This window comes from Nocardia sp. NPDC051833, from assembly GCF_040681225.1.
GTDB lineage: Bacteria > Actinomycetota > Actinomycetes > Mycobacteriales > Mycobacteriaceae > Nocardia.
Map to the genome: position 1 here is coordinate 971060 of NZ_JBFAYK010000002.1, position 57671 is coordinate 1028730.

Genomic DNA, 57671 nt, shown 5'->3' on the forward strand with positions numbered 1-57671 from the left:
CGGCGCCGTCGAGCCGGGCCGCGATGCCGGACGGGGTGGCATCGCCGAACATCAGCTGCACCGGCATCTCGTAGCCCTGCTCACGCAGTGCCGCCACGACTTTGGTGGCCAGCAGCGAGTTGCCGCCGAGTTCGAAGAACCCGTCGTCGGCGCCGACCCGCTCCACCCCGAGGACCTCGGCGAACACCGCGCACAGCGCCACCTCGGCCGGGGTCACCGGCGCGCGGTAGCCCTCGGACGCCAGGAATACCGGCTCGGGCAGCCGCGCCCGGTCCAGCTTGCCGACCGGGCTGAGCGGCACCTCGTCGAGCAGCATCACCGACTGCGGGACCATGTAGTTCGGCACGTGCCCGCCGACATGATCGAGCAGTTCCCGCACCGTCGGCGCGGTCCCGGTCCTGGCCTTCACGTACGACACGAGCGCGGTGACACCCGCCGGGGTGGTGTGCCCGATGGTGAGCGCGAACTCGACCTCGGGGTGCCTGCCGAACGCGACGTCGATCTCGCCGAGTTCGATGCGGAAACCACGCACCTTCACCTGGTGGTCGGTGCGGCCGACGTACTCGACGTCGAGCGCCGACTTCGCGCCGTCGCGCCAGCGCACCAGGTCGCCGGTGCGGTACATCCGTTCGCCCGGCGCGCCATAGGGATTGGCGACGAACCGCTGAGCGGTCAGGCCCGGCCGGTTGTGGTAGCCGCGGGCCAGCGCCGAGCCGGCCAGCTGCAGTTCGCCGGTGACGCCGATCGGGGTCGGATGCAGCCGCCGGTCCAGCACGGTGGCGCTGACGCCGCGGATCGGGCCGCCGATGGTGATCGGCCCCCGCGGGCTCATAGGCTGCGGCATCAGGGTGACGATCGTCGTCTCCGTCGGGCCGTACACGTTGTAGAAGTTGCGGCCCGGCGACCACCGGGCCAGCAGGTCCGGCGGCAGCGCCTCGCCACCGACGAGCACGTGCGCCAGCGAGTGCACGCCCGCCGGGTCGACGGTGCCGATCGCGGCGGTGGTGATGAACGCGTGGGTGATCCGCTCCCGGATGAACAGCTGGCGCAGATCCTCGCCACCGACGATCCCGGGCGGGGCGATCACCAGGGTCGCCGCCCCGCCGAGCGCGAACAGGATGTCGAGCATCGACCCGTCGAAGCTCGGCGTGGCGAAGTGCAGGACCCGGCTGCCGGGCCGCACGTCGTACCGGTCGGCGCACTCGGCGGCGAAGTTCGAGATGCCGCCGTGGGTCACCACCACGCCCTTCGGCGTACCGGTGGAGCCGGAGGTGTAGACCACGTACGCCGGGTTGGCCACGCGCAGCGGCCGGATCCGGTCGGCGTCGGTGACCGGCGCGTCGTCGGTGCCGAGCACGGTCGCGCGGGTGTGCGGATCGTCGAGCACCAGCCAGCGGCAGTCGCCGGGCAGCCGGTCCCGATGCGCCAGCAGGGTCAGGCCGACGGCCGCACCGGAATCGGTGAGCATGTGGCTGATCCGCTGCGCCGGATAGTTCGGGTCGACCGGCACGAACGCCGCACCGGCCTTGGCGACCGCGAGCATCGTCGCCACCGACTCCACCGAGCGCGGGATGCCCAGGGCCACCAGGCTTTCCGGGCCGATGCCCTGACCGATGAGGACCCGGGCGAGCCGGTTGGTCCAGCGGTCGAGCGCGTCGTAGGTGACGACGGTGTCGCCCGCGCACAGCGCCACCGCGTCCCTGGACCGCGCGACGGCGGCGCCGAACACCGCGGCGAAGCTGACCGGGGTGTCCGCGCGGGTGCCGTGCACCGGCGCGAGCGCGGTCCACTCGACGGCGTCGAGCAGCGCGAGATCGCCCACGGCCGTGTGCGGGTCGGCGGCGACGGCGGTGAGCAGCCGCACCAGCCGGTCGCCCAGCCTGCGCGCGGTGACCTCGTCGAACAGGTCCGCCGCGTAGTTCACCGCCAGCGTGACACCGTCGCCGACGCGCTCGGCGGTCTCGGTCTCGGTGAAGGTGAACTGCAGGTCGAACTTGGCGATGCCGGCGTCGGCGTCGACCGCCTCGATCCGGAGTCCGGGCAGTTCCAGCATCCGCACCGGGGTGTTGCGCACCGACAGCATCACCTGGAACAGCGGGTGATGGGCCTGCGAGCGGGCCGGATTGAGCACCTCGACGAGCCGTTCGAACGGCATGTCGGCGTTGGCGAACGCGTCGAGATCCCGGTCGCGCACGGAACGCAGCAGGTCGACGAACGCCCGATCGTCGGTCACCTCGGTGCGCAGCACCAGGGTGTTGACGAACATGCCGATCATCGCGTCCAGAGCCGGGTGCCCGCGGCCCGCGGTCGCGGTGCCGACGGCGATGTCGTCGTCGCCGGTGACCCGGTGCAGCAGCACGGCCAGCGCCGCGTGCAGCACCATGAACATGCTGACATTGTTGGCGGTGGCGATGCTGCGCAGCGCCCGGTGGGTGGCCGCGTCGACCTCGCAGTCGACGGTGCCGCCCCGGTAGGAGGGCACCGGCGGGCGGGACCGGTCGGCCGGGACGGTGAGCAGTTCGGGCAGGCCGTCGAGCGCGCCGCGCCAGTGGGCGAGCTGCTTGCTGATCAGCGAGTCGGGGTCGTCCTCGGTGCCGAGGAGTTCCTGCTGCCACAGCGTGTAGTCGGTGTACTGGATCTCCGGGATCAGGTCACCGAACGGCGCGCCCTCGCGGATGCCGCGGTAGGCGGCGGCCACCTCCCCGGCCAGCGGTTCCAGCGACCAGCCGTCCATCGCGATGTGGTGCACGACGAGCACGAGCACGTGCTCCTTCGACCCCGCGACGGCCAGCTTGGCCTGGGTGGGTACCGGCAGTCCGGAGTGGTCGACGGTGATCAGCGCGGCCCGCATCGGCACCGAGGACGACAGGTCGAAGCCCGGCGCGACGAAGCGGGTCACCGCGGCGCCCACCTCGTCGGGGGTCGCCGTCGCGTGGAACAGGGTGACGGCGGCGACCTCCGGATCGAGCACGAGCTGTTCGGGCTCGCCCGCGCTCTCCGGGAACACCGTGCGCAGCGTCTCGTGCCGACGTTGCACCGTGTGCAAGGACGCGATCAGCGCGTCCAGGTCGATCGGGCCGTGCAGGCGCAGGACGACCGGGATGTTGTAGGCGCCCGCCGACTGGCTCTCGCCCTCGGTGCCCGCGTTGAACCGGTTCAGGAACCACAGCCTGCGCTGGGCCGCGGACAGCGGAATCCGCTCCGGGCGTTCCTGTTTCACCAGGTCGGGGCGGCCTTCGTCGCCGGACGGCCCGGACTCGATGAGCGCGGCCAGCTCCTCGACGGTCGGCGCGGCGAACACGGTCCGCACCTCCAGCCGCACATTGCTGGCCGCGGCCAGCCGCGCCACCAGCTGGGTGGCCAGCAGCGAGTTGCCGCCGATGTCGAAGAAGCTGTCGGTGGCGGAGACCTCGGTGCCGCCGACCAGCTCGTGGAAGACCCGCGCGACGAGCCGCTCGGACGCGGTCTGCGGCGCGCGGCCCGCGGTGGCGGTGAACTCCGGTTCCGGCAGCGCGCCCCGGTCCAGCTTGCCGACCGGGGTGAGCGGCACGCGGTCGAGCAGGGTCAGCGACGCGGGCACCATGTGCCCGGCCAGCCGGGCCGCCGCGTGGTTGCGGACGCGAGCCAGCTCGGTCGGGTCGGTGCCCTCGGCGAGCTGCACCCAGGCGACGATGCGATCGTCGCCGGCGATCCGCCTGACCTCGGTGTGCGCGAAGCGGACCTCGGGGTGGCTGCCGAGCACGGCGCTGATCTCGCCGAGCTCGATCCGGAAACCACGCACCTTGACCTGGTGGTCGCTGCGGCCGAGGTAGTCCAGTTCGCCGTCGGCGGTCCAGCGCACGACGTCACCGGTGCGGTACATCCGGCTGCCCGCGGGCCCGGCCGGGTCCGCCACGAAGCGCCCGGCGGTGAGGCCGAATCGCTCGTGGTACCCCCGCGCGATGCCCGCGCCGCCGAGGTACAGCTCGCCGGGCACGCCGGTGGCGACCGGGCGCAACCGCTCGTCCAGCACCAGGACCTGCGCACCACGCACCGGCGTGCCGATGGTCACCGGAACGCCGACGCGCAGGTGCGACATCGCCGCGATGACGGTGAATTCGGTGGGCCCGTAGGCGTTCACGAACCGCCGCCCCGGCGCCCAGTTCTCCACCAGGTCCGGCGGCACCGCCTCGCCACCGGCCATGAGCCCGCGCAGCCGCGGCAGCGGCCAGCGGGTGGCGTCGATCGAGGCGAGCACCGCGGGGGTGAGGAAGGTGTGCGTGATGTCCTCGCGCTCGAGCAGCGCGCCGAGCTCGTCGCCACCGTAGATGTCGATCGGGCCGATCACCATCTCGGCGCCGGACCAGACCGCCAGCAGCATGTCGAGCACGGAGACGTCGAAACTCGGCGTGGAGAAGAAGAACGTGCGGGCGAACCGGTCCAGGCCCATCCGTTCCTGCAGGTCCACCGCCAGGCTCACCAGACCGCTGTGGGTGACGGTCACGCCCTTGGGCAGGCCCGTCGAGCCCGAGGTGTAGATCTGGTAGGCCAGGTCGGCCGGGCGCACCGGGCGGACCCGCTCGGGGTCGGTGATCGGCACGCTGTCGTAGCCCGCCAGTTCGGCCTGCAGTTCCTCGTCGTCCACCAGCAGCCACTGGGTGTCGAGCGATCCGGCCGCCTCGCGCAGGGACTCGGCGTCGGCGGTGGTGGTGATGACCGCGCTCGCGCCGGAGTCGGTGAGCATGTGCCGCACCCGGTCGGCCGGGTAACGCGGGTCCACCGGAACGAACGCCGCACCGCTGGCCGCGACGCCGAAAATGGCCAGCGCGCAGTCCAATCCACGGGTCAGGCCGACTGCGACGCGGTCACCGGTGCCGATCCCGCGGGCGATCAGCGCGCGCCCGAGCCGGTGCGCCCGGAAACCGACCTCGTCGTAGTCCAGCTCCCCCACCGCGCCCGCGACACTGCCGTCGGCGAACCAGCGCAGGGCCGGGCGATGCGCGAAGGTGGTGGCCGCGCGTTCGATGATGTCGGCCAGTACGACCGGGGTCACCAGGGCCGGGCCCTGCGCCGGCACCAGGGCGCGGCGTTCGGGCACGGTGAGGGCGTCGACCTCGCAGACCAGCTGTCGCGGATCGGCCGTCACCTGGGTGAGGATCTCGACGAACCGGGTCGCCATGGTCTCGACCGTCGCGGCGTCGAACATCTCGGCGGCGTAGACGAAGTCGAACCAGCGGGTCTCGCCGTCGCCGGGCGTCACCCGCAGTTCCAGATCGAACTTGGCGCGGGCGATGTCGAGTTCCTCCGCGGCCAGCCGCAGGCCGGGCAGGTCCAGTTCCGGCGTGCGGTCGTCCTGCATGCTCAGCGCGACCTGGAACAGCGGGTGGCGGTTGCTCGCCCTGCTGTCGCGGCCGAGCGCGTCGACGACGCGTTCGAACGGCAGGTCGGAGTTCGCGATCGCGGCCAGTTCGTCGTCGCGGTCGGCGTGCAGCAGGTCGACGAAGCTGCGGCCCGGGTCCACGTCGGACCGCAGGACCAGCGTGTTGACGAACATGCCGACCAGGTCGTCGAGCTGGATGTCGGTGCGCCCCGCCACCGGAGTGCCGATCGGGATGTCGCGGCCACCGGTGACGCTGCGCAGCAGTACCGCCAGCGCGGAGCGGACCACCATGAACAGGCTGACGCCCGCCTCGGCCGCCAGCTCCCGCATGGCCTGCTGCAGCGGCGGCGAGATCTCACACCGCACGCTGCCCGCCACCCCCGTGGGTTCGGCCGGACGCGGCCGGTCGAACGGCAGCGGCAGTTCGTCGGGCAGTTCGGCCAGTGCCTCGCGCCAGTGCGCGAGCTGGGTGGCGGCGATGCTGTCCGGGTCGTCCTCGGCGCCGAGCACCGTGCGCTGCCACAGGCTGAAGTCGGCGTACTGCACCGGAAGTGGCGCGCGCACCGGCTCGCTGCCCGCCGACCTGGCCACATACGACAGCGCCAGGTCCCGGGTGAGCGGGCCGAGCGACCAGCCGTCGGCGGCGATGTGGTGCACGACGACGCCGAGCAGGTGCTCCTGGGGCCCGACCCGCAGCAGCCGCGCGCGCAGCGGCGGCTGGCTCGTCAGGTCGAATCCCTGGCGCGCCAGCGCGGTCAGCACCTCGAGCGCCCGGTCGGCAGCGGTGTCGACGGCCTCGATCACGGGAGCCGCCGCGACGACCGGCAGCACGATCTGCTGGGCGCCGGACAGATCCTCCGGGAAGATCGTGCGCAGCACCTCGTGGCGCTCCACCAGATCGGTGAGTGCGGATCGCAAAGCACCGATGTTCAGATCTCCGCCGATTCGCAAGACGAATGCGATGTTGTAGGCGCTGGATTCGGGGGACAATCTGTTGAGGAACCACAGCCGCTGCTGCGGCAGCGACAGTGGTATGCGTCCCGGACGTGGGGTGTGTACCGCCAGCGCCACCCGCTGCGTCCGGGGCGCTTCCGTGATCAGCCGGGCGATGCCCGCCACGGTCGGCGCCTCGAAGATCTGCCGAACCGGCAGGTCCACACTGAAATCCGCGTGCACGGCCGCCGCGAGCCGGGTGGCCAGCAGCGAGTTGCCGCCGATCTCGAAGAAGCTGTCCTCGGCGCCCGGCACCGGCCGGCCGAGGATCTCGGTGAACACCGCGGCGACCCGCATCTCCAAGTGCGTGCGCGGGGCGCGCGACCCGGTGGCGACGGCGAACTCCGGTGCGGGCAGCGCCTTTCGGTCGAGTTTGCCCGCCGGGGTCACCGGCATCCGGTCCAGCACGGCCAGTGCCGCGGGCACCATGTAGCCGGGCAGCCTGCCGCGCGCGGTGTCGAGCACCGCGGCCGGGTCGACCGGGCGGTCGGCCGTGACATAGGACGCGAGCCGCTGCTGACCCTGCTCGTCGACGTGCACGACGGTCAGCGCCGAGCGCACGCCCGGGTGTTCCCGCAGGACATGGTCGATCTCGCGCAGTTCGATGCGGAAGCCGCGGATCTTGATCTGATCGTCGGCGCGGCCGAGGAAGCGCAACCGCCCGGCGGCGTCGGAGACGACGAGATCGCCGGTGCGGTACATGCGTTCGCCGACCCGGCCGTGCGGGTTGGCGACGAACCGCTGCGCGGTCAGCCCGAGCTTGCCCAGATAGCCGCGGGCGACACCGGGTCCGGACACGTAGAGCTCACCGGGCGTCCCCGGCGGGACCGGGTGCAGGCGGCCGTCGAGGACGAACAACCGCATGCCGCGCACCGGCGCGCCCAGCGGCACCGGTTCCCCCGCCACCATCGCCGCGCTCGCGGTGACCGCGACGGTCGCCTCCGAGGGGCCGTACATGTTGTGCATCCGGTAGTCGCTCGCCCAGCGCTGCACCAGCTCGTCCGAGCAGGCCTCGCCACCGACGATGACCGTGCCCAGGTCGGGGAAGTCGCCCGCGGGCACCGTGGCCAGCGCGGCGGGGGTGATGAACGCGTGGGTGATCCGCTCCGAGCGCAGGAAACCCGCCAGTTCCGCGCCGCCGTACAGATCGGCGGGCGCGACGACGATGGTCGCCCCCGCGGCGAAGCCGAGCAGCAGTTCGAGCACCGAGGCGTCGAAACTGGGCGAGGAGAAGTGCATGGTGCGCGCCGCGTCGGTGACCTTGAACAGCTGCGTCTGCTCGCTGGCGAGCGAGGCGATACCGGCGTGGGTGACGACGACGGCCTTGGGCGTGCCCGTCGACCCGGAGGTGTAGATCAGGTACGCGGGCTGACCGGCGCGCATCGGATGCCTGCGGTCGGCGTCGGTGAGCGGGGTGGCCGAGCGGCGGGCGCAGTCGGCCTCGAAGTCGGCCGTGCCGAAGACCAGCCACTCCGGCGCCTTCCGGTGCTTGCCCGTGGTGGTGGGCAGCCCGGCGAGATGCTCGGGCAGGGTGAGCCCGAGCACGGCGCCGGAGTCGCCGATCATGTGCGCGATCCGCTCGGCCGGGTAGGCCGGATCGACCGGGACGTACGCGGCGCCGGACTTGGCCACCGCCCAGATGGCGACGATCGATTCCAGGCTGCGCGGCAGCGCGACCGCGACCACCGATTCCGGCCCCGCACCGTGCGCGATCAGGCTGCGCGCCAACCGGTTCGAGCGTTCGTCGAGTTCGCGGTAGGTGGTGTCGAAGCCGAGGTAGCGCACGGCGACGGCGTCGGCCAGCCGCTGCGCGGTCTCGCCGAGCAGCCGCGCCAGGGTGCCCGCGGGCTCGGCCGGCGCGCCCGCCACCGGCACCAGCCGCGCGATCTCGCGACGTTCCAGCAGATCGAGATCGCCGATCGGGCGCGTCGGGTCGGCCACCACGTTCGCCAGCAGCGTGGTGAACCGGCGGGCGATGGCCTCGACCGTCGCGCGATCGAAGACATCGGTGGCGAAACCGAATTCGGCGTCCAGCGGACCGTCGTCGTGGTTGTCGCGCACCTCGAGTTGCAGGTCGAACTTGGCGACCCCGGCCTCCACCGGCACGAGTTCGGCACTGACGCCGGGCAGTTCGACGCGCAGTTCCGGCGTGCGGTCATAGGACAGCATCACCTGGAACAGCGGGTGCCGGGCGGTCGAGCGTTCCGGATTGACGAGGTCGACCAGCCGCTCGAACGGCACGTCGGGGTTGGCGAAGGCGTCGAGGTCGGTCTCGCGGACCTGGTCGAGCATCCGGTCGAAGCCGGCGCCCAGGTCGACCTCGGTGCGCAGCACCAGCGTGTTGACGAACATGCCGACCAGCTCGTCGAGCGCCGGATCGGAGCGGCCCGCGATGGGCGTGCCGATGGTGATGTCGTCGCTCGCGCAGATCCGGGCCAGCAGGGTCGCCAGGACCGCGTGCAGCACCATGAACATGCTGACGCCGTGGCTGTGCGCGAGTTCGGCGACCGCCCGGCGCATCGCGGCGTCGATGGTGAAGCCCACCGTGTCGCCGCCGGTGCCCCGGCGCAGCGGACGCGGCCGGTCCAGCGGCAGATCGAGCTGATCGGGCAGGCCGGCCAGCGCGTCGCGCCAGTGGCCGAGCTGCTTGCCCAGCGGCGCCTCGGGATCGGTCTCGTCACCGAGCAGTTCGCGCTGCCACAGCGCGAAGTCGGCGTACTGCACCGGCAGCGGGGTCCACTGCGGCGCGAGGCCCTCGGCCCGCGCGGCCACGGCCGACATCAGGTCCCTGGCCAGCGGGGCGATCGACCAGCCGTCACCGCTGATGTGGTGCAGCACGACCAGCAGGACGTGATCGTCGGCGCCGACCCGGTACAGCGCGACCCGCAGCGGCGTCTCGGTGCGCAGATCGAAGCCGCGCGCGGTCTCCTCGGCGACGAGGGCGGTGAGGTCGGCGGCGATGACGTCGACCGGCGCCAGGTCCGGTTCCACCGCGGCCGCGGGATGGATCAGCTGGTAGGCGCCGTCCGGCCCCTCCGGGAAACTGGTCCGCAGGCTCTCGTGCCGATCGAGCACGTCCCGCAGGCCTGCCCGCAGCGCGTCGAGGTCGAGGTGCCCGGTGAGCCGCAGCGCGAGCGGCATGTTGTAGGCGGCGGCGTGCTCGGCGAACCGGTTGAGGATCCACAGCCGCTGCTGGGCCAGCGACAGCGGCACCCGCTCGGGCCGGACCGCGGGAACCAGCTTGGGCGTGGAGGTTTCGGGCTTGTGGGTGCTGATGTACCCGGCCAGGGCCGCGATGGTCGACGCCTCGAACAGTTCCCGGATGGTGAGGTTCGCGTCGAGGGTGGTGTTGATCCGGGCGACCGCGCGGGCGGCGACCAGCGAATTGCCGCCGAGGTCGAAGAAGCTGTCCTCGACGCCGATCGCGGTGCCGTCGAGGGCGAGCACCTCGGTGAAGATCTCGGCGAGGGCGCATTCCAGCTCGGTCTGCGGTGCGGCGGCGCCGGTGGTGACCCGCACGCCGACGGTCGGCTCGGGCAGCGCCTTGCGGTCGACCTTGCCGTTGGCGCTCAACGGCAGTTCGTCGAGCACGACCAGCGCCGAGGGCACCATGTAGGAGGGCAGGCCGCGGCGCAGCCCCGACAGCAGCACGGCGGGCTCGGGCGCCGCGCTGCCCGGCGTGGCCACCACGTAGGCGACCAGTTCGTCGTCGCCGGTGCGCCCGGCCCGCGCCACGCAGACCGCGCGCGCGATGTGGTCCTGGGCGAGCAGCGCGGATTCGATCTCGCCGAGTTCGATCCGCAGGCCGCGGATCTTGACCTGGAAGTCGGTGCGCCCCAGGTATTCCAGGACCGGCCGGTCGAGCTGCCAGCGGGCCAGGTCACCGGTGCGGTACATGCGCTGACCGGGGGTGAACGGATTGGCGACGAACCGGTCGGCGGACAGGTCGGGGCGGCCGAGGTAGCCGCGCGCCAGCTGCGTCCCCGCCAGATACAGTTCGCCGACGACCCCGGGCGGGACCGGCCGCAGCTGCGGGTCGAGCACGTAGGTCTGGGTGTTCCAGACCGGCGAGCCGATCGGCACCGTCGTCGCCTCGGCGGGGCACGGCCAGTAGGTGACGTCGACGGCGGCCTCGGTGGGCCCGTACAGGTTGTGCAGCTCGGGACCGCCGGTGGGGCCGTGCAGCGCGGCGTGGAAGTCGGCGACGGTGGCGCCCGGCAGCGCCTCCCCACTGCAGAACACCCGGCGCAGCCCGGCACCGCCGGCCACGCGTGGGTCGGTGACGAACAGCGACAGCATCGAGGGCACGAAATGCGCTGTCGTGATGGATTTCTCGGTGATGATCCGGGCCAGGTAGGCCGGATCCCGATGACCGTCCGGCGCGGCGACCACCAGGCGGGCACCGACCTGCAACGGCCAGAAGAACTCCCACACCGACACGTCGAAGGTGGCCGGTGTCTTCTGCAGGACGGCGTCGGTGTGGTCGAGCGGGTATTCGGCCTGCATCCAGCGCAGCCGGTTGACGATCGCCGCGTGCGTCACCCCGACGCCCTTGGGCTTGCCGGTCGAACCGGAGGTGAAGATGACGTAGGCGAGGTGCTCGGGGCGCAGCGGTGCGCGCCGATCGGCGTCGGTGATCGGCGCGACCGGGTGCCCGGTGACGTCGAGGGTGTCCAGATCCACCCGCGCCGTGCCCTCGGGCAGGCGCACCATGTCGCGCGCGGCGGTGAGTACGCACACCGGCCTGGCCTGCGTCACCACGGCGTCGATGCGGTCGGCCGGGTGCTCCGGGTCCAGCGGCAGATAGGCGGCGCCGGTGGCGAGCACGGCGTACATGCCGATGACCATCTCGATGCTGCGGTGCAGGCACACCCCGACCGTGGTCTCCGGCCCCGCCCCGCGCGCGATGAGCTCACGGGCCAGCTGGTTCACCCGGTCGCCGAGTTCGGCGTAACCGACGGCGCGGTCACCGAATTCGAGGGCGACGGCGTGCGGGCTGCGCCGCGCCTGGTCGGTGAACAGCGACACCAGCGTGGCGGTCGGCACCGGCATCTCGGTGGCGTTCCACTCCCGCAGCACCTTCGCCTGCTCGTCGGCGGTGATCGCGGTCAGCGCGCGGGTGGGGGTGCCGGGCTCGGCGGCCAGGAAGCGGGCGAGGAAGTCCAGGTAGCGACCGTGGTGGGCGGCCACCTCGGCCTCGCCGTAGAGCTTGGGGTTGGCTTCGAAGTCGAGCTGGATGCGGCCGCCGTCACCGTTGTAGATGTTGATCGAGAGGTCTTCGACCGGACCGGTCGCGAGCACGTGCAGCTGGCCCGCGATGTCGCCGAACTTCAGCTCGTCGTGGAACAGCATGATGTTGACCATCGGCCCGAAGAAGCCACGGGCGTCGCGGGAGTAGCCGCAGTCGCGGCGGATGTCGTCGGAGCGGTAGCGCTGGTGCCGCAGCGCGCCGGTGATCTGCAGCTCGGTCTGGCGCACGACGTCGGCGACGGTGGTGTGCTCGTCGAAGCGCACCCGCAGCGGCACCACGTTCGACACCACGCCCGCCGACCGGCGCAGCGCGACGGTGGTGCGGGCCGAGACCGGAAGGCTCAGTACGACATCGGAGTCGCCGGTGACCGAGCGCACGTAGGCGGCCAGCGCCGCGACGATGAGCGCCGAGTTGGCCGAGCCGTGCGTGGTGATCGCGTCGGTGAGCAGGCCGTCGAGATCGGGGTCGAGGACCGCGGTGGCGCGATGACGGCCCGGATCGTGGGTGTCGCCGGTGGCGGTCACCGCGGACAGGGTCATCGGCTCGCCGACGCCGGAGAGCTGCGCGGTCCAGTACTCGCGGTCGGCGGTGCAGCGGCTGGACTCGCGGTAGCGGGACTCGTCGGCGTAGAGGTCGACCAGCGCGGCGGCGCGCGAGACCGACGGTTCGCGCTGTTCGCCGACGGCGGTGTAGATCTCGGCCGTGCGGGTCAGCGCGTTCATCGCACCGTAACCGTCGATCACGATGTGGTGTCCGCGTTCGTACCAGAACCAGTCCTGGTCACCGATTCGCAACACGACATTGATGGTGAGCGGCTCGCGCTCCATGTCGATCGGGGTGCTGGCGTGGTCGTTCATCCAGCGCAGCGCGGCCGCGCGCGGGTCGGGCTCGCCGCGCAGGTCGATCCGGGCCCAGCCCGGCCGCCAGGCCAGGTCGACCCGCTGATGCGGAACGCCGTCGACCTCGAGTAGGCGGACATGGCCCACCTGGGATTCGGCGCCGAAGCGCTCGACCGCGTACAGCAGCCTGCCGACGTCGAGATCACCGTGGAGTTCGACGTAGTGGGCGATGGTGAGGGGGATATCGGGCCGGATCCGTTGCGCGTACCACAGGGCCGTCTGACCGGGCGAGAGAGCGAACGGTTGGCCCGGATCGTCGTCGGTGACGCATGAGCTGACGCGGTCGGTGGCCAATGAACTCATCAAGCACTCCGTTCTGCCTTTGTGTCACAACTCCCCGAGCAGCGCCCGGGCACACGACGGCCCAGGGCGTGGCTATCCACGCCCATTGATTCGGAGTACTCCGGCAGCCGGATGGCTACCGATGTGGATTTGTTTCGAGCTCTATGTATTACGCCCCTGTAGCAGCTACTTACTGCTGCTTCCCCCGGGTTGAAACAAACCGCTTATTCGGAATTCTGCGAGCTCCGCGAAACCTGCGTCTGATTTGCCCGCCGGCGCCGGAAAAATACCAGCGCCACGCCGATCGCGGTCAGAATAACGGACGCCACTTCCGGCGCCGCGCCGATCCGTGTCGCGATCGTCGTCGTGTCGCGCAATGGTAGCTGGGCGACCAGCGCGGCGGGGACGACTTGTTCGGACTGCTGTGCGATCTCGCCGTTCGCGGTGATGATAGCGCTGACCCCGGTGGTTGCTGCGATCACCAGGGCCCGGCCGTGCTCGACCGCCCGCACCCGCGACATGGCCATCTGCTGGTAGGTCATCTCGCTCGTGCCGAAGGTCGCGTTGTTGGTCGGCACCGTCAGCAGTTCGGCACCCGCGGCCAGCGACTCCCGGAAGGCCCGGTCGAACGCCACCTCGTAACAGGTGGCGACGCCGACCCGCACCCCGGCCGCCGTGACCGTTCCGTCACCGTCACCCGGCACGAAATGTCCGGCTTGGTCGGCATACGACGAGAACAATCGGAAGAAACTCCGCATCGGCAGGTATTCACCGAACGGCTGGATGATTTTCTTGTCGTGCCGATCGGACGGCCCGTCCGCGCCGTTCCACACCATCACCGAGTTGGTGGTCGTGCGGTCACCGTTCACCAGGACCGCGCCGACCAGGATCGGCGCGCCGATCCGCTGGGCGGCCCTGCTGATCTCCGCGGCGGCGTCGGCGTTGCGCAACGGGTCGATATCGGAGGAGTTCTCCGGCCAGATCACGATGTCGGGCCGGGGCGACTGCCCGCGGTCGACGGCGTCGGCGAGCTCCTCGGTGCGCCGGACGTGGTTGTCCAGCACGGCCCGCCGCTGGGCGTTGAACTCCAGGCCCAACCGCGGCACGCTGCCCTGGATCGCGGCGACCGTGATCGTCCGGTCCCCGTCGTCCGGGGCGGGCAGCGTCGGCCGGAGGATCACTCCGGCGAGGGGCATGACAGCCACGGTGACCGCGGCCGTGGCAAATCCCAGCCGGGTGGCCCTGCCGGTCGCGCGCGGCGCAGGCTGTCGCACCCAGGCCACCACGCGCAGCGCGAGCGCGGCAAGGCCGGTGCCGGTCAGGGCGACGGCGAACCCGATCAGCGGCGCGCCGCCGTAGGCGGCCAGCGGCAGGTACCAGCCGTCGGCCTGGCCGAAAGCGACCCGCCCCCACGGGAATCCACCGAACGGGAAACTCGACCGCGCCCATTCGGTGGCCGTCCAGGCGAGGGCGAGCCAGACCGGCCAGCCGGGCAAGCTGCCGAGCCACCGGGCGAGCACGCCCCACAGGCCGAAGAACACCGCGCACGCGGTCGACAGCGCGAGCCAGGGCACCGGTCCGACGTAGATGCCCGTCCACGGCAGCAGCGGGACGAAGAACGCGAGCCCGCCGAGGAATCCGAGGCCGAAACCACCGCGCAGCCTGCCCGGCCCGCGCACCGCGACGGTGAGCAGGGCCAGCGCGATCGGGGCGAGGAACCACCACGGCCGGGGCGGGAAGCTGCCGAACAGCAGCAGGCCACCCGCGACGGCCGTGGCCATCCGGGCCAGGACCCCGAACCGGTCACCGCCCGCCGCGCCGGCCGGTGTCGCGGGGTCGGTCGGGCCCGCCCCGGCCGCGTCGGCGGTCGTGGCGTCGGGCCCTGGTTCGGTGGCGGGGTGGATCATGGTGTCCTGCTCCGTGATTCGTGTGCCGGCGCGGTCGTGGTCAGGCGCGGTAGATAGTGGTGCCGTTGTGCACCGTGCGCAGGCAGGTCGGCAGGTCGGCGCCGGGATCGAGCCGGGGCAGACCGGGGACGCGCGAGCGCGGGTCGGTCGACCAGCGCTGCACGGTGTCGGCGGCCGCGGCGACGACGAGCTCGCCCGCGTCCCACACGGCGTAGGAGGCCGGGGCGCCCGGCACCAGGGTGCCGGCCATGCCGTCGCGCACGCCGCCCGCCCGCCAGGCACCCCGCGTCGCGGCCGCGAACGCGGCGCGCGGGGACAGGCCGTGACCGGGCGTGCGGTGCTGGACCGCCGCGCGCACCTGCTCCCACGGATTCAGCGTGGTCACCGGCGCGTCCGAGCCGATCGCCAGGGAGATGCCCGCCGCGGCCATCGCCGCGAAGGGGTTCAGGGTCGCGGCGCGCTCGGCGCCGAGGCGGGTGGCGTACATGCGGTCAGGTCCACCCCACGCGGCGTCGAAACCCGGCTGCACGGACAGGATCACGCCCAGCGCCGCGAGCTGCTCGATCGCGGCGGCGTCGGTCATCTCGGCGTGCTCGACGCGGTGTCCGCGCGCGGCGACCGCCGGACCGCCGAGTTCGGCGGCGACCGTGGCGAATCCGGCGACCACGAGATCCATGGCGGCGTCGCCGATGGCGTGGAACCCGGCCTGCACACCGGCTTCGGTGCAGGCGCGGATGTGCGCGGTGACCGTCTCGGCGTCGAGGAAGTTCTTGCCGCAGCCGCTCGCGTCGGCGTAGGGCGCGCGCAGCAGCGCGGTGTGCGAGCCGAGCGAACCGTCGACGAACAGATCGCCGCCGAGCGCGGCGACACCCAGCTCGTCGATCAGGGCACGCGCCTCGGCCGCGGTGCGCACGGCCTCGCCCCAGTAGGCGCGCACCTCGACGCCGTGCTCGAAGGCGAGCAGCTCGCGGACGTCCTCGCGGCTGGAGATATCGGGGCCGGCGCACTCGTGCACGGCGACGATGCCGTGCGCGGCGGCGGCGTCCAGGGCGGCGGTGCGGGCCCGATCACGGTGCGCGCGACCGAGTTCCGCGAGGGCGACGGCACGCACCCGGTGATGGGCGTCGGCGCGCACCGGCTCCCCGCGACGGTAGCCCTCGCCGAGCTCGCCCGCCGCGTCGAGCAGCGCCGAGGAGGCGACGGCGGAGTGCGCGTCGACCCGGGCCAGGTATACGAGCCTGCCCGCGCCGGCGGCCTCGTCGAGTTCGGCGACCGTGGGCGGGCGCTGCTCGGGCCAGGCGGTGTCGTCCCAGCCCTCGCCGATGATCACACCGTCGGGCTGCGCGCTCGCGTACGCGCGCAGGGCGGCGAGCAGCTCGGCCAGCGACCCGGTGCCGCTGACGTCGAGCCCGGTCAGCTGCAGGCCCAGCGCGGTGACGTGCACGTGCGGGTCGACGAAGGCGGGCGCGACGAAGGCGCCGTCGAGGTCGACGATCTCCGCGTCGGGATGCATCGCCCGGCCGGGCGCTTCGGCCCCCAGCCACACCACCGTGCCGTCGGTGACCGCCATCGCGGTCGCGTCCGGGGAGCTGGAACTGTAGAAACGACCGCCGATCAGCAACTGGGTACTCACGGTCCCCCAGTCTGCCGTATCGGCGAATCGTCAGGTCGGCAGGGACAGGACCGCGCGGACGTCGGCGTCGCACAGCCCCGCTGGAGTGTGTCCGCCCGCCTCGACGGCGATGAGTTCGAGTCGCCACGCGGCGACCGTGAAATCCGACATGGACTGTCCGGCAGCGGCACTCGCCCTACGCACCGCGTCGGCCAGTTCCGCGCTCACCGTGACGGTGATCTGCTCGGTGGCCATCGGCACACTGTAGACCTTCCGGCCGCCGGGCGGAATCCTCGGTTCAGGCGGAGCCGAGCGCGCGCGGCCCGGCGGTGTGCCCGTCGTCGTACCACTGCCCGACGACGACGCCGTCGACCACGTCACCGTTGTCGGCGTCGACCACCACGCCGCGGTACGGCGACGGCGCGAAGGAGGGCAGCGGACCGAACCGCCGGGTGCCGAGCTTCTCGAGCACCGGCCGGATCAGCGCCCTGGTGGGCGGGAACAGCGCGAGCAGGCCGACGAGTCCGGTGACCAGGCCGGGCACGAACAGCAGCACCGAGCCGGTGGCCACCAGCAGCCCGTCGGCGACCGCGCTCTCGGCGGTGACCTCGCCGCGCGCGGCCCGGCGGAACCGGTCGAACACGCGCCTGCCCTGGGCGCCCAGCAGCAGCAAGCCGACCCCGGATACCGCGATCAGCGCCAGCAGGGCCCAGCCCGCGCCGATCAGCTGGGCGAGGCCGACGAACGCGGCGATCTCGACGACGAGGTAGAGCACGAACAGCACGGCGGTCATGGCGATCCTTTCGGACGATCTACCGAGTCAACGCACGGGAGCCCGATTTTTCTCCCGGCCGCCTCAGCCACCCGGCCGGACGAGACCGGTCTCATAGGCCAGCACCACCGCCTGCACCCGATCGCGCAGCCCGAGTTTGGTGAGCACGCGGCCGACATGGGTCTTCACCGTGGCCTCCGACAGGAACAGCGCCCCGGCGATCTCGGCGTTGGAGCGGCCCGCGGCGATCTGTTCGAGCACCTCGCGTTCGCGGGCGGTGAGCACGTCGAGCACGCCCGGGTCGCGCAGGCCCGCCGGGTCCTCGGCGACGAGCCGGTCGAGCAGGCGCTTGGTGACTTTCGGGGAGACCACCGCGTCGCCCGCGGCGACACTGCGGATGGCGGAGACGAGGTCTTCGGGCGGGGTGTCCTTGAGCAGGAATCCGCTGGCGCCCGCGCGCAGCGCGCCGAGGGCGTGTTCGTCGAGATCGAAGGTGGTCATCACGAGCACGCGGACGCCGTCGCCCGCCGCGACGATCCGGCCGGTGGCGGTGACCCCGTCGACGACCGGCATCCGCACGTCCATCAGGACCACGTCGGGCCGCAGCTCCCCCGCGCGCCGCACGGCCTCGTCCCCGTTGCCCGCCTCGCCGACGACCTCGATGTCCGGGTGCGCCCCGAGGACCATCTTCAAGCCCATCCGCATGAGTTCCTGATCGTCCACCACGAGCACGCTGATCGGCATTTCCCAACCTTAGCGGGCGGATCAGTCGCCTTCGGCGCGCAGCGGGAGGGTGGCAAGGACCCGCCAGCGGCCATCGGCGGTCCGGCCCGCGGACAGGGTGCCGCCGAGGACAGCGACCCGTTCGCGCATACCGACCAGGCCCATGCCCGCGCCGGGGATCTCGGTGGTGGGCGGCCGCTCGGGCAGGCCGCCGCTGTCGGTCACCTCGACCAGGACGTCGTCCTCGCGGCGGTGCACGCGCACGGTCGCCTTCGGGCTCGCGCCGGCGTGGCGCAGGGTGTTGGTCAGCGATTCCTGGACGATGCGGTGCACCCCGAGGCTGACCTCGGGCGTGATGTCGTCGAGTTCCCCGGTCAGTTCGAGGTCGACGGCCACACCGGCGTCGCGCATCAGCTCGGCCACGGTCGCGATACCCGCGCTGCCGTGCTGGGGCAGCAGTTCCGGCGCGTGCTCGGTGCGCAGCAGTGCCACGGTGCGGCGCAGTTCGCGCAGCGCCTCCCGGCCGGTGCCCGCGATGGTCGCGAGCGCGCGTTCGGCGGTGTCGGGGTCGTGGCGCAGGGCGTACTTGGCGCCGTCGGCCTGCACGATGATGACGCTGACCGCGTGCGCGACCACATCGTGCAGTTCGCGGGCGATGCGGGTGCGTTCGGCGGCCACGGCCTCGTGGGCCCGGCGTTCCTTGTCGTAGTCAGCGACCGCGAGCCGCGCCGCGACCTCGGCGTCGTAGGCGTGGCGGGCGCCGTTGAACTCGGCCAGCGTCCAGCACAGCGCGTAGATCACGCCGACCAGCGCCAGATCGCCGCCCGCTGGTTCGCTCAGCACCAGCATCGACAGCGTCAGATCGATCGCCAGGCAGCCCAGGTAGATCAGACCGTCCCGCCTGCCGACATAGGCGACGAGGGTGTAGAGCATCACGCCGAGCCCGATCAGGGCGACGTGACCGGAGGTGTCGTCGCCCACCAGATACCCGACCAGCGTGCACAGCACCGAGAGCACGAACAGCACCGCGGCCACCGCCCGCGGATAGATCCGGCGCAGGATCAACGGCAGCGGCAGGATCAGGGAGAAGACCAGGTAGGAGGCCTTGTGGTGTTCGTCGCCGACGCCGAGCGCGTCGAGCACCATCAGGAACAGCGCGAGGACGGAATCGGCGACGACGGGTCGGCCGCGGAGCCACAAGCTGAACCGGCGCACCGGCCCAGCCTAGTCGCCGGGCGCGGCCGGACCCGGTTGGCTTTCCGGGCGCGATCTTGATTGCCTGGTCCGGTGCAACTAGCAGACTGGACGGTCCTACTGGTGGCCGCGGCCGCGGCGGGGTGGGTCGACGCGGTGGTCGGCGGCGGCGGCCTGATCATCCTGCCGACGCTGTTCCTGGTCGCTCCGGGCATCGCCCCGCAGACGGCGCTGGGCACCAACAAGCTGGCCGCGTTCGCGGGCACCTCGACCGCGGTGATCACCTTCGCGCGCCGGGTGCCGATGCAGTGGAAGGTGCTGATTCCGGGCGCCGTGATCGCCGCGATCACCGCGGCCTGTGGCGCGGCGGCGGTCTCGCTGATCGACCGCGACCTGTTCATTCCGCTGGTCATGGTGGTGCTGGTCGGCGTCGCGCTGTTCGTCACGCTGCGGCCATCCATCGGCATGACCATGGCCACCCATCCGCCGACCCGGCGCAAGGTGATCCTGGTGGTGGCGCTGGCCGCCGGTCTGATCGGCCTCTACGACGGCCTGCTCGGGCCGGGCACCGGCACGTTCTTGATCATCACCTTCGCGACGCTGCTCGGCACCGAGTTCGTGCGGGCCGCGGCCATGGCGAAGGTGATCAACTGCGGCTCGAATCTGGGCGCGCTGCTGTACCTCGGCGCGACCGGGCACATCCTGTGGGGCCTCGGCGCGGGCATGGCGGTCGCGAATGTGGCGGGCGCGCTGGTCGGTTCGCGGATGGCGCTGGCCAAGGGCGCGGGGTTCGTGCGGATCGTGCTGCTGGTGGTGGTCGTGGTGATGGTGATCCGGCTGGGCTGGCAGCAGTTCGGCTAGCGCACCGGTTCGACCGGGGCCGAGGCGGCCAGCCACGGCTGCAGCACCCGCGAGGTGGTCTCGTGGATCTTGCGGTGTAGTCGCTCGCCGTCGTCGATGCCGTGCTGGGGCTGCTGGAACAGCACCGTCAGCGCGCCCGAGACGGCGCCGACGACCGCGCCGACCAGCGCGGCGGCGCCGACCTCGTCGAGTTCGTGGGGGAACGCGCTGTGCAGCTGCCGGGCGATCTCGCGCTGGGCGACGAGCTGGGCGTGCGCGGCCCGGCCGCTCACCGCGGGCACCGTCCGCGAGACCCGCGCGCGCAGCGCCGCCACCCGGGAGTTCAGATCGTCGACGAGATGCTCACCGGGGTTGTCGCCTGCCGCGCGCAGCGCGCGCAGCAGCACCTCCACCGGCCGCTCCCCCGGCCGCCGGGTGGCGATGGCCGCGACGGCGGCGCGCACCCGTTCGTCGGGTTCGGGGAAGAGCAGTTCTTCCTTGCTCGCGAAGTAGTTGAAGAAGGTCCGCGTGCCGACCTCGGCCTCGGCCGCGATCTCGGCCACGGTCGTTTCCTCATAGCCTCTGGCCTCGAACAATCCGACGGCGGCCACGAGGATCGCACGACGGGTTCGTTCCCTTTTTCGATCGCGGAGGGCGGATGGCGGCACGGCGGGCACCCTACGGCATCGGGGCCCACCGCCGCGGGAGGACCGGGGTCAGCGCGTCACGGTTGTGACTGCCGGAACCGGGTTTTCGCGGAATGCCGGGCACGGCTCCCGCGTGTCGGTCCCACCGGCTAGCGTAGGCCGGGTGACTACCGCGACTTCCGGAGAAGTGGACGAGGAGTTCCGCGCACTCGGCTTGCGCGCGCTGGCCGAGGCCGCCCTGTCGGCGGCGCGGGCGGCCGGGGCCGAGCACGCCGATCTGCGGGTGCAGCGGCTGGTGACCCAGTCGATCCGCTTGCGCGACGGGCGGGTCGAGGCCGTCACCGACTCGACCGAGCTCGGCCTGGCCGTGCGCGTGATCGTCGACGGCACCTGGGGTTTCGCCTCGCACGCCGCACTCACCCCCGACACCGCCGCCGAGGTGGCCCGGCGCGCGGTCACCGTCGCGACCGCCCTGCGCTCGCTCAATCGGGAGCGTGTCGAGCTCGCCGACGAGCCGCGCTACGCGGACGTGTCCTGGGTGTCGGCCTACGACCTCGACCCGTTCGCGGTGCCGACCGCCGACAAAGTGGCGCTGCTGCAGGACTATTCGGAGCGGCTCTCGGCCGCCGACGGCGTCGACCACGTGACCGCGTCGGTGCTGCAGGTCAAGGAGCAGGTCTTCTACGCCGACACGGCCGGGTCGGCGATCACCCAGCAGCGGGTGCGGCTGCATCCGCAGCTCGAGGCGATCACCGTCGACGCGGCCTCCGGGGTCTTCGAAACCATGCGCACCCTGGCCGCGCCCGCGGGCCGCGGCTGGGAGTACGTCACCGGCGCCGACGGAACCTGGGACTGGGCGGGCGAACTCGCGCGGATCCCGGAGTGGCTGGCCGAGAAGGTGAAGGCGCCCAGCGTCGTCGCGGGCCCGACCGACCTGGTGATCGACCCGACCAATCTGTGGCTGACCATCCACGAGTCCATCGGCCACGCCACCGAGTACGACCGGGCGATCGGCTACGAATCCGCCTACGCGGGTACCTCGTTCGCCACCCCCGACAAGCTGGGCACGCTGCGCTACGGCACGCCGATCATGCACGTCACCGGGGACCGCACCCAGGTCAACGGGCTGGCCACGGTCGGCTACGACGACGAGGGCGTGGCGGGCCAGCGGTGGGATCTGGTGCGCGACGGCGTGCTGGTCGGCTACCAGCTCGACCGGGTGTTCGCCCCGCGCCTCGGGCTGGCGCGGTCCAACGGCTGCTCCTACGCCGATTCACCGCATCACGTCCCGATCCAGCGGATGGCGAACGTGTCGCTACAACCGGACCCGGAACGCGACACCACGACCGCCGAGCTGATCTCGCGGGTCTCCGACGGCATCTACATCGTCGGCGACAAGTCGTGGTCGATCGACATGCAGCGCTACAACTTCCAGTTCACCGGTCAGCGGTTCTTCCGGATCCGCAACGGGGAGCTGGCCGGTCAGCTGCGCGATGTGGCCTACCAGGCCACCACCACCGACTTCTGGGGTGCGATGGAAGCGGTCGGCGGACCGAGCACCTGGCAGCTCGGCGGCGCGTTCAACTGCGGCAAGGCCCAGCCCGGTCAGGTGGCGGCGGTGAGCCACGGCTGCCCGTCGGTGCTGGTGCGCGGGGTCAACATTCTCAATACCCGGACGGAGGGCGGCCAGTGAGCGCATCGGGTGTGTTCCCCGCGGGCGCGGTGGTCGAGCGCGCGCTGGCGGCGTCGAAGGCCGACGAGGCGATCGTGATCGTCACCGACGCGCACGAGGCGTCGCTGCGCTGGGCGGGCAATTCGATGACCACCAACGGGTCGTCGGTGTCGCGGGACTGGGCGGTGATCTCGGTGTTCCGGGACGGCCCCAACGCCGCCCGCGTCGGCAGCATCAGCTCCACCAGCGTGGACCCGGCCGAGATCGAGGCCGTGGTGCGCGCCAGTGAGGAGGCCGCCCGCACGGCGACCCCGGCGCGCGACGCGATGCCGCTGCTCGAACCCACCGTCGACGACACCGCCACCTGGGATCACGCGCCCGGTGCCACCGAGATCGACGTGTTCGCCGGCCTGGCCCGCGATCTGTCGACCGGGTTCGACGGCACCGACCGGCTCTACGGTTTCGCCCATCACCAGCTGCACACCACCTGGCTGGGCACCTCCACCGGGATCCGCCGCCGCTTCAGCCAGCCCACCGGGTCGGTCGAGATCAACGGAAAGCGGGGCGAGGGCGCCGATCTCGCCAGCGCCTGGGTGGGTGTCGGCACCGCCGACTTCACCGACGTCGACACCCCGGGCCTGCTGGCCGAGCTGTCCCGGCGGCTGGACTGGTCGGCCACCCGCGTCGACCTGCCCGCGGGCCGCTACGAGACGCTGCTGCCGCCCTCGGCGGTGGCCGACCTGATGATCTACCTGGCCTGGACCATGGAGGGCCGTGGCGCGCACGAGGGCCACACCGCCTTCTCCCGCGCGGGCGGCACCCGGATCGGGGAGCGGCTCAGCGACATTCCGCTGACCCTCTACTCCGACCCGAACGCGAGCGGTCTGGAATACCGGCCGTTCGTGGCGACGCCGTCGTCGTCGGAGTCGCTGTCGGTGTTCGACAACGGCCTGCCCGCCCAGCGCGTCGACTGGATCGGCGCCGGCGTCATCGAATCGCTGGTCTACCCGCGCGCCACCGCCGCCGAATTCTCCGCTCCCGCCACGGTTCCCGGCGAGAACCTGCTGCTCACCGGCGGCTCCGACGCGTCACTGGACGACATGATCGCCCGCACCGAACGCGGCCTGCTGCTGACCTGCCTCTGGTACATCCGCGAGGTCGACCCGGCCACCCTGTTGCTCACCGGCCTCACCCGCGACGGCGTCTACCTCGTCGAGGACGGCCGGGTCACCGCCGCCGTCAACAACTTCCGCTTCAACGAGAGCCCCCTCGATCTCCTGCGCCGCATCAGCGAAGCCGGCGCCACCGAGATCACCCTGCCCCGCGAATGGAAGGACTGGTTCACCCGCACCGCCATGCCCCCGTTGCGCATCCCCGACTTCCACATGTCGTCGGTGAGCCAGGCGACGTAGCCGTCCGGGCAGGTGACCCGGTGTGGATCACCTGCCCGTCGTGCTCACACGGCTTCGAGGACGGCGGAGGCGCCGATGCCGCCGGCGGCGCAGATGCCGAGCAGGGCGGTCTGTTTGCCGGTGCGGGCCAGTTCGTTGGCCATGGTGGTGACCATCCGGGCGCCGGTGGCGCCGAAGGGGTGGCCCAGCGAGATCGAGCCGCCGTGGACGTTGAGTGTGTCGATGTCCACGGTGCCGACTGGCTCGTCGCGGTCCAGGCGGGACTTGGCCCAGTCGGGGCTTTCCAGCATGCGCAGGACCGAGAGGGTCTGGGCGGCGAAGGCCTCGTGGATGTCGACGAGGTCGATGTCGGCCAGCGTCATGCCCGCCTTGTCGAGGGCCCGCGGCATGGAGATCGCCGGGCCGATGAGGACCTGATCGGCGGGGTCGACGCTCACGAAACTCCACGAGCGCACGGCCGCGAGCGGGGTGAAGCCGAGGGCACGGGCCTTCTCCTCGCTCATGAGCAGCACTGCCGACGCGCCGTCGGTGAGCGGGCTGGCATTGCCCGCGGTGACCGTGCCGCCCTCGGCGAACACCGGCCGCAGGGTGGCGAGTTTGTCGACGCTGGTGTTCGCCCGGACCAGGCCGTCGGTGTCGACGCGCTTGCCCGACGGGGTGGTCACCGGAACCACTTCGTCGTCGAAGCGACCCGAGGCGATGGCGGCCGCGGCGCGGTGGTGCGAGCGGGCGGCGAACTCGTCCTGGTCGGCGCGGGAGATGCCGTTGATCCTGGCCATCTTCTCGGCGGACTCGCCCATCACCTCGCCGGTGGTGCGCTCGGAGATCTTGGGCTGACGCGGCAGGACATCGGTGAACGGCGCGAGCTGACGGACCACGTCGAGGTAGTCCTTCGGCTTCGGCTTGCCCAGCGCCACCGGCGCGACGGCGTGCACGACCTTCTGCGGGAGTTTGATCTCGGCGTTGCTGGTGGAGTCGCTGCCACCGGCGATCATGATGTCGTACTCACCGCGTTCGATGGCCGCGGCCGCCGAGGTGACCGCCTGCAGACCGGACGCGCACGCCCTGGTCACCGTGTAGCCCTCGCACCCGAAGTCCAGCTTCAGGTCGAGGGCCACTTCGCGGGCGATGTTCGGCGCGTGACTCGGCAGGATGACGCCACCCCACACGATCGACTGGATCTCGCCCGGCGCGATCCCGGTGCGTTCGATCAGCCCGCGGACGGCGGCGCCGGCCAGGGCGATGCTGTCGAGGCGGGTGAAATCGGTGAACGCGCGCACGAACGGCGTGCGCGCGCCCGCGACGACGACGGCGCGGGTGCGTTTCTCGGCCATGTGAGTCCCTTCGGAGGTTCCGCTGAGCCCACGTTATCCGATACCCCGGGTACTGGGTACTGCTTCGGGTGATCCGTCAGGCGGGGGTGATCTCGATGCCGATGGTGCCCGCCTTGCCCCGGCGCAGGTTGCTGCCGAGGATCACCAGCGGGCCGGTCAGCCAGTACTTGCGACGCAGCCAGGAGCGGACCTGTTCGGTCTCGGTGGCGTCGAGGAGGCGGGCGGTGCCGGTGACGACGGCGCCGTGCGCCTTCCCGCGCGCGTCACAGGGCTGCAGCGTCACCTCGGGATTGCGGCGGATCCGCTTCACCTTCCAGCTGTCGGTCACGGTCCACACGAACAGCTTGTCGTCGCGGGCGACGGCCCACACGGCGGTACCCACCGGGGTGCCGTCTTTGCGGAAGGTGGTGAGGAGGACGAAGTTCGCGGTCTGCAGCTCACCGAGACGGTTGGTCATGCTCGCAGCCTAATGCCCTCCGGCGCGTGCGGCAGCGGCCGCCGATCACGCTTCCCCTTTCATTGTCTACCGGCGAACGGGGCTTGCCGCAAGGGCGGGGCGGGGGTGCAGAATCGCTGTTCGCGCGCCCAGATCCGGGCGCAGGACGGGGTGTGACATGCGGGTTCTCTTGTCGACGATCGGGTCACGCGGGGAGGCGCAGCCGATGTTCGCGCTCGCGGTGCGGCTGCGCGCGCTGGGGCACGAGGCCGTGCTGTGCGCGCCGCCCGATTTCGCCGACCGGGCGCGGGAATTGGGTGTCGAATACGTCCCGGTGGGGCCGGAGGTGCGCGGCACGGCCAAGCCCCACGGGGTGCCGACGCCGGAGCAGCGGCAACGGATGGTCGAGGACACGGTGGCGGCCCAGTTCGCGGCGGTCGGTGCGGCGTCGGCGGGCTGCGGCGCGGTGGTCGGCGGGGGCGGGTTGGCGATCGCCGCGCGTTCGATCGCGGAGTCGCTGGCGGTGCCGTACGTGTACGCGGCGTTCGCCCCGATGACACTGCCGTCACCGCGGCTGGCGCCGCCGGTGTTCGGCGCGGCCCCCACCGGCGACATCGCCGCCCGCTGGGAACAGGATCGGCAGCTGTGGAACGGTGTCTGGCGGGCGCCGTTGAACGCCGCCCGCGCCCGCCTCGGACTCCCCGACGTCGACGACGTGCGCGCGCACCTGTTCACCGAGCGACCGTGGCTGGCCGCCGACCCACTCCTGGCGCCCTGGCCAGGGGCACCTGATCTGGACGTCGTCCAGACAGGCGCGTGGATGCTCGACGACACCCGCCCGCTCGACCCCGCGCTGGCGGATTTCCTCGAGGCCGGCGATCCCCCGGTCTACGTGGGGTTCGGCAGCGTCCGCGCTCCGGAAGAGGTGGCGCACAGGATGATCGAGGCCGCACGGACGCTCGGCCGTCGCGTCGTCGTCGGCCGGGGCTGGGCGGATCTGCTGCCCCGCGACGACGGCCCGGATTGCCACACGGTCGGCGAGGTCGCACATCAGGCGCTGTTCCCGCGCGTAGCCGCGGTGGTCCACCACGGTGGCGCGGGCACGACCCACGCGGCGGCACGGGCCGGTGTACCGCAGGTCGTCGTGCCGCAGATGTTCGACCAGTTCTATTACGCCGGGCGGGTCGCCGAGCTGGGCATCGGCACCGCATCGACCGCCACCGACGACCCGCACGCGGCACTGGAGGGCGCGCTCGACGCCGCGACCACGGCCCGCACGGTCGGCGAGCGGATCGTCGGCGACGGTGCCGCGGTCGCCGCCGACCGGCTGCTGAGCTCGCCCGACGAGTTATGGGCGGTTTCGCGAAAGTCTTCCTAACCTCAGATCCGACCGACCCGCGTTCTCCGGAAGGACACCGATGACCGATACCGCCGTGCCGCTGCTGTGGAGTGGCGAGCTGCCGACCACGCTGGCCTTCTACCAGGCACTCGGCTACACCGTCACCTACGAGCAGACCAGGCCCTATGTCTACGGCGCGGTCGAAGGGCACGGGTGCGCACTGCATTTCGCGACCGCGCCGCCCGGGGTCACGCTGCCCACCGAGCATGTGGGCGCGCTGGTGATGGTCGACGACGTCGCCGCCCGCCACGCCGAGTTCACCGCGGCCCTGCGCGCCGTGTACGGCCGGATCCCCGCCAAGGGATTGCCGCGGATCACCCGGTTCCGGCCGGGGCAGTCCCGGTTCTCCCTCGTGGATCCGGTCGGCAACACCCTGCTGGTGATCCAGCGCGACGAGCCGATGGAGCTCGAATACGGCGGCTCCCGTGCGCTGACCGGGCTGGCCAGAGTCCTCGACAATGCCCGCATCCTGCGCGATTTCAAGAACGACGACAAGGCGGCGGCCCGCGTCCTGGAAACCGGGCTGCGACGATTCGCCACGACCGCGTCGGCCCCCGACCGGGCCCGCGCCTACGCCGCGCTGGCCGAAATCGCTGTCGCGACCGAGGATTCCGAACGGCTCGCCCGCTGGCGGGCCGAGCTCGACGCCGTCGAGCTGACCGCCGCGGAGCACGCCGCCCTGTCCGCCGACACCGCTGCCTCCGACCTGCTCGCCACCTGGCTGACCACCACCGCACCCGGCTGACCCGGTGCGGCGCGGCCGGGCGGCGGTCTAGGCTTCGGCCATGGATCGACGCTCCGGCACGCGCTACATCCGCTGTCTCGCAACGACACTCGCGGCGGCGGTGATCACCGGGCTCGGGCCGGTGGCGGCGGCGCGGGCCGAGGCGGGATGCGGCGGCGGGTGGCAGGCCGAGGTGCTGGCCGCCGACCTCGGTGGCCTGGAGAACCTGGAATACGACGGCGCGGGAGGCTTCTACGTCTCCGGCATCGTGCGCGGCGAGCTGCGGCACGTCGCCGCCGACGGCCGGGTCACCACGCTGCTCACCGGGCTCGACAATCCCGCCGGGCTGCGCCGCTCCGGCGCCGACCTCTACTTCCTCACCGGCGACGGCACCACTCCCGACGGTGGTGGCACGCTCCGGCGGCTGCACCTGCCGAGCGGCGAGGTCACCGTGCTGCTGCCCGATCTGGTGCAGCCCAACGGCCTGCTCCTGCTCCCCGACGGCGACCTGCTGCTGACCCAGCTGTCGATTCCGTGGCCACCGGTCGGCATCAGCCGCTACCGTCCCGCCACCGGCGAATTCACGCTCGGCTGGTCGCCGGTGCCCCGCCCCAACGGCCTCGCCCTCACCGCCGACCACCGGGCCGTCCTCACCGAGGACGTGGCCACCTCCCAGATCCTGCGCGTCCCCCTCGACGCCCCCGACCACCCCACCCCGGTCGCCGCGATCCCCGACGGCCTGTTCCCCGGACTGGACGATCTCGACACCGCCGCGAGCGGACTGGCCTTCGTCGCGGGCGACTACTCCGGCAGCGTCTACCAGGTCGACACCGCGACCGGCCGCTGGTGCACCCTCGCCACCGGCTGGACCACCCCGCCGACCGGACCACTGCCCGCCCGACCCCCGATCGGCCCCACCTCCGCCCGCCTCGCCCCCGACGGTCCCACCTGGTCCCTCTACGTCACCAGCATCGACGGCACCCTCCGCCGCCTGCGCCCACCCACCGACCTCGACCTGACCCCGGCATTCCTCCGCTGACTCAGCCCGGTCCCGCACCGCCGCGCAGTCCGCTCCGGTGCTCCGGTGCTCCGGTGCTCCGGTGCTCCGGTGCTCCGGTGCTCCGGTGCTCCGGTGCTCCGGTGCTCCGGTGCTCCGGTGCTCCGGACCACGATGCTCCCTCCCGGCTCTCCTCACAACCGGAGTGACGCCGTGCCGCCCACCGCCGTCGTGCGAGCTGAATCGCGCTCCACGCCGAGCACATCCGATCGTGGTCGGTCGTGGTCGGTCGATTCGTCGTCGAAGGGTCCGACCGGTTCGTCCTCGTCCCATGGTGATCGCCGCCAGTGAGAATTTCGGCAGCAGGACCCGCCCGATCGAGCAGCTGACCATCCGCGACGGCCTGGTCATGGGTCCCCGAGCGATTGCGCACGGCGCGAGCGGAAGGCTGGAGCCGCGTGGATCCGTATGGTGCACTGGTGGATTCGCTGGTCGAGTCGAGGAGGGGCAGGGTGCGTTCGGCGCCGGAGTGGTCGCGGCAGCGAGGGTTCGGGATCAAGGTGGACTGGGGTAGGGCGGGCGCGGCGGCGATCGGGCCGGGTGCGGCGGCCGTCGTGGTGGTCGACGTGTTGTCGTTCACGACGTCGGTGTCGGTCGCGACCGGCGCGGGGACGGCCGTGTACCCGTATCGGTGGCGGGACGCGTCGGCGCGCGAGTTCGCCGATCGGCACGGGGCGGCGCTGGCGGTCGGGCGACGCGAGGCGGAGGAGGCGCGGCCGTGGTCGCTCTCGCCCGCCGCGATCCGGCGGGCGCCGTTCACCGAGCGGTTGGTGCTGCCGTCGCCGAACGGGTCCGCCATCGCGGCCACCGTGGACGGCGGCACGGTCGTCGCCGGGTGTCTGCGTAACTACAGTGCCGTCGCCGACTGGCTGATCGCCCAGGGGTGGGGCACGCCCGAAGAGCCGATCGCGATCGTCGCCGCGGGCGAACAGTGGCCGGGCAGCGAAGCCCTCCGGCCCGCGCTGGAGGACTGGTTCGGCGCGGGCGCGCTCGCCGCTGCCCTCCTGGACCGGGGCGCCACCGCCGCCTCACCCGAGGCACAGTCGGCGGCAACCACTTTCGCCGCCACGCCCGACGTGCCCGCACTGATCGCCACCAGCGCGTCCGGCCGGGAGCTCGCCGCGATCGGCTTCGCCGACGACGTCGCGATCGCGATCGACCTCGACGCCGACACCACCGTGCCGGTCCTCACCGCCGACGCGTTCACCGACCGCTCCAGCAGCTGAGCGCCGGATGCGGGCGCCCGCCTCCCCTCCGGCACCTCAGCGACGCCGGGCGGCCCGGCGCCCGCCTCTGGGCGGTCGCGTCCCGCGGAATCGCGGCACGCGACGACCCCGGGCAGCGATGCTCGGCACCGCACAGCGGCAGGTGGCCGACCGACCACCCACCGCGCGCCTCCCGGCCACCCCTCGGCACCTCAGCGACGCCGGGTGGCCCGGTGGGCCGCCTACGGGCGGTCGCGTCCCGCGACATCGCGGCACGCGCCGAGCCCGGGCAGCGGTGCTCCACACAGCACAGCGGCGGGTGGCCGACCGACCACCCACCGCGCGCCTCCCCTACTGGTTCGCGCCGATGATGCCGCCGATCACCGCCCCGATCACACAGCCCGGGATGGCGGAGACGACCAGGAAGATCAGCCCGATCAGCGCCCCCACCACACAGCCGATCGCGATACCGGCGACGATATTGCCGGTCTGATCGATCTGCTGCAGCGCCACCGGGTTCAGGGCGGGCGCGCCGACCGGGGTGAGCGTCAGCGTGGTGGCCGCCGCGTCGACCTCGGGGATCACCCGCACCGCGGGCCCGGCGACCGGCTGCACCGTCGTCGGGATGAGGCCGATCCGGCTGCCGTCCGGCGCGAACACGGCGACCGAGGCGTCGGGCGTGAGCTCGAACCTGCCCGCCGCCAGTTCCACCGTCGCCGCGGAACCGTCCTTCGCCACCGCCGCGGTGTACGCGACGGCGCCGTCGACCCCGGCGACCGAGGGGCCGGTGACCGGCGCGCCGTACGCGGTGGCCGCGGCGACACCGGTCGCCGCCACGGTGAGGACACCGGCAGCCAGCAACTGCTTGAACTTCATGGGTTTTCCCTCCGACTTGCCGAGCCCGTCCAACCCCGGTCCCAGCGCGATACCCACTCATGATGCGCCATGGCTATAGTGCATAACACCACTTCCGCGAGATCCGGATAGCGGTGTCTCCCAGCGGAATTCACACCATCTGGGCATACCGACCGGTCGCCCCCGGCACGCCCGCCGACACGCCGACCCGCACCGGACCGATACGCTCGCGGAGTGACTCGGGGACAGCAAGGCGGCCGGGCGGCCCAGGCACAAGCGCGGCGTGCGGCCATCATCGACGCCGCGACCACCCTCATCGCCGAGCGCGGATACCAGGGCACCTCCCTGGCCGCCGTCGCCGACCGCGTCGGCCTCACCCAGGCCGGCGTCCTGCACTACTTCCCCAGCAAGGACGCCCTGCTGACCGGCGTGCTCGAAGCGCGCGACCGCTGGGATTTCGCGGCGTTCGTCGCCCGCCTGGCCGACGCGCGACTGTCCCACCTCGAGCAGATCGTCGAGTACAACGCCGAACGCCCGGATCTGGTCCAGGCGTTCACCGTCCTGGCCGGGGAGTCCATCACCGAGGCGCACCCGGCGCGGGAGTTCTTCACCGAGCGCTACGCCAAGGCCCGCGCCGACTTCGCCGCCCTGCTGAGCACCGAATTCGGCGATCAGCTGCCCGGTGGACTCACCCCCGAACAGGCGGCGCCGCTACTGCTCGCGGTCATGGACGGATTGCAGGTCCAATGGCTGCTGGCCAGGGACGATATCGACCTGACGGCCGCCTATCGGGACTTCGTTTCGCTGCTTTCACCCACTCAGCGGGAGCAAACATAACGTTTACATAACTTCACCAACCTAGCGCTCGGTAGGGTCACATACTCCGAGGCGGAAGTCGTGCGATCTACGTCACACTCGATCGCGCGGCGCTCCACTCCCTCTCGAAGTAATTCCCGAACAAACGGAGCGTGGCATGTCCACCATTCCTGAAGATCCGAAGCTGTCGAGTCCTGTCACGACCGACCCGGACACCAACGACACCGGCCGGCTGGACGGCGCGTCACGGGCCCGCATCTTCACCGTGCTCGCGGTGATCGTGCTGTTCACCGAGATCGCGCCGATGCAGTACACGATCGTGTCGGCGGCGCTGCAGAAGATCGCGCCGACCTTCCCCGGCGTCGGCGCGAACATCAACTGGGCCATCATCGTCTTCGGCCTGATCGGCGCCGCCGCCTCGCCGCTCATCGGCAAGATGAGCGACGTCTGGGGCAAGAAGCGGATGTTCCTCATCTGCGGCGTGCTGTTCATGATCGGCTGCGTGCTCGACGCGACCACGTCGAACTGGGGCATCTTCCTGCTCGGCCGATGCCTGCAGGCCACCGCCATCGCGACGGCGGTCATCGCCTACGGCCTGATCCGGGACCTGATGCCGCGCAAGTACGTTCCGCTCGGCCTCGGCGTCACCGCGACCGGCCTCGGCGTCTCCGCCATCGCCGGACCGCTGCTCGGCGGCTTCCTGGTCGACAACTACAGCTGGCGCGCGATCTTCTGGTGCCTGGCCGCGTTCACCCTGGTGATGCTGCCGCTGGTGTACTTCGTCGTCCCGGAATCCAAGCTGCGCGTGCGGGAACGGATCGACTATGTCGGCGCGCTGCTGCTCGCCGGTGGTGCCGCGCTGATCCTGATCTACCTCGACAAGGGCCACGACTGGGGCTGGGCGAAGCCGACCACGCTGGCCTGGGTGATCACCGGTGTCGTGTTGCTGCTGCTGTTCGTCCTGGTGGAAACCCGGGTGGCACAGCCGATCATGGACATGAAGCTGCTGTTCCACCCGCGCGTCGCGCTGGTGCTGGCCGGGGCGCTGTTCGCCTCGCTGCAGATCGGCGTCGTCTCCTACGCGATCGCCTACATGTCCCAGACGCCCGACGAGGCGACCGTCACCGCGGGCGCACAGCAGGGCATTCTCGCCAAGGTGCAGGCCATGACGGGTCAGCCGCTGCCGCCCGAGGCCGTCCAGGTGACGCTCGATCCGGGCTACACCTACGGCAGCGGGTACACCCTGCTGGAGTTCGCGGTGCGGATCGCCCTGCTGGGCGCGGTGGTCACCATGGTCTGCGGTGCGCTCGCCGGCGTCATCGCGCGACGGATGGGCGCCCGGATCCCGCTGGTCATCGCGCTGGCGATCTTCGTCTGCTCGGCCGCGGCCTTCGCCGTCCTGCCGCATACCAGCACGGTGTTCCTGCTGGTGAACGCGGTGTTCAGCGTCGGCTTCGGGTTCTATTACGCGGCCATGCCGATTCTCATGGTGGAGGCGGTGCCGCAGGAGCAGCAGGGCATCAGCCTGGGCATGCTCGGCGTCATGCAGTCGATGGGTGTCGCCGTCGGCCTGGCCATCGTCACGGCCTTCCTGCACGCCAACGGGATGACCGCGCTGGTCAGCGTGGGTGGCCAGGCGCAGCCCCCGGCCCCGATCCCGGATGTGTTCGGTGATCGCGGATACGAGCTGGGCTTCTGGGTCTGCGGCGCCGCGGCGGCCGTGGCCCTCGTGCTGGCCGTGATCATGCGGCACGGGCGCACGCCCGCCACCGGCGGCACCGCGCACTGAGCCCCGCCGCGGACGGGCCGGTGATCGTCGGCCGATCACCGGCCCGTCCGCGGCTTGCGGTATTTAAATACCCCACCTACCCTCGGAGCCATGGTGCGCCTCCCCCTCAGCCCGGCCCAAGTCGAAGCAGGTCGTCGCCTCGGCCGCTGCCTGCGCACGGCGCGCGGCGACCGAGATCTGGCCGAGGTGGCGCGCGCGGCGGGCATCTCCCCCGAGACCTTGCGCAAGATCGAATCCGGCCGCCTGCCCTCCCCCGCCTTCGGCACCGTCGTCGGCCTGGCCGAGGCGCTGGCGATCCCACTGGCCGACCTCGCCGAGGTCTACCGCACCGAGCAGATCGCCGAATCTGCCTGACCGGCACGGGATCTCCACTCCACCACGCACCATGAGCCTGCCCGGCCACGCAGCATGACGATGCTCAGCCGCGCAGCGTGAGGACACTCGGCCCGTCGGCCGTGACCGCGATCGTGTGCTCACTGTGCGCGCACCGGGAGCCGTCGGCGGAGCGGATCGTCCACCCGTCGGCGTCGGTGACCACCGTCGCGGTGCTCGTCGCGAACCAGGGTTCGATGGCGATCGTGAGCCCGGGACGCAGCCGGAACCCCCGCCCGGCGCGGCCGGTATTGGACACATGTGGGTCCTCGTGCATGGTCCGGCCGATGCCGTGTCCACCGAACTCGGTGTTGACCGGGTAGCCGTACGCGCGGGCGACCGTCGAGATGGCCGCGGAGATGTCGCCGATGTGGTTGCCCGGCTGGGCGGCTGCGATACCGGCCGCGAGGGCCTCCTCGGTGGCCCGCACCAGGCGCTGGTCGGCCGGGGCCGGGGTGCCGACGATGGTGGTCACCGCGGAGTCGGCGGCCCAGCCGTCGATGGTGACGGCCAGATCGGCGGTGAGCACGTCACCGTCACACAGCACGTAGTCGTGTGGAAGCCCGTGCAGCACAGCGTCGTTGACCGCCAGGCAGACGGTGTTGCGGAACGGCCCGCGACCGAACGAGGGCGCGTAATCCCAGTAGCACGACACCGCGCCCCGCTCGCGAATCCGCTCCCGCACATACTCTTCGAGCTCGAGCAGGTTCACCCCGACGGCAGCCTTCGCGTGGACACCGGCCAGCACGTCGGCGACGAACGCACCGGTCACCCGCATCAGCTCGATCTCCGCGGGCGTCTTCAACTCCACCATCACGCCTCCATTGGTATTTTCATACCGACCCTAGCGGCGTCGGTATAAAAATACCAATTCGGCGGTGTGCTCAGCGGTTGAGGTTGCCCATGTCCACCGGGATCTGCGCGCCGGTGACCTGGCCCGCCTCGTCCGAGCACAGCCACGCGACGGCGGCGGCGATATCGGAGGCCTCGGTGATGTAGGTCGGCAGGGCGTTCATGAAGATGGGCGCGAGCGTGGCCGCGTGCTGTTCGAACAGCGGGCCCATCTCCGCCATCTGCATGCCGGTCGCCACCCCCGCCGGATGCACGGTGTTGACCCGGATCTTGTGCTGGCCCAGCTCGTTGGCCATCGTCTTGGCCAATCCGGTGATGGCGTGCTTGGTGGCCACGTAGTGGGCCGTGAACGGGATGCCCTTGAGACCGGCGACCGAGCTGGTGAACACCATCGCGCCACCCTCACCCTGCTCGATCAGGTACGGAATCGCGGCCTTGGCGGTATGGAAGACGCCGGTCAGATTCACATCGACCGTCTCCTGCCACTGCTCTGCGGTGATCTCCCAGGACATCGCCGCCGAACAGATTCCGGCATTGGCGACGACGACGTCGAGCCGGCCGAACTGCTCGATCCCCGCCGCCAGCGCCGCCGACAGGCCCGCGAAATCGCGGACATCGGCCTTGCTCGCGGCGATCTTGCCGTCCGCTGCCTCGACCAGCCGGACGGTCTCGGCCAGGTCGTCCTCGGTGGCGCCCGGATAGCTGGTGCTGGCGAAATCCACGCACGCGTCGATCGCGATGATGTCGGCGCCCTCCTCGGCGAAGCGAACCGCCTCGGCCCGGCCCTGACCGCGGGCCGCCCCGGTGATGAAGACGACCTTGCCCTCGTATCGTCGCGCCATGTCCTACCTCCGAACGTCGATGTGCACTATGAACACCTCACCATCGCGCGCCCCCGCGCGGTGCGGAATCAGAGGTTTTCCACCTGAGCGTCCGCACCCAGTGGACGGGTCAGCGACCACAGCTGGGTGAACGTGCAGCGCGCGATCTTCCAGCGGCCGTCCTCGACCCGGTACTCGTCGGCGTATTCGCCGGTCGCCACGGTCTCGGTGCGCGCCAGCAGGTTCAGCTGCCGGAAGCGCAGCGTCCACCGGCCGCTCGCGGTGGTGTCGTCGTGCACGGTGATGTCGGGATGCACGCCGTGGTGCATGTCGAGCACGACCGGCTTGCCGTCGACCCGGCGCAGCGCGATCGAGGTGAACACCGCGGCCATCCCGTCGGCGTCGTGGGTGCCCAGGCTGCCGTAGTCGAGCTCGGCCCCCGCCGCGAGGAAGCACTCGCGGAAGCCGACCGCGTCCTTGGCGTCACAGGCGCGGAAGTAGCGGTGTTTGAGGGCGATGATCGCCTCGATCGTCTCCAGCCGGGCGATCCGGGCGGCGAGGTCGGGGGCGGTGTCGGTCATGGTGCTCCTGCTCGGCGGGGTCAGTCGCGGGCGAAGGTCGCCCACGCGCGGACGACGACCTCGCCCGCGGCGTCGGTCCCGGACAGGGTGACGTCGACGCGCGCTTCGCCGTCCTGCGTGTAACTCTGCGTGATGTGGCCCGCGCAGGTCATGACTTCGCCCGACGGCAGCGCGCGCACGACCCTGGTGCGGAAGCGCCGGATGTTCTCCGCGCCCAGCCAATCGGTGGCGTAGGTGGCCAGCAGCGCGGTGGCCTGTGGTGAGACCGGTTCGCCCAGTGCGGGTTCGGCGGCGGCCCAGGACTCGGCGACGAGTCCGCCGGTGCGGTCGAAGTAGCGGGTCAGCGACTCGGCGGCGCTGACCGCGGGCGCGCCGGGACTGCCGGCCCGGATCGCGGTCAGCTGGTCGCCCGCGCGCGGCGGCGGGCCGAAGAACCGGTGGTCGGTCTCCGCCCGGCCGCCCGCGGCGCCGAACCCGTCGGCGGGCAGGAAGGTCGGCGGGACCACGGGCCGGTCGGCGAGGCGGTAGGCCGGATTGTGCGAGTGCGCCGCCTCGGCGAACATCCGGATGGCGGCGGTCTCCAGAACCATCGCGACGGTACCCATGGTCATTCCTCTCGTCCGGCGGATGCGGTCACGGTAGGGCGGCCCGCGCGCTTGTGATCGGTTCCTCTCCCGCTGATCGGGACGCCGACGCGGCACGGCGAAAACATGTCCGCTGACCGGGAACCGACCCGCCCGGACCACCACCGGCAGCGTGACCATCGACACAGCTCATCCCACTCCGTCCGATACATGGAGGTTTCGATGCCGGAGAACTCGCCGAACGGCCGATCACAGGACGCCGACTACCGTCAGATCGAGGCCGCCGCCGCGCCGACCCGCTTCGCGCGCGGCTGGCACTGCCTCGGCCTGCTCTCGTCGTTCCGCGACGGCAAGCCGCACGAGGTGAAGGCGTTCGGCACCACGCTGGTGGTGTTCCAGTCGGAATCCGACGGCGCGCTGCACGTGCTCGACGGATTCTGCCGCCACATGGGCGGCAACCTGGCGCACGGCACCGTCAAGGGCGACTCGATCGCCTGCCCGTTCCACGACTGGCGCTGGGGCGGCAACGGCAAGTGCACGGCGATCCCCTACGCGCGCCGGGTGCCCCCGCTGGCCAAGACCCGCTCGTGGCCGACCCTCGAGCGCAACGGCCAGCTGTTCGTCTGGAACGACCCGCAGGGCAGCAAGCCCACCGACGAGGTGACCATCCCCGAGATCGAGGGCTACGGCACCCCGGAGTGGACCGACTTCACCTGGAACTCGATCCTCATCGAGGGCTCGCACTGCCGGGAGATCGTCGACAACGTCGTCGATATGGCGCACTTCTTCTACGTGCACTACTCGTTCCCGCGCTACTTCAAGAACGTCTTCGACGGCCACGTCGCGACCCAGTACATGCGCTCGACCCCGCGCCACGACATCTCCGTCGGCACCAGCTACGACGATCCGAACTCCACCCTGCGTTCGGACGCCTCGTACTTCGGCCCGTCCTACATGATCGACTGGCTCTGGAGCGAGGCGCAGGGCATGACGATCGAGACCGTCCTGATCAACTGCCACTACCCGGTCGACGAGAACTCCTTCGTGCTGCAGTACGGCGCGATGGTGAAGAAGCCCGAGGGCATGTCCGACGCCGATGCCACCGCGATGGCCGAGCAGTTCGCCGCGGGCGTGCAGGTCGGCTTCGAGCAGGACGTGGCGATCTGGAAGAACAAGGCGCCGATCGACAACCCGCTGCTCTCGGAGGAAGACGGGCCGGTCTACCAGCTGCGCCGCTGGTACAAGCAGTTCTACGTCGACGTCGAGGACGTCACCGAAGACATGACCAAACGCTTCGAATTCGAGATCGATACCGACCGCGCGGTGACGAGCTGGGAAGCCGAGGTGGCCGACAACATCGCCCGCGGCGCCATCGTCGACACCATGTCCTGACCTCTCCCACCCCGAACAGAAAGCACCACCTGCGATGACCAAGGTTCTCGACAACATCGCCGCGATCGCCGACCAGCTGCGCGATCAGGCCCCGGAGGCGGAGCGGCTCGGGCAGCTGCCCGATGCCACGGCCCAGCTGCTCAAGACGGCGGGCCCGATCCGCCTGCTGCAGCCCAAGAAGTACAGCGGCTTCGAGGCGCATCCGCGCGAGTTCGCCGAGACGGTGATGGCCACCGCCGCGCTCGATCCGGCCAGCGGCTGGATCACCGGCATCGTCGGCGTGCACCCGTGGCAGCTGGCCTTCGCCGATCCGAAGGTCCAGGACGAGGTGTGGGCCGACGACCACGACACCTGGATGGCCTCGCCGTACGCGCCCACCGGCATCGCCCGCCCGGTCGACGGCGGCTACATCTTCAACGGCCGCTGGCAGTTCAGCTCCGGCACCGACCACTGTGACTGGATCTTCCTGGGCGCCATGCTCGGCAACCCCGACGGCTCGATGGCGCTGCCGCCGACGATGCTGCACATGATCCTGCCGCGCGAGGACTACACCATCGTCGAGGATTCCTGGAATGTGGTCGGCCTCAAGGGCACCGGTTCCAAGGACATCATCGTCAAGGACGCGTTCGTGCCCGACTACCGGGTGATGAACGGCGACCACGTCATCGACGGCACCGCGCAGAAGGAGTACGGGGTCACCGAGACCCTCTACAAGATGCCGTGGTCGACGATGTTCCCGCTGGGCATCAGCTCCGCGGTGGTCGGGATCGCCGAGGGCGCGCTGGCCGCGCACCTGGACTACCAGCGCGACCGGGTCGGCGCGCAGGGCACCGCGGTCAAGGACGATCCGTACGTGCTGTTCGCCATCGGCGAGGCCGCCGCCGACATCAACGCCGCCCGCCAGGAACTGCTGGCCAACGCCGACAAGATCTTCGACGCGGTCGACGCGGGCAAGGAGATCAACTTCGCCGAGCGGGCCGCCGTGCGGCGCACCCAGGTCCGCGCGGCCTGGCGCGCGGTCTCGGCCGTGGACCAGATCTTCGCCCGGTCCGGCGGCAACGCCATGCGGACCGACAAGCCGCTGCAGCGCTACTGGCGCGACGCGCACGTCGGCCTCGCCCACGCCATCCACGTGCCGAGCACGGTGTACCACGCCTCGGCCGTCAGCTCGCTCGGTCTCGAGCCCGCGGACAACCTCCGCTCGATGATCTGACCCGAAAACCACGAAGGACAACGAGAACATGACCGACATCAAAGGCCTCGGCTACGTCAAGATCCAGACGGCCGACATGGACCGCTGGCGCACCTTCGCGTTCGACGTGCTCGGCTTCGCTCAGGGCAGCGGCCCGGACGAGAACGCGCTGTACCTGCGGATGGACGAGCGCGCTGCGCGCATCACCGTCGTGCCGGGCGACAGCGACGCCGTCGTGACCATCGGCTGGGAGGTCCGTGACCACGCGGCCCTGGTCCGGGTGCAGGAAGCCGTCACCGCGGCCGGCATCGCCGTCAAGCCGCTCTCGGTCGAGGAGGCCGACGCGCGCCGGGTCGAGGAGGTCATCACCTTCCAGGATCCGACCGGCGCGACACTGGAGATCTTCCACGGCGCGGTGCTCGACCACAGCCCGGTGGTGACGCCGTTCGGCGCGAAGTTCGTCACCGGCGCGCAGGGCCTCGGCCATGTCGTGCTGCCGACGATGGACCCGAACGGGGCGTTCGACTTCTACACCGAGGTGCTCGGCTTCCTGCCGCGCGGCGCGTTCCGGATCCCGGCGCCGCCGGAGTTCGGGCCGATGCGGGTGCGCTTCATGGGCGTCAACGAGCGGCACCACAGCCTCGCGCTGTGCCCAGCGCCGCACGGTGGCGCGCCGGGCCTGGTGCACATCATGGTGGAGGTCGACTCGCTCGACGCCGTCGGCCAGGCGCTGGACCGTGTCACCAAGGACGGCTTCTCGGTGTCCTCGACGCTGGGCAGGCACACCAACGACAAGATGGTGTCGTTCTACGTGCGCGCGCCCGGCGGCTGGGATGTCGAGTTCGGCACCGAGGGGATGCGGGTCGACGAGACCTTCTACACCGCTGAGGAAATCACCGCCGACAGCTACTGGGGCCACGACTGGTCCGGCAGCGAGCCGCTGGCGGCCATGTAACCGCGCACAGCCCTTCGACGGCCCCCGTACCGAGCACTCCGCTCGGTACGGGGGCCGTCGTCGTTGCACGCGATTCGGGGATTCATGTGACAACGACCACAGAGGATGGTATGAATAGGTATATGCCTAATCGAAATATGCGACTGGGCATCAGCACGTAGATCCGAAATGGAGCGCTCCATGGTCATCCAAGCCGAGGCCACCACCCCCAGTGCGATCCTCGATCGCGCGTCCCTGCTGCTCGACGCCTTCGACGGTCCGGGCAGGCTCACGCTCGCCCAGATCGTCCGGCGCACCGGGCTACCCCGGTCCTCGGCGCACCGCATGCTGGAACGGCTGGTGCAATTGCGCTGGCTGCGCCGCGAAGGGCGCGACTACGAGCTCGGGATCCGGTTGATGGAGCTCGGCTCGCTGGCCGTGCACCAGGACCGCCTGCATCGCGCCGCGATGCCGTTCCTGCACGAGCTGCACCGGGTCACCGGGTTCGTCGTGCACCTGGCCGTTCTCGACGGTCCCGACGTCGTGTACCTGGACAAGGTGGGCGGCGATCTGGCCGCCGCGGTCCCGACCCGGGTCGGCGGCAGGCGGCCCGCGCACTGTACGGCGGTCGGCAAGGCGATCCTGGCCTACTCCGACGAGCGCCGCCTCGCCGAGGTCGTCACCGGGCAGGCCACGGCCCGCACCAAGTACTCGCTGACCACCCGGGCCCAGCTCGACAACGAACTGCACAAGGTGCGCGCGCACGGCATCGCGGTCGAGCGCGAGGAGTCGCTGGCCGGCTTCGGCTGCATCGCCGCGCCGATCGGCGATCTCGGCGAGTCCGCCGTGGCCGCGGTGTCGGTGTGTGGGCCGGTCGACCGGATGGTCTTCGACCACCGGCTCAGCGCGCCGGTGCGCACGACGGCGCTCAACATCTGGCGTCACGTCGACGACGGCCGGGTGCGGGTGCGCCCCACCCTGCAGCAGCATCCGCGGCCGCTGGGCGTCGGTCCCGCGTCCCGGGTCGCCACCGAACACCGCGCGCCCCGCTACGCCTGATCCGGTGGATCGCCGCCCGGCGGGAGCGGGCGGCGGCCGGGATCAGGCGGGATCGTTCTCGCAGAAGCTGTGGCAGATGCGGTCGTGCACGATCACGTCCGGGCATTCCGGATCGAACCACCGGTCGACATGCGCCCAGTGCACCGGGTGCATCAGGTACGGGCCGTCGAGCCCGTCGAGATCGGTGAACTCCTGCTCCCAGACGTGCGTCCACGGCACGGATCCGATGCCGCGGCGCACCCGGCTCAGCCGCCAGGACAGCATGGTCGGGATGTAGCGCGGCATGCGCAGCAGGTCCGCCTCGAAGCGGTCCACGGTCGCGTCCGGCGTCTGCGGCGCGACTCGCAGCAGCAGCACCCGGTACACCGAACCGGGCGCCCGGGGTTCCGCGAAACCACCGGTGCCGCCGTCGTATTCGGCACCGTCGACATGCGTCACGCCCGGGTCGGCGAGCACCGCGCCGACCGCGGCCGCGCAGGCGTGCCAGTCGGCGGCCTCGGCGAAGCGCAGGTGCGCGAGCACGTCGCCGCCGTTGCGCACCCCCGGCAGCGTGGGCTGGACCAGCACCCGGCGCGCCACCCCGGACACCGCCGCGGTCAGGTCGGTCATGAGCTGGTCGGCGGCCGGACCGCCCGCCGCCGACAGATGCACCAGCCGAACGACCTCAAACATCGGCGAGCCTCTCGATCTCGGACGCCTCGGCCCCGGTCGAGCGCGTGCGCTCGGCGACCAGGTCGTCGACGCCTGCCCACCAGCGCCGCACCGCCGGATCGGAGCGGCCCTGCCAGGTCATCGCCCACCACCCCTCGGCCCCGTCGAGCACCCAGGTCGCGGTGACGGTGTTGGACTCGTCGGGAAACCAGATCGGCGGACTCACCACGATCCGCTCCAACGTCATCCCCCGCTCGCGGGCCCCCGGCGCGTACTCACGCAGATACGCGTCGACGAAGTCCCTGGCCCGCCCGGGTTTCGTCACAACGGTGTCGGTCACGTAGACCTTCGCGGTGTTCATGTGCCGACGGTAGGCACCGCGCGCGTCGCGTCGACCAGGGGTTTCCGCCCAGCGGGAGAACGGGGTCCGAACCGTACCGGACCGGCCCTACGGTGGGCCGACGACCGGTTCGACCGTCGAACCCCGTCGCGAGAATTCCAGGAGGGTCAGTGACTGTCCGCGTCTATCCCACCACCGGACCGGGTGCGGTGCCGGACCCCGAGGTCGCGGCGATGCTCGCCACGCTCGACGCCGGGTTCCCCGATATCGCCACGATGCGCGCGGCCGACGTGCGGGCCGCGATCCTCGGCAGGCGGGCGCCACTGAAGTATCTGCCCGAGATGCGCGAGGCGCGCGATGTCGTCGTCGCGGGGCCGGGCGGTGACCTGACCCTGCGCGTCTACCGGCCGCACCGCGACGGGGCGACGCTGCCGGTGATCGTCTTCGCGCACGGCGGCGGCTTCGTGTTCTGCGATCTCGACAGTCACGACGAGTTCTGCCGGTCGATGGCCGAGGGGGTCGGCGCGGTCGTGGTCGCGGTCGACTACCGGCTCGCGCCCGAGCACCGGGCGCCCGCCGCGCACGAGGATGTGCTCACCGCGCTGCGCTGGGCCGCCGAGCACGCGGGTGAGTTCGGCGGCGATCCGGCGCGGATCGCGCTGGCCGGCGACAGCGCCGGCGGCAATCTCGCCGCCACCGTGGCCATCGCGGTCCGCGACGGCGGCGGCCCCGAGGTCGCGGCGCAGATCCTGTTCTATCCGGTGATCGACGACGACTTCGAGACCGAGTCCTACCGGCGGTTCGGCACCGGCCACTACAACACGACCAGCGCCATGCGCTGGTACTGGCAGCAGTACGCCCCGCACGGCACCGACGACGTCCGCCTGGTGCCGACCAGGGCCGAGTCGCTGGCCGGGCTGCCGCCCGCGGTGGTGATCACCGCCGAGCTCGATCCGCCGTGCGCGGCGGGCGACGCCTACGCGCGCCGCCTCGCCGACGACGGCGTCGCCGTACGGCACCGCCGCTACGACGGGCTGTTCCACGGCTTCCTCACCATTCCGTCGCTGGCGGCGACCACCGCGGCGCGCACCGAGATCTGGGCCATGGTGCGCGCGGTACTCGGCACACCCGCTCGCTAGGACCGGTGCCGCTGCGGCACGATCATCGGCGACCCGGTCAGCGGGTCGTCGATGACCACGCAGTCCAGATCGAACACCGCCCGGACGAGGTCCGGGGTGATCAGCTCCCCCGGACTCCCCTGCCCGATGATCCGGCCGTCGCGCATGGCGACGAGGTCGGTGGCGTAGCGGCAGGCCAGGTTCAGGTCGTGCAGGACGGCGACGACGGTGCGGCCGTGCTCGCGGTACAGGCGCTCGCACAGGTCGAGGACATCGAGCTGGTGGCTGATGTCGAGATAGGTGGTCGGCTCGTCGAGCAGCACGATGGAGGTGGCCTGGGCGAGCACCATGGCGATCCAGACCCGTTGGCGCTGACCGCCGGACAGTTCGTCGACGCGCCGGTGCCGCAGGTCGATGGTGCCGGTGGCCGCGAGTGCCTCGGTGACGGCCGCGGCGTCGTCGTCGGACCACTGCCGCAGCAGGCCCTGGTGCGGGTAGCGGCCGCGGGCGACGAGATCGCCGACGACGATGCCGTCCGGGGTGCCCGGCGTCTGCGGCAGCAGGCTCAGCCTGCGCGCGGTCTCCTTGGTGGAGTAGCGGTGAATCGCCTTGCCGTCCAGCACCACCGAGCCGTCGGCCGGGCGCAGGATCCGGCCGAGCGCGGCGAGCAGGGTCGATTTCCCGCAGGCGTTGGGCCCGATGATGACGGTGAACCGGCCGTCGGGCACCGCGAGGTCGACGCCGTGCAGCACGGCCCGCTCACCGTAGGCCACGCGGACCGACTCGCCCCGCAGCCGCGAGCCGGGGTGCTCCCCTTCGGTGGATTCGGCGGTCCCGGTGGATGTTTCAGACACGGTGACGCAGACCCTCTCGTACCAGCAGCCAGAGCAGGAAGACCCCACCGATGCTCACCGTGACGACGCCGACGGGAACCGGTGCGGGAAAAGCGTGTTCGGCCACCAGGTCGCTGATGCCGAGCAGGAGCGCACCGGTACACGCGGCCGCGAAGATCCCGGCGCCGGGTGTGCGGGTGATGCCACGGGCGAGGTGCGGCGCGGCGAGGGCGATGAACGCGATCGGGCCCGCCGCCGACACCGACAGGCCGACGAGGACCGTCGCGCCGAGCATCAGCCCCAGCCGGGCCCGCCCGCCGCGCACGCCCAGCGTCGTCGCCACCGTGTCCCCGAGATCGAGGGCGTGGAACGACCGATTCAGCACCGCGATCAGCGGGCCGACGAGCGCGAGCCCGACGGCCACGATCGCCACCTGCCCCCACCCGCGCCCGCTGAGCGAGCCGATCAGCCACGCGTTGGCGACCGCCGCCGACGGCAGGTACGCCTGACTGAGCACGTAGTACGTCGCCGCGGTGAAGATCGCCTCCAGGGCGATCCCGACCAGCACCAGCCGTGCACCGCGCAGCCCGCCCAGCACCGTGAGCACTCCGATGATCGCGAAGGTGCCCAGCGCGCCCACCGCGGCGCCGAGCGCGGCCGTCGACAGGGTGCCGCCGAGGGTGAGCAACACGAAGACCGCGCCCAGCGAGGCGCCGTTGGTGAAGCCGATGACGTCCGGGCTGGCCAGCGGATTGTGGTAGAGCCGCTGGAAGATCGCGCCCGCGGCGGCCAGGCCCGCGCCCACCCCGACGGCCACCAGGACCCGGGGCAGCCGCCGGTCCAGGACGAAGAACCGGTCGAGCCTGCGCCGCGGATGCCCCGTGAGCGTGTCCCACAGCGCGCCGGGACCGACCCGGTATTCGCCGACCATGAGCGAGACCGCGATCATCGCCAGCACCAGGACCACCAGGATCGCGGTGGTCACGACGGCGCGGCGGTCGAACCGCAGGGTGGACCGGCCCGCGCGCACCACCACGTCGCCCGGCGTGATCCCGGTCCGCGTGACGAGTCCGGCACCCGGCCCCGACAGGATGCTCACGACTCCGCCCCCATCCGGGGACTCCACACGATGAGCGCGATCAGCGCGGGCCCGCCGAGGAAGGCGGTGAGCACCCCGACCGGCACCGGTTCGCCACCGGCGATCACCCGGCCCAACACGTCGGCGGCCAGCAGCAGCACCGGCGCGAGCACCATCGACACCGGAACGAGCACCCGGAAATCGGAGCCGACCAGGTACTGCGCGATGTGGTAGACCAGCAGCCCGACGAAGGCGATCGGCCCCGCCAGCGCGGTGGCCGCCCCGCACAGGACCGTGACGACGACGAAGCCGAGCAGCCGGACCCGGCCCAGGTTCACCCCGAGCGCCGTGGCCGTCCGGTCCCCCAGGCTCAGCGCGTTCAGCGAGCGGCACAGGGCCAGCGCCAGGATCGCGGCGCCGAGCACATACGGCACCAGCAGCAGGGTGTCGTGCAGGTCGCGGGTGGCCAGGGAGCCGATCCGCCAGAACCGGAAGGCGTCGAGGACGTCCTCGTCCAGGAACACCAGCAGCTGGGTCACCCCCGACAGCACCGCGGCCAGCGCCACCCCCGACAGCGCCAGCCGCAGCGGCGACGCGGTCGCCCGGCCGACCATCGAGAGCAGATACACGACCACCGCGGCGATGCCCGCGCCGGCGAAGGCGAACCAGGTGTAGCCCGTGACGCCCATCCCGCCGGTGACGGTGAGCCCGACGACGACGCCGAGCGCCGCACCCGCGTTCACCCCCAGCAGTCCCGGATCGGCGATCGGATTGCGGGTCAGCGCGCCGATCACCACGCCCGCCGCGCCCAGCGCGACCCCGCAGACCAGCCCGACCACCGTCCGGCTCAGCCGCCAGTCACCGATGATCACCCGCACGCTGTCCTCGCCCTGCCCGAACAGCGCGGCCACCACGTCACCCATCGGAATCGACTTGGCGCCGATGGCCAGACTGGCCACGCACACACCGAACAGCACGACCGCGGCGAGCAGCAGGACCACGCCGCCACGGGCGAGCGGGGCAGAGCCGTGGCGTGCGGTCACGGCGTCACGACTCGAAGGCACCGGCGAACCTTACCCGGACTAATTAGGGTAGGACAACCTTGGTTAGGTTAGGCTAATGTCGCTGCTCGTGCAGACCGTGAGAAGTAGTAGACACCGGCTGACCACCGCCTTCGGCGCGCTGGTCGCCACCGTGGGCCTGGTCCTGACCGGGTGCAGTTCGACCGATGCCGAGGTCGAGAACGGCCGCGTCATCGCCCACGCGATGGGTGAGACGACCGTGCCCGCGCAGCCGCAGCGCATCGTCGTCCTCGATTCCCCGCACCTGGACGCGCTCGTGTCGCTGGGCATCACGCCCGCCGCGATCACCGAGCGGGCGATGGGCTACGGCGCGCCGAAGTACCTGGCGGACAAGCTCACCGGGGTGAAGACCGTCGGCACCATCCAGGAGCCCGACCTCGACGCCATCGCCACCCTGGAGCCCGATCTGATCATCGGCACCAAGGTGCGCCACGAGGCGCTCTACACCCAGCTCAGCGGCATCGCCCCGACCGTGTTCTCGACCAGTTCGGGAACCAACTGGCACGAGCAGGCGCGGCTGACCGCGTCGGCCGTCGGCAAGTCGGCCGAGATGGAACAGCTGCTCACCCAGCTCGACGGTCGCGCCAAGGCGGTCGGCAAGGAGATCGGCGCCGCGGGCAAGACCGTGTCGATGGTGCGCTTCACCGAGGACCGCTTCCGGCTCTACGGGCCCGAGACCTTCTCCGGTTTCATCCTGGCCCAGGTCGGTTTCACCCACCCGGCCCGCACCTGGAACACCTACTCGATGGCCGAGCTCGATCCCGAGCAATACGAGCAGATCAACGGTGACGTGGTGTTCCACGCCGACTACACCGGTGGCTCGAAGGGCACGACCAAGAGCCGGGTCACCGCGCTGTGGGGCGCGCTGCCCGCGGTGGCGGGCAACCACGCCTACGAGGTCGCCGACGACACCTGGATGCTCGGCATCGGCGTGATCGGCGCCAACAAGATCATCGACGACATCGCGCGGCTCAGCGCGAGGTGACCGGTCGTGGGGGCGCCGGGCGCGCCCCCACGCCTACTCCGCCGCGTCGTGCTGCATCTCCTCACGCAGCACCCGCTGTTCGATCTCGCGCCAGCGTCCCGGCGTCGGATGCGGGTAGTCCGCGCGGTCATCGTGTTCGGCACCGGCCAGTATCGTGGCCGCGTTGTCGATGTCGTCGATCAGCTGCTGGGCCAGTTCCCGCTCGGCCGCGTAGTGGCGCTGCGCCCACTGCAGCACGATCTGCGAATAGGCCCAGCCCGGTTCGGATTTCGCGGCCTCGGCGTCGATCGCGGCCCGCTGCTCGAGCTGGTCGACGTCGTCGATGTGGTCGCGCAGGATCTGCTTGAGCCGGTCCGGCGAGCCGAGATGACCGAACATGACCCGCACCAGTACATGGTGTTTGAGCACCGACGGATCGACCGGCGCCTTGTTCCACCACAGCGTGACCGCGGCCCGGCCCGCGTCGGTGATCTGATAGAGCCGCTTGCCGCGCATGGCGTTGTCGTGGTCGAGGCGCGAACTCGCGAAGCCGTGCTGCTCGAGCTTCTTCAGCTCGGCGTAGATCTGGCTGTAGGACGGCGTCCAGTAGAAGTAGCGCAGACTCCAGTCGGCCCATTTCTTCAGGTCGTAGCCGGAGACCTCTTCCTCGTAGGAGAGCATGGCGAGAACCGCCCAGCTGGTCGGCGGCAGGTTGGGCACGCCGGGATCGGGGTCGGGAGTCGCCATCGCTGCATGTTAGCAACCGCGAGTACCATCTTTCGCCCGCCGACAACCGCTGACCGGGAGAACGTCTTGAGCCGGTCCCCGCTCACCCCGGATCGTGGGGGCAACGAATTCCGCTCGGGAGGACCCCTATGAATGCAGACAACGTCGTCGTCGACGCAGGTATCCCTGCCCCCGCCGACCTGCGCAGAGTGCTCGGTCATTTCGCGACCGGCGTCGCGGTGATCGCCGCTCACGACGGGACGCGGCCGCTCGGCTTCACCTGTCAGTCGGTGGTGTCGGTGTCGCTGGACCCGCCGTACGTGTCGTTCTGCCCGGCCAAGAGCTCCACCAGCTGGCCGCTGCTGCGCGCGACGGGCGCCCTGTGCATCAACATCCTGGCCGAGGAACAGAGCGCGCTGTGCCGCCAGTTCGCGGTCAGCGGTGCCGACAAGTTCGCCGGTGTCGACTGGGACCTGGCGGGCAACGGCGCTCCCGCGCTCGCGGGGGCGCTGGCCCACATCGAGGTGAGCGTCGAGCTCGAGCACGACGCGGGCGACCACACGGTGGTGCTGGCCCGGATCGCCGATCTGCGCGCCACCGAGGGCGCCAAGCCGCTGCTGTACTACCGCGGCGGCTTCGGCGGCTTCGCGGTCTGACACGACGACGGCGGGTGGGTCCGATCGGACCCACCCCGCCGCCGTCGTGTCTCACGCCTCCAGGACGTCGAAGCCCTTGTATCCCGCGGCCGCGACCTCGGCGATGATCTCGCCGTAGACCCCGAAGCCGCCGACGAAGGGCATGAACACCCGCGGCCTGCCCTCGATATTGGCGCCCAGGTACCACGAATTCGCCTGGGTCATCAGCGTTCCCGCCGCCCTGGTCGCGCATTGGCCGACCCAGTCCGCCACCGCGTCCGGCCTGGCCTCGAGCGCCACCGCGCCACGGCCGTCGAGGAAGCCGATGGCCTCGGCCACCCAGTCGACGTGCAGCTCCGAGTGCAGCACCATGTTGGCCAGCACCGACGGGCTGCCAGGACCGGTCAGGTTGAACAGGTTCGGGAAGCCCGTCATGCCCAGGCCCAGATAGGTCTTCGGCCCCTCCGCCCACGCCGCGTTGAGCGATTCGCCGCCACGGCCGACGATGTTCATCCGCGACACCGAGCCGGTCATCGCGTCGAATCCGGTGGCGAGCACCAGGGTGTCGAGCGGGTAGTGCGTGTCGGTGGTGTGCACGCCCGCGGCGTCGATGCGCTCGATCGGCGTCGCCTTCAGGTCAACCAGCTCGACATTGTCGCGGTTGTAGGTCTGGTAGTAGTTCGTGTCGGTGCAGATGCGCTTGGTGCCGATCGGGTGATCACGCGGCACCAGCAGGTCGGCCACCCGCGGGTCGTCGATCACCGCCCGCACCTTCTCCTCCCAGAACTCGCGCGCGGTGTCGTTGGCGGCCAGGGTCACCAGCTGATCGGGGAAGGTCTTGCTGAACAGCACGCCGCCCAGCGCCCAGCGCTGCTCGTAGGCCTCGCGCAGTTCCCGCTCGTCGACGTCGAGCGCGGACTGCGGGTGCGCCTGGTGCGGGGAGCCGCCGCCGCTGGCCATCGACAGCCGCCTGCGCTCGGGGTAGTTCGCCTTCTGGGCCCGCCGGTCCGCCTCGCTCAGCGGCGTGTTGCCCGCGGGCACACTGTAATTGGCGGTGCGCTGGAACACGTGCAGCTGCTCGGCCTGCTCGGCCAGGCACGGGATGGTCTGGATGCCGGAGGAACCGGTGCCGATGACGCCGACGCGCTGCCCGGTGAGGTCGACGCCCTCGTGCGGCCAGTGCGAGGTGTGCAGCACGCGACCGGCGAAGGTGTCGAGGCCGTCGATGGCCGGGGTGTTGGCGTTGGACAGCGGACCGGTGGCCAGCACGACGAAGCGGGCCGACACGGCGCGGCCGGTGTCGGTGTCGACCTGCCAGCGCAGGGTCTGCTCGTCGAGCACGATATCGGTGACGCGGGTACCGAATTCGATGTCGCGGCGCAGGTCGTAGCGGTCGGCGACGTGCTCGAGGTAGGACAGGATCTCGGGCTGGGTGGCGTACTTCTCGCTCCAGTTCCACTCCTGCTGCAGCGCGTCGTCGAACGAGTACGAGTAGTCCACGCTCTCCACGTCGCACCGCGCGCCCGGGTAGCGGTTCCAGTACCAGACGCCGCCGACGCCCTCGCCTGCTTCGAACACCCGCACGGTCAGACCGCTGCCGCGGAAGCGGTGCAGCGCGTACAGGCCGGCGATGCCTGCCCCGACGACGACCACGTCGACGTCGACCTGGCCCTTCACTGATGCCGATGGGGTCTCGGGGTTCACAGTGCCTACCTTTCGATGGAGACCGGTTCTCTGCCAACGACGCTAAGGACGCGCGGGCCGCGTGAGCAGATGACCTTCCCGCTGACCGGCACGTTCGCGCATCGATCGCCTCCCGGTGATCGGGACGGCCCGCACCGTGACCGGCGTCACCGCACCTACCGTCATCGGCACTACGAAGCGGTACCAGGAGGAAACAGTGGTGGACTGGAACGACGAGGTGGACGTGCTGGTCGCGGGCTCGGGCGGTGGCCTGGCCGGCGCCTACACCGCCGCCCGCGAGGGGCTCAGCGTCGCGGTGGTCGAGGCGACCGACAAGTTCGGCGGCACGACCGCGTATTCGGGCGGCGGTGGCGTCTGGTTCCCGTGCAACCCGGTGCTGGAACGGGCGGGCACCGACGACACCCTCGACGACGCGCTCACCTACTACCGGGCCGTCGTCGGCGACCGCACGCCCGACGAGTTGCAGCAGACCTACGTCCGGCGGGGTCGCGACCTCATCGAATACCTCGAAGCCGACAACCATTTCGAGTTCCAGATGCTGCCCTGGCCGGACTACTTCGGTAAGGCGCCCAAGGCCCGGCTCGACGGCCAGCGCCACATCATGCCGAGCCCGCTGCCCGCCGCCGAACTGGGCGAGCTGCGCGAGTCGCTGCGCGGACCGCTCGACACCGACCGGCTCGGCGCTCCCCTGCCGGAGCTGCTGATCGGCGGCCAGGCGCTGATCGGACGCATGCTGCGCGCGCTGTCGACCTACCCGCACGCGAAGCTGTACCTCGAGTCGCCGCTGGTGGAGCTGGTGGTCGAGGACGGTGTGGTGACCGGCGCGATCGTCGAGCGCGAGGGTGGCCGGTTCGCGATCCGGGCCCGGCGCGGCGTGGTGCTCGCGGCGGGCGGCTTCGAGCAGAACGCGGAACTGCGCGCGCACTACGGCGTGCCGGGCGAGGCCCGCGACACCATGGGCCCCTCGGGCAATCAGGGGCTGGCGCACCAGGCGGGCATCGCGGCGGGCGCCGACACCGATCTGATGGATCAGGCGTGGTGGTCGCCGGGCCTGACCCATCCGGACGGGCGCTCGGCGTTCGCGCTGTGGTTCACCGGCGGCATCTTCGTCGACCAGGAGGGCAACCGGTTCGTCAACGAGTCAGCGCCCTACGACCGGCTCGGCCGCGACGTGATCCGGCAGATGACCGAGCGCGGCCTGACGCTGCCGTTCTGGATGATCTACGACGACAAGGAAGGCGAGGTGCCGCCGATCAAGGCCACCAACGTGTCCATGGTCGAGACCGAGCGGTACGTCGACGCGGGTCTGTGGCACACCGCCGACACCCTCGCCGAGCTGGCCGCGAAGATCGGCGTGCCCGCGGCGGCGCTCGAGGCCACCGTGGAGCGGTTCAACGGCATGGTCGCCACCGGTGTCGACCCGGACTTCGGGCGCGGCGACGAGGCCTACGATCGCGCCTTCTCGGCCGGCGAACCGCCGCTGGTGACCATCGAGAAGGGCCCGTTCCACGCGGCGGCGTTCGGCATCTCCGACCTGGGCACCAAGGGCGGTCTGCGCACCGACAGCGCGGCCAGGGTGCTCGGTCGCGACGGCGCGCCGATCCAGGGCCTGTACGCGGCGGGCAACACCATGGCCGCGGTCAGCGGCGAGGTCTACCCCGGCGGCGGCAACCCGATCGGCGCGTCCATGCTGTTCAGCCACCTCGCCGTGCGGCACATGCTGGGCGAATGAGCCCACCCGGGTCCCTCCCGCTGGCCGGGAGGGACCCGTCCCCCTCGACCACCGAGTGTGGTTCGGTTCACATATCCCCTCTTCTCGACATTTCAGGAGCAACACGATGGCTTCAGCGGACGACATTCGCGCGACGGTGCGCAAATATGTGGAGGCCGTCGGCAGCGGGACGGCTGCCGACATCGTCGCCCTCTACCGCGAAGACGCGACGGTGGAGGACCCGGTCGGCACCGAACCGCATGTCGGCCACGCCGCGATCACCACGTTCTACGAGGCCATCGAGCCGCTGAAGCGGTCGGCGGAACTGTTCACCGTGCGCGTCGCGGGCAACAGCGCCGCGTTCAGCTTCCGGGTGGTCACCGAGTTCAACGACCAGAAGTTCACCCTCGATCCGATCGATGTCATGACCTTCGACGAGGACGCCCGCATCACCAGCATGCGCGCGTTCTGGTCCCAGGACGACATGGTCGTCGGCTGAGCGAGGCGAGAGTGACTGCGACCGAACAACACTGGGATCACGAAGTCGGCTTCCTCGTCGTCGGCAGCGGCGCGGGCGGGCTGACCGGCGCGCTCGCCGCCGCCGATCGCGGGCTGGACACCCTCGTCATCGAGAAAGCCTCGGTGTACGGCGGCAGCACCGCGCTCTCCGGCGGCGGCATCTGGGTGCCGAACAACCCGACGCTGCTGCGCGAGGGCCTCGGCGACTCCCGCGCCGACGTGCGGGCCTACCTCGACGCCGTCGTCGGCGACCGGGTGCCCACCGCGAACCTGGACGCCTTCATCGACGAGGGCCCGCGCATGCTCGCCTTCCTCGAGACCAGCCCGCACCTGCGGTTCCAATGGTGCACCGGCTACTCCGACTACCACCCCGAGGCGCCGGGCGGACGGCCCGCAGGCCGGTCCATCGAGCCGCTGCCGGTGGACCTCAAGCAGCTCGGCGAGGACGAGGATCTGCTGCGCCCGGCCGCGCTGGCAACCCCGCCCGGACTGTTCATCACCTCCAAGGACTTCGTCCAGCTCAACATGGTGACCCGCACCTGGAAGGCGCGCTGGACCGCGCTGCTGACCGGCCTGCGGGCGGTCAAGGCGATCCTGCTGCGCAGGCACATGGACACCCTCGGCCGTGCGCTCATCGCGCGGCTGCGGCTGGCCCTGCGCGACGCGGGTGTGCCGCTGTGGCTGAACACGCCGCTGCGCTCGCTGATCACCGACGAGACCGGGGCGGTGCTCGGCGTCGTCGCCGAACGCGACGGCCGCGAGATCCGGATCCGGGCGCGCGACGGAGTACTGCTGGCCACAGGCGGTTTCGAGTACAACCAGGCCATGCGCGAGCGCTACCTGCCCGCGGGCGGCAGCGACAACTTCAGCGCGGCCTCGGCCGACAACACCGGTGACGGCATCGTCGCGGGCGAGCAGGTCGGCGCCGCGGTCGATCTGATGGACGACGCGTGGTGGATGCCGTCGTTCCAGCGGCCCGACGGCATCAACCAGGTGCTGGTCTCGGAGCGGTCGATTCCGCGCTCGATCATCGTCGACAGCTCGGGGCAGCGCTTCACCAACGAGGCGTCGCCGTATGTCACGTTCGTGCACGCCCAGCTCAAGGGCAGCCACGATCCCGCGTGGCTGATCTTCGACACGAAGGCCAAGAGCCGCTACCCCATCGGCGGCATCGTGCCGGGGCAGAAGTTCCCCAGCTCGTGGACCTCGAGCGGGCTGGTGCGCAGCGCCCCCGACATCGAGGGCCTGGCCACCGAGATCGGTGTTCCGGCCGCCACGCTGCGGCAGACCCTCGACCGGTTCAACGGATTCGCCCGCGACGGTCACGACGCCGACTTCGGTCGCGGTGTCAGCGCCTACGACAACTACTACGGCGACCCGACGCTGTCGGTGCCCGCGCTCGACGTCCTGGACAAGGGCCCGTACTACGCGCTGCGCGTGCGCATCGGCGACCTCGGCACCAAGGGCGGTCTGGTCTACAACGCCGACGCCCAGGTGCTGCGCGCCGACGGCTCGGCCATCCCCGGCCTCTACGCCGCGGGCAACACCTCGGCCGCCGTGATGGGCAACGACTACGCCGGCGCGGGCGCGACCATCGGCCCCGCGATGGTGTTCGGCTATGTCGGCGCGCGTCACGCCGCCGGTGAGCGCTGAGGCGGGCATCATGCATCCCGTCGAATGCGCGACCTGCGGCAACAAGGTGCTGGCCGAGAAGTTCAGTCCCAGCCACACCAGCGTCCAATGGCTCGACGACGCCGAGTCCGCGTGCCCGGAGTTCGCCCGGCGCGCGGCCCTCGGCGAGCCGAGCAGCTGGATCCCCACCTGCGCGGCGCTGCGCGATTCGATCGAGAACGCGGTCCGCAAGGGCGAATTGGCGACCGATCAGTTGCGGCACGAGCCGGTTCCCGGCCGGCTCGGCTGACCCCACACCCCTAGGAGAGACGACTCATGAACAGACTCGACGGCCACCGGACACTGGTCACCGGCGCCGCGTCCGGCATCGGGCAGGCCACCGTGCTCCGGCTGCTCGACGAAGGCGCCCGGGTGGTCGCCGCCGACGTGTCGGCGGACGGGCTGGCGGCTACCAAGGCCCAGGCCACCGAACGCGGCACCGCCGACCGGCTCACCACCCTGACCATCGACATCGGTGACGAGCAGTCGGTGATCGACGGCGTCCGGTCCTCGACCGAGACCCTCGGCGGCCTCGATTCGCTGGTGAACGCGGCGGGCATCCTGCGCGCCTCGCACACCGAGCAGACCTCGCTGGAGCTGTGGGACCTGATCCTGCGGGTCAACCTGACCGGCACCTTCCTGGTCGTCCGCGAGGCACTGCCCGCGCTGCTGGCCAACCCACGCGCGACCGTCGTGAACTTCAGCTCCACCTCGGCGGCGTTCGCGCACCCGTACATGGCGGCCTACGCGGCGAGCAAGGGCGGCATCCAGTCCTTCACCCACGCCATCGCCCTCGAATACGGCGGCAAGGGCCTGCGCGCGGTGTGCGTCGCGCCGGGCAGCATCAAGTCCGGCATCACCGACGCCACCCCCGGCTACGTCCCCGCCGACGCCGACTGGGCCCTGTTCGCGAAGCTGTCCCCCGCCCTGCCGACCGACCTCGAGTCCGGCGGCGCGGGCATGGGTGACCCGACGGCGGTCGCGGGCGTCATCGCGATGCTGGTCTCCGAGGACGGCGCGTTCATCACCGGCACCGAGATCCGCATCGACGGGGGCACGCACGCATGACCGACCTGAGCTACGAGGGCACGCTGCGCGAGATCCGCACCGACGCGGGCGTGCTGCGCTACCACGAGGCGGGCGACGGTCCGCCGCTGCTGCTCCTGCACGGATCGGGCCCCGGCGTCACCGGGTGGCGTAACTTCCGCGGCAATCTCGCGACGTTCGCCGACCGATTCCGCTGCCTGGTCCTGGAATTCCCCGGCTTCGGGGTGAGCGACGACTTCGGCGGGCACCCGATGGTCACCGCGCTCGACGCGGTGGTCCGGTTCGTCGACGCGCTTGGCCTGGACACTGTCGACATCATCGGCAACTCGATGGGCGGCGGCGTCGCGCTCAACTACGCGATCGCGCACCCGGAGCGGGTCGGCAAGCTGGTGACGATCGGCGGCATCGGGCGCAACCTGTTCAGCCCGGGCCCCGGCGAGGGCATCAAGCTGCTACAGGAGTTCACCGAGGAGCCCACCCGCGAGCGGCTGGTCCAGTGGCTGCACTCGATGGTCTACGACCCGGCCATGGTCACCGACGAACTCATCGAGGAGCGCTGGACCCAGGCCACCGATCCGGCGACGCTCGACAGCGCGCGCCGGATGTACAGCAAGGCCGCGTTCGCGATGATGGTGCGGGCGATGGAGGCCTCGGACGCGCCCCCGCCGTGGGCGATGCTGCACAAGGTGGCTGCGCCGACGCTGATCACCTGGGGTCGCGACGACCGGGTGAGTCCGCTGGATATGGCGCTGATCCCGATGCGCACGATCCCGCGCGCCGAACTGCACGTGTTCCCGAACTGCGGGCACTGGGCGATGATCGAGCGCAAGGACGAATTCGAGTCGGCGGTCCTGGCTTTCCTGACCCGGAAGGATGCCGACCGGACGGCGTGAGCGCCGGTCCTGAAACCCCCTGTGCGCCGGACGGGAGGAGTCCTCACTCCCCTTCCGTCTCCAACATATAGCGCACAGGGGGTCTTGCCGCAAGGCCCCGGTGCTGCCGCATAATCGTCCGCCGAAGCCAGAAGCTGCGGAAACGAGTGTGATCGACGCGCTCCGCCGGGATCGGTGAACCGGGAAAGTGAGGGCAGGTGTCAGCTCAGGAGTATCAGGACGAACTGCGGTCCGAGCAGCAGTACGTGGACGGGCTCTACGCGCGGCTCGACGCCGAGCGGGCCCGGGTGAAGGGCCGCTACCGCGCGACGCTGCGCGGCAAGGGCGTCTCGGCCATGGACCGGGACGCCGAGGCACGCGCGCTGGCCAAGGAGGCCGCGCGCCTGGACGTGGCCGACAACGGGCTGTGCTTCGGCCGGCTCGACGCGCTCTCCGGCGCGGTGTCCTACATCGGCCGCATCGGCCTGTTCGACGAGGCGAACGAGTTCGAGCCGCTGCTGCTCGACTGGCGCGCGCCTGCCGCGCGCGCGTTCTATGTCGCGACCGCCGCCACACCGGAGGACATGCGCAGGCGTCGCCAGTTCCATACCCGCGGCCGCCGGGTGACCGACTTCACCGACGAGGTGCTCGGCAGGCCCGACGGCGACGCGCGCGGTGACGCGGCACTGCTGGCGGCGGTCGACGCGCCCCACGGGGCGGGCATGCGCGACATCGTCGCGACGATCCAGGCCGAGCAGGACGAGATCATCCGGCTCGACCATCCCGGCGTCCTGGTGATCGAGGGCGGGCCGGGCACCGGCAAGACCGTGGTGGCGCTGCACCGGGTCGCCTATCTGCTCTACACCCAGCGCGCGCGGATGGAACGTCAGGGTGTGCTCGTGGTCGGGCCCAATCCGGCGTTCCTGCACCACATCGCGCATGTGCTGCCGTCGCTGGGCGAGACCAATGTGGTGTTCACGACCACGGGCGACCTCGTCCCGGGGCTGCACGTCACGGCCGAGGACGCGCCCGAGGCGGCACGACTCAAGGGTTCGCTGCGCATCCTCGACGTGCTCGCGGCGGCGATCGCGGACCGGCAGCGACTGCCGGTGGACCCGATCCCGATCGAGCTCTCCGATGTCACCGTGCGCATCGACGCCGACACCGCGCAGTGGGCGACCGAGGAGGCTCGCGCCAGCGGACGGCCGCACAACGAGGCGCGCGAGGTGTTCCGCGAGATCGTCACCTATGTCCTCACCGAGCGCGCGATCGGCCGGATCGGCCAGGGCTGGCTCACCCGCGACGACCGCGAGGCGTGGGAGCAGCTGCGCGCCGACCTGGTCACCGAACTCGCCGACAACACCGCGTTCACCGCGGCGCTGGACGACCTGTGGCCGATCCTGACACCGGAAACGCTTCTGTCCCAGCTGTATTCGTCGCACGATCGGCTGCGGGCCGCGGGCGCGGATGCCGCGCTCTACCGCGCCGACGGCGCCGCCTGGACCGTGTCGGACGTGCCGCTGCTCGACGAACTCGTCGACCTGCTCGGCAGGCACCAGCCCGTCGACGACACCGCCGAGCGGGCGGCGAAGGCCGAGGCGGCCTATGCGGCGCGGGTGCTCGAGAACATGGTGAACCGCGAAGACCACATGGACGACGAGGACCACCTGTTCGCCCAGGACATGCTCTTCGGCGAGGATCTGGCCGAGCGCTTCCTCGAACGCGACACCAGGGAGCTCGCCGAACGCGCCGCGG

General features: G+C 71.4%; 46 protein-coding genes (2 of these 46 running past the window's edge). 24 read left to right on the top strand and 22 right to left on the bottom strand.

What is annotated here, in order from left to right:
* The 7 genes from AB0L91_RS22705 to AB0L91_RS22735 all read right to left on the bottom strand — a co-directional run.
* Positions 1-12805, bottom strand: the 5' portion of a protein-coding gene (locus AB0L91_RS22705) for an amino acid adenylation domain-containing protein (protein ID WP_365012919.1). The gene continues 863 nt to the left of window position 1, outside the view; the window shows 12805 of its 13668 coding nt (coding positions 1-12805); the start codon lies at positions 12803-12805; its stop codon lies beyond the left edge, outside the window.
* Between the two features lie 203 nt (positions 12806-13008).
* Positions 13009-14565 (bottom strand): apolipoprotein N-acyltransferase, encoded by a 1557-nt coding sequence (gene lnt / locus AB0L91_RS22710; protein ID WP_365013690.1) that lies wholly within the window; start codon positions 14563-14565, stop codon positions 13009-13011.
* Positions 14566-14731: 166 nt separating this feature from the next.
* A complete protein-coding gene (locus AB0L91_RS22715) occupies positions 14732-16324 on the bottom strand; it encodes an amidohydrolase family protein (protein ID WP_355280251.1) in 1593 nt (530 codons plus the stop codon).
* 30 nt (positions 16325-16354) lie between these two features.
* Complete coding sequence (locus tag AB0L91_RS22720) at positions 16355-16558, bottom strand: hypothetical protein (RefSeq protein WP_355280249.1); 204 nt, start codon at positions 16556-16558, stop codon at positions 16355-16357.
* A gap of 43 nt (positions 16559-16601) precedes the next feature.
* Positions 16602-17096 carry an FxsA family protein gene (locus tag AB0L91_RS22725; RefSeq protein WP_365012922.1) on the bottom strand — a complete coding sequence of 165 codons (495 nt, stop codon included), beginning with the start codon at positions 17094-17096 and terminating at the stop codon, positions 16602-16604.
* 63 nt (positions 17097-17159) lie between these two features.
* Positions 17160-17819: a response regulator transcription factor gene (locus AB0L91_RS22730; protein ID WP_357350286.1), complete on the bottom strand. Its 660-nt coding sequence runs from the start codon at positions 17817-17819 to the stop codon at positions 17160-17162.
* A gap of 21 nt (positions 17820-17840) precedes the next feature.
* Positions 17841-19013 (bottom strand): histidine kinase, encoded by a 1173-nt coding sequence (locus tag AB0L91_RS22735; RefSeq protein ID WP_365012925.1) that lies wholly within the window; start codon positions 19011-19013, stop codon positions 17841-17843.
* A gap of 72 nt (positions 19014-19085) precedes the next feature.
* On the opposite strand from AB0L91_RS22735, the gene AB0L91_RS22740 reads away from it, so the two are divergent.
* Positions 19086-19853, top strand: a complete 768-nt coding sequence (locus tag AB0L91_RS22740; RefSeq protein ID WP_365012928.1) for a TSUP family transporter — start codon at positions 19086-19088, stop codon at positions 19851-19853.
* Here the strand turns inward: AB0L91_RS22740 and AB0L91_RS22745 are convergent.
* Complete coding sequence (locus AB0L91_RS22745; protein ID WP_365012929.1) at positions 19850-20443, bottom strand: helix-turn-helix domain-containing protein; 594 nt, start codon at positions 20441-20443, stop codon at positions 19850-19852. The genes AB0L91_RS22740 and AB0L91_RS22745 overlap by 4 nt on opposite strands.
* 199 nt (positions 20444-20642) lie before the next feature.
* On the opposite strand from AB0L91_RS22745, the gene AB0L91_RS22750 reads away from it, so the two are divergent.
* Together AB0L91_RS22750 and AB0L91_RS22755 are read left to right on the top strand one after the other, a co-directional pair.
* A complete protein-coding gene (locus AB0L91_RS22750; RefSeq protein ID WP_355280240.1) occupies positions 20643-22172 on the top strand; it encodes a TldD/PmbA family protein in 1530 nt (509 codons plus the stop codon).
* Between the two features lie 11 nt (positions 22173-22183).
* The gene (locus tag AB0L91_RS22755) at positions 22184-23563 is read left to right on the top strand and encodes a TldD/PmbA family protein (protein WP_355280434.1); all 1380 of its coding nucleotides are present in this window, start codon (positions 22184-22186) and stop codon (positions 23561-23563) included.
* 44 nt (positions 23564-23607) lie between these two features.
* Here the strand turns inward: AB0L91_RS22755 and AB0L91_RS22760 are convergent, their stop codons facing one another.
* On the bottom strand, positions 23608-24897 hold the full coding sequence (locus AB0L91_RS22760) for an acetyl-CoA C-acyltransferase (protein ID WP_365012933.1): 1290 nt from the start codon (positions 24895-24897) through the stop codon (positions 23608-23610).
* A gap of 76 nt (positions 24898-24973) precedes the next feature.
* Positions 24974-25354, bottom strand: coding sequence for a PPOX class F420-dependent oxidoreductase (locus tag AB0L91_RS22765; RefSeq protein WP_357350295.1), 381 nt, complete (start codon positions 25352-25354; stop codon positions 24974-24976).
* Between the two features lie 157 nt (positions 25355-25511).
* Here AB0L91_RS22765 and AB0L91_RS22770 point away from each other — a divergent pair, with 157 nt between their 5' ends.
* The 4 genes from AB0L91_RS22770 to AB0L91_RS22785 all read left to right on the top strand — a co-directional run bounded on the left by AB0L91_RS22770 (position 25512) and on the right by AB0L91_RS22785 (position 29739).
* Positions 25512-26711: a glycosyltransferase gene (locus tag AB0L91_RS22770; RefSeq protein ID WP_365012936.1), complete on the top strand. Its 1200-nt coding sequence runs from the start codon at positions 25512-25514 to the stop codon at positions 26709-26711.
* 40 nt (positions 26712-26751) lie between these two features.
* Positions 26752-27477 (top strand): glyoxalase, encoded by a 726-nt coding sequence (locus AB0L91_RS22775; RefSeq protein ID WP_365012939.1) that lies wholly within the window; start codon positions 26752-26754, stop codon positions 27475-27477.
* Positions 27478-27517: 40 nt separating this feature from the next.
* On the top strand, positions 27518-28495 hold the full coding sequence (locus AB0L91_RS22780) for a hypothetical protein (protein ID WP_365012940.1): 978 nt from the start codon (positions 27518-27520) through the stop codon (positions 28493-28495).
* Between the two features lie 470 nt (positions 28496-28965).
* Positions 28966-29739, top strand: coding sequence for a 2-phosphosulfolactate phosphatase (locus tag AB0L91_RS22785; RefSeq protein ID WP_365012943.1), 774 nt, complete (start codon positions 28966-28968; stop codon positions 29737-29739).
* 330 nt (positions 29740-30069) lie between these two features.
* Here the strand turns inward: AB0L91_RS22785 and AB0L91_RS22790 are convergent, their stop codons facing one another.
* A complete protein-coding gene (locus AB0L91_RS22790) occupies positions 30070-30594 on the bottom strand; it encodes a hypothetical protein (protein WP_357350307.1) in 525 nt (174 codons plus the stop codon).
* Positions 30595-30807: 213 nt separating this feature from the next.
* Here AB0L91_RS22790 and AB0L91_RS22795 point away from each other — a divergent pair, with 213 nt between their 5' ends.
* From AB0L91_RS22795 to AB0L91_RS22805, 3 genes are all read left to right on the top strand, one after another.
* Positions 30808-31410 (top strand): TetR/AcrR family transcriptional regulator, encoded by a 603-nt coding sequence (locus AB0L91_RS22795; protein WP_357350309.1) that lies wholly within the window; start codon positions 30808-30810, stop codon positions 31408-31410.
* A gap of 136 nt (positions 31411-31546) precedes the next feature.
* Positions 31547-33178 carry an MFS transporter gene (locus tag AB0L91_RS22800; RefSeq protein WP_357350311.1) on the top strand — a complete coding sequence of 544 codons (1632 nt, stop codon included), beginning with the start codon at positions 31547-31549 and terminating at the stop codon, positions 33176-33178.
* Positions 33179-33268: 90 nt separating this feature from the next.
* Positions 33269-33532, top strand: coding sequence for a helix-turn-helix transcriptional regulator (locus AB0L91_RS22805; protein WP_365012947.1), 264 nt, complete (start codon positions 33269-33271; stop codon positions 33530-33532).
* 64 nt (positions 33533-33596) lie between these two features.
* On the opposite strand, the gene map is transcribed toward AB0L91_RS22805, so the two are convergent.
* The 4 genes from map to AB0L91_RS22825 all read right to left on the bottom strand — a co-directional run bounded on the left by map (position 33597) and on the right by AB0L91_RS22825 (position 36409).
* Positions 33597-34364 (bottom strand): type I methionyl aminopeptidase, encoded by a 768-nt coding sequence (gene map / locus AB0L91_RS22810; protein WP_365012949.1) that lies wholly within the window; start codon positions 34362-34364, stop codon positions 33597-33599.
* Between the two features lie 70 nt (positions 34365-34434).
* Positions 34435-35244, bottom strand: a complete 810-nt coding sequence (locus tag AB0L91_RS22815) for a mycofactocin-coupled SDR family oxidoreductase (protein ID WP_365012951.1) — start codon at positions 35242-35244, stop codon at positions 34435-34437.
* 68 nt (positions 35245-35312) lie between these two features.
* Entirely contained in the window at positions 35313-35804 is a 492-nt protein-coding gene (locus tag AB0L91_RS22820) for a nuclear transport factor 2 family protein (protein WP_357350319.1), read from the bottom strand.
* Positions 35805-35824: 20 nt separating this feature from the next.
* Positions 35825-36409, bottom strand: a complete 585-nt coding sequence (locus AB0L91_RS22825) for a hypothetical protein (RefSeq protein WP_357350321.1) — start codon at positions 36407-36409, stop codon at positions 35825-35827.
* Between the two features lie 189 nt (positions 36410-36598).
* On the opposite strand from AB0L91_RS22825, the gene AB0L91_RS22830 reads away from it, so the two are divergent.
* From AB0L91_RS22830 to AB0L91_RS22845, 4 genes are all read left to right on the top strand, one after another.
* The gene (locus AB0L91_RS22830; protein ID WP_355280215.1) at positions 36599-37780 is read left to right on the top strand and encodes a Rieske 2Fe-2S domain-containing protein; all 1182 of its coding nucleotides are present in this window, start codon (positions 36599-36601) and stop codon (positions 37778-37780) included.
* Positions 37781-37814: 34 nt separating this feature from the next.
* Positions 37815-38993, top strand: coding sequence for an acyl-CoA dehydrogenase family protein (locus AB0L91_RS22835; RefSeq protein ID WP_365012954.1), 1179 nt, complete (start codon positions 37815-37817; stop codon positions 38991-38993).
* Between the two features lie 28 nt (positions 38994-39021).
* Positions 39022-39927, top strand: a complete 906-nt coding sequence (gene bphC, locus AB0L91_RS22840) for a biphenyl-2,3-diol 1,2-dioxygenase (RefSeq protein WP_365012956.1) — start codon at positions 39022-39024, stop codon at positions 39925-39927.
* Positions 39928-40107: 180 nt separating this feature from the next.
* Positions 40108-40965 carry an IclR family transcriptional regulator gene (locus AB0L91_RS22845; RefSeq protein ID WP_355280210.1) on the top strand — a complete coding sequence of 286 codons (858 nt, stop codon included), beginning with the start codon at positions 40108-40110 and terminating at the stop codon, positions 40963-40965.
* 42 nt (positions 40966-41007) lie between these two features.
* Here the strand turns inward: AB0L91_RS22845 and AB0L91_RS22850 are convergent, their stop codons facing one another.
* Together AB0L91_RS22850 and AB0L91_RS22855 are read right to left on the bottom strand one after the other, a co-directional pair.
* Positions 41008-41637, bottom strand: a complete 630-nt coding sequence (locus AB0L91_RS22850) for a Dabb family protein (RefSeq protein ID WP_365012959.1) — start codon at positions 41635-41637, stop codon at positions 41008-41010.
* Complete coding sequence (locus tag AB0L91_RS22855; RefSeq protein ID WP_355280206.1) at positions 41630-41977, bottom strand: hypothetical protein; 348 nt, start codon at positions 41975-41977, stop codon at positions 41630-41632. The genes AB0L91_RS22850 and AB0L91_RS22855 overlap by 8 nt, the downstream gene beginning before the upstream one ends.
* Positions 41978-42126: 149 nt before the next feature.
* Here AB0L91_RS22855 and AB0L91_RS22860 point away from each other — a divergent pair, with 149 nt between their 5' ends.
* The gene (locus tag AB0L91_RS22860; protein WP_365012962.1) at positions 42127-43095 is read left to right on the top strand and encodes an alpha/beta hydrolase; all 969 of its coding nucleotides are present in this window, start codon (positions 42127-42129) and stop codon (positions 43093-43095) included.
* Here AB0L91_RS22860 and AB0L91_RS22865 read toward each other — a convergent pair.
* From AB0L91_RS22865 to AB0L91_RS22875, 3 genes are read right to left on the bottom strand one after another with little or no spacing between them, the layout of a single operon-like run.
* Positions 43092-43928 carry an ABC transporter ATP-binding protein gene (locus AB0L91_RS22865; protein WP_365012965.1) on the bottom strand — a complete coding sequence of 279 codons (837 nt, stop codon included), beginning with the start codon at positions 43926-43928 and terminating at the stop codon, positions 43092-43094. The genes AB0L91_RS22860 and AB0L91_RS22865 overlap by 4 nt on opposite strands.
* The gene (locus AB0L91_RS22870; RefSeq protein ID WP_365012968.1) at positions 43921-45006 is read right to left on the bottom strand and encodes an iron chelate uptake ABC transporter family permease subunit; all 1086 of its coding nucleotides are present in this window, start codon (positions 45004-45006) and stop codon (positions 43921-43923) included. The genes AB0L91_RS22865 and AB0L91_RS22870 overlap by 8 nt, the downstream gene beginning before the upstream one ends.
* Complete coding sequence (locus AB0L91_RS22875; protein WP_365012971.1) at positions 45003-46049, bottom strand: iron chelate uptake ABC transporter family permease subunit; 1047 nt, start codon at positions 46047-46049, stop codon at positions 45003-45005. The genes AB0L91_RS22870 and AB0L91_RS22875 overlap by 4 nt, the downstream gene beginning before the upstream one ends.
* A 55-nt stretch (positions 46050-46104) precedes the next feature.
* On the opposite strand from AB0L91_RS22875, the gene AB0L91_RS22880 reads away from it, so the two are divergent.
* Positions 46105-47052: an iron-siderophore ABC transporter substrate-binding protein gene (locus AB0L91_RS22880; protein WP_365012978.1), complete on the top strand. Its 948-nt coding sequence runs from the start codon at positions 46105-46107 to the stop codon at positions 47050-47052.
* Positions 47053-47085: 33 nt separating this feature from the next.
* On the opposite strand, the gene AB0L91_RS22885 is transcribed toward AB0L91_RS22880, so the two are convergent.
* On the bottom strand, positions 47086-47778 hold the full coding sequence (locus tag AB0L91_RS22885; protein WP_357351023.1) for a PadR family transcriptional regulator: 693 nt from the start codon (positions 47776-47778) through the stop codon (positions 47086-47088).
* Positions 47779-47906: 128 nt separating this feature from the next.
* Here AB0L91_RS22885 and AB0L91_RS22890 point away from each other — a divergent pair, with 128 nt between their 5' ends.
* Positions 47907-48413: a flavin reductase family protein gene (locus AB0L91_RS22890; protein ID WP_365012980.1), complete on the top strand. Its 507-nt coding sequence runs from the start codon at positions 47907-47909 to the stop codon at positions 48411-48413.
* A gap of 51 nt (positions 48414-48464) precedes the next feature.
* Here the strand turns inward: AB0L91_RS22890 and AB0L91_RS22895 are convergent, their stop codons facing one another.
* Positions 48465-50096, bottom strand: a complete 1632-nt coding sequence (locus AB0L91_RS22895) for an NAD(P)/FAD-dependent oxidoreductase (RefSeq protein WP_365012983.1) — start codon at positions 50094-50096, stop codon at positions 48465-48467.
* 196 nt (positions 50097-50292) lie between these two features.
* On the opposite strand from AB0L91_RS22895, the gene AB0L91_RS22900 reads away from it, so the two are divergent.
* From AB0L91_RS22900 to helR, 7 genes are all read left to right on the top strand, one after another.
* Positions 50293-51828 carry an FAD-binding protein gene (locus AB0L91_RS22900; RefSeq protein ID WP_365012986.1) on the top strand — a complete coding sequence of 512 codons (1536 nt, stop codon included), beginning with the start codon at positions 50293-50295 and terminating at the stop codon, positions 51826-51828.
* A gap of 106 nt (positions 51829-51934) precedes the next feature.
* Positions 51935-52306 carry a nuclear transport factor 2 family protein gene (locus tag AB0L91_RS22905; RefSeq protein WP_355284503.1) on the top strand — a complete coding sequence of 124 codons (372 nt, stop codon included), beginning with the start codon at positions 51935-51937 and terminating at the stop codon, positions 52304-52306.
* A gap of 11 nt (positions 52307-52317) precedes the next feature.
* Positions 52318-53979: an FAD-binding protein gene (locus AB0L91_RS22910; RefSeq protein ID WP_365012990.1), complete on the top strand. Its 1662-nt coding sequence runs from the start codon at positions 52318-52320 to the stop codon at positions 53977-53979.
* Between the two features lie 10 nt (positions 53980-53989).
* Positions 53990-54247 carry a hypothetical protein gene (locus tag AB0L91_RS22915; protein WP_355284508.1) on the top strand — a complete coding sequence of 86 codons (258 nt, stop codon included), beginning with the start codon at positions 53990-53992 and terminating at the stop codon, positions 54245-54247.
* Positions 54248-54273: 26 nt separating this feature from the next.
* Positions 54274-55065, top strand: coding sequence for an SDR family NAD(P)-dependent oxidoreductase (locus AB0L91_RS22920; protein ID WP_365012994.1), 792 nt, complete (start codon positions 54274-54276; stop codon positions 55063-55065).
* Complete coding sequence (locus AB0L91_RS22925) at positions 55062-55937, top strand: alpha/beta fold hydrolase (protein ID WP_365012997.1); 876 nt, start codon at positions 55062-55064, stop codon at positions 55935-55937. Before AB0L91_RS22920 ends, AB0L91_RS22925 begins: the two co-directional genes overlap by 4 nt.
* A gap of 197 nt (positions 55938-56134) precedes the next feature.
* A protein-coding gene (gene helR, locus AB0L91_RS22930) for an RNA polymerase recycling motor ATPase HelR (RefSeq protein WP_365013000.1) crosses the window boundary here: on the top strand, positions 56135-57671 show its 5' portion. The gene runs 641 nt beyond the window's last position; the window shows 1537 of its 2178 coding nt (coding positions 1-1537); the start codon lies at positions 56135-56137; its stop codon lies beyond the right edge, outside the window.

What these genes read in the sequence shown, in the direction of transcription:
- lnt (WP_365013690.1), bottom strand. Translation starts at nt 14,565, where the DNA reads ATGGCCACGGCCGTCGCGGGTGGCCTGCTGCTGTTCGGCAGCTTCCCG.
- AB0L91_RS22720 (WP_355280249.1), bottom strand. Translation starts at nt 16,558, where the DNA reads ATGGCCACCGAGCAGATCACCGTCACGGTGAGCGCGGAACTGGCCGAC.
- AB0L91_RS22725 (WP_365012922.1), bottom strand. Translation starts at nt 17,096, where the DNA reads ATGACCGCCGTGCTGTTCGTGCTCTACCTCGTCGTCGAGATCGCCGCG.
- AB0L91_RS22730 (WP_357350286.1), bottom strand. Translation starts at nt 17,819, where the DNA reads ATGCCGATCAGCGTGCTCGTGGTGGACGATCAGGAACTCATGCGGATG.
- AB0L91_RS22760 (WP_365012933.1), bottom strand. Translation starts at nt 24,897, where the DNA reads ATGGCCGAGAAACGCACCCGCGCCGTCGTCGTCGCGGGCGCGCGCACG.
- AB0L91_RS22765 (WP_357350295.1), bottom strand. Translation starts at nt 25,354, where the DNA reads ATGACCAACCGTCTCGGTGAGCTGCAGACCGCGAACTTCGTCCTCCTC.
- AB0L91_RS22770 (WP_365012936.1), top strand. Translation starts at nt 25,512, where the DNA reads ATGCGGGTTCTCTTGTCGACGATCGGGTCACGCGGGGAGGCGCAGCCG.
- AB0L91_RS22775 (WP_365012939.1), top strand. Translation starts at nt 26,752, where the DNA reads ATGACCGATACCGCCGTGCCGCTGCTGTGGAGTGGCGAGCTGCCGACC.
- AB0L91_RS22780 (WP_365012940.1), top strand. Translation starts at nt 27,518, where the DNA reads ATGGATCGACGCTCCGGCACGCGCTACATCCGCTGTCTCGCAACGACA.
- AB0L91_RS22790 (WP_357350307.1), bottom strand. Translation starts at nt 30,594, where the DNA reads ATGAAGTTCAAGCAGTTGCTGGCTGCCGGTGTCCTCACCGTGGCGGCG.
- AB0L91_RS22800 (WP_357350311.1), top strand. Translation starts at nt 31,547, where the DNA reads ATGTCCACCATTCCTGAAGATCCGAAGCTGTCGAGTCCTGTCACGACC.
- AB0L91_RS22805 (WP_365012947.1), top strand. Translation starts at nt 33,269, where the DNA reads ATGGTGCGCCTCCCCCTCAGCCCGGCCCAAGTCGAAGCAGGTCGTCGC.
- map (WP_365012949.1), bottom strand. Translation starts at nt 34,364, where the DNA reads ATGGTGGAGTTGAAGACGCCCGCGGAGATCGAGCTGATGCGGGTGACC.
- AB0L91_RS22815 (WP_365012951.1), bottom strand. Translation starts at nt 35,244, where the DNA reads ATGGCGCGACGATACGAGGGCAAGGTCGTCTTCATCACCGGGGCGGCC.
- AB0L91_RS22820 (WP_357350319.1), bottom strand. Translation starts at nt 35,804, where the DNA reads ATGACCGACACCGCCCCCGACCTCGCCGCCCGGATCGCCCGGCTGGAG.
- AB0L91_RS22825 (WP_357350321.1), bottom strand. Translation starts at nt 36,409, where the DNA reads ATGGGTACCGTCGCGATGGTTCTGGAGACCGCCGCCATCCGGATGTTC.
- AB0L91_RS22830 (WP_355280215.1), top strand. Translation starts at nt 36,599, where the DNA reads ATGGAGGTTTCGATGCCGGAGAACTCGCCGAACGGCCGATCACAGGAC.
- AB0L91_RS22835 (WP_365012954.1), top strand. Translation starts at nt 37,815, where the DNA reads ATGACCAAGGTTCTCGACAACATCGCCGCGATCGCCGACCAGCTGCGC.
- bphC (WP_365012956.1), top strand. Translation starts at nt 39,022, where the DNA reads ATGACCGACATCAAAGGCCTCGGCTACGTCAAGATCCAGACGGCCGAC.
- AB0L91_RS22845 (WP_355280210.1), top strand. Translation starts at nt 40,108, where the DNA reads ATGGTCATCCAAGCCGAGGCCACCACCCCCAGTGCGATCCTCGATCGC.
- AB0L91_RS22850 (WP_365012959.1), bottom strand. Translation starts at nt 41,637, where the DNA reads ATGTTTGAGGTCGTTCGGCTGGTGCATCTGTCGGCGGCGGGCGGTCCG.
- AB0L91_RS22855 (WP_355280206.1), bottom strand. Translation starts at nt 41,977, where the DNA reads ATGAACACCGCGAAGGTCTACGTGACCGACACCGTTGTGACGAAACCC.
- AB0L91_RS22880 (WP_365012978.1), top strand. Translation starts at nt 46,105, where the DNA reads ATGTCGCTGCTCGTGCAGACCGTGAGAAGTAGTAGACACCGGCTGACC.
- AB0L91_RS22885 (WP_357351023.1), bottom strand. Translation starts at nt 47,778, where the DNA reads ATGGCGACTCCCGACCCCGATCCCGGCGTGCCCAACCTGCCGCCGACC.
- AB0L91_RS22890 (WP_365012980.1), top strand. Translation starts at nt 47,907, where the DNA reads ATGAATGCAGACAACGTCGTCGTCGACGCAGGTATCCCTGCCCCCGCC.
- AB0L91_RS22905 (WP_355284503.1), top strand. Translation starts at nt 51,935, where the DNA reads ATGGCTTCAGCGGACGACATTCGCGCGACGGTGCGCAAATATGTGGAG.
- AB0L91_RS22915 (WP_355284508.1), top strand. Translation starts at nt 53,990, where the DNA reads ATGCATCCCGTCGAATGCGCGACCTGCGGCAACAAGGTGCTGGCCGAG.
- AB0L91_RS22920 (WP_365012994.1), top strand. Translation starts at nt 54,274, where the DNA reads ATGAACAGACTCGACGGCCACCGGACACTGGTCACCGGCGCCGCGTCC.
- AB0L91_RS22925 (WP_365012997.1), top strand. Translation starts at nt 55,062, where the DNA reads ATGACCGACCTGAGCTACGAGGGCACGCTGCGCGAGATCCGCACCGAC.